This is a genomic window from Parabacteroides sp. AF17-28, from assembly GCF_003479205.1.
Lineage (GTDB): Bacteria > Bacteroidota > Bacteroidia > Bacteroidales > Tannerellaceae > Parabacteroides > Parabacteroides acidifaciens.
In genome coordinates, this window is record NZ_QUGV01000024.1 from 438 (window position 1) to 58,108 (window position 57,671).

Genomic DNA, 57,671 nt, shown 5'->3' on the forward strand with positions numbered 1-57,671 from the left:
GGTAATCAAATTGTACGCTTTCCGAGACGGACTGCGCATCTCATTTTTTCTATTGTCATCCGATCAGACTAAAACCGTGAAAAGAGTCAATCCAAAATCGATCAAGATTTCGGACGAAATAGAAAAACGGCCGAAAAGGGGGTTATTGTATTTTTCTTTATTTGTAGGATGTTCAAAATTTGGCATATTTGAAACAATAAATGATCTGCGTTCCTCTGCGTCGTCTGCGAAATCTGCGTCCGGTAATATAAACATAGCGACGCACCGATAAATCATCATTTACAGGTTCTTTTTCTTAGATATGTATGGCCTCTTCCAATGTATCGGCACTACTTCGACAAAGGATATGGCATCCATTCACTCCTTATAAACCTGGTATAACAATATTTGTGTTGCAAAGGGTAAGGCTTTGAAGCTATTGTTGGAAAGAAATAATTAATTTAAAAAGCCTGCATCTCAAGAAAGATGTCTTATAATGTTTTATTTTTGTTGCTATAAAAAAGAGAGGATAAGTATGCCGGAAGGAAAAATAATCCTGATAGATGATAACGAAGCGGTACTGAAAACATTGAAAATGATTCTGGCACGCGAGTTTAAGACGGTAGTGGGAGTGTCGCAACCGGCGCTTCTGCCTGCCTTGTTGCGCGAAGGCGATGTCGATCTGGTCTTGTTAGATATGAATTTTGGGACCGGGCGGCAGGATGGGGCTGAGGGATTGTTCTGGCTGGAACGGATTGTCGAGCGTCCCAATCCGCCGGCGGTGGTGTTGATAACGGCTTTCGGAGATATCGAGTTGGCTGTTTCCGCCCTTAAACGCGGGGCGGCTGATTTTATCGTGAAGCCTTGGGATAATGATAAACTGATCAGGACCTTGCAGGATGCTTTCAGACGGCGGAAGGAACAGAAGGATGATTCCGTCTCGGCAAAAGAGGTTGTTTCGTTGCTTGTCGGTTCTTTGCTGAAGAAGTATGCACTGGCTTATGGAAAACCGTTGCCAGCCATTACTCCTGAAGGGTTGCTGAAACTGTCGCTCTTGATACAAAAGGGCGATCTTCTGGCTTTGCAGCAAACGATCGAACGGGCTGTCCTGCTGTCTGACTCGTCTTTGTTGGAGGCGGATGATTTCTACATGGAAGAAACAACTTCCACATCCCGTCCGGTTACGTTGGAAGAGATGGAGAAGTTGTTTATCAGCGAGGTGCTGCACGAGAAGAACGGTAATTTGACACTTTGTGCCCAGCAGCTGAATATCAGCCGTCAGACCTTGTATAATAAGATGCGTAAATATGGCTTGTAGCTTTGTCCCCGGGATGAGCAACTTATGAGAAAAGTGAAACTGATAGATATTTTACTATATTGTTAATTTTGAAAAGTATGCAGAAGAAAAAAGTATTATTATTTCTGGCAAAGGCGTTCAAGACTATGGAGTTTTGCCCTTTTATAGATGTTTTGGGTTGGGCCAGAGTTGATTATGGACATAATTTGTTCGTAGACACGTGTGGCTTTACAGAAAAAGTCATAAGCACTTTTAACGTACCTGTCATAGTAGATAGAACCATTAGTGAAATAAATGTCGATGAATATGAGGCTTTAGCAATACCCGGTGGATTTGGAGAATTCGGTTTTTATGAAGAAGCGTATGATGAAAGATTCTTGGAATTAATCAGGGAATTTAGTGCGAAAGGTAAAATTATCGCGACAGTTTGTTCCGGAGCATTCCCTGTTGCAAAAAGCGGAGTTCTTAAGGGGCGGAAAGCAACTACTTACCACCTGAAAGACGGCTTTTTTCAAGAAAAGCTGAAAGAATTTGGGGTGAATGTCGTGAACGAACCGATAGTGGTCGATCGTAATATTATTACGTCTTATTGCCCGGAGACAGCGCCAAATGTCGCATTTGAATTATTAAAAATGCTGACCTCGGAAGAAGATATGACAGTAATAAAAAAGGCGATGGGATTTTAAGAAGGATGGGGCTTTTGACATAGCCCCATTGTCATTCCCTAAACAGCTTATACAAGATACTCTCTATATCATGCATCCATCGGGTAAGGCTCCATCCTGACAAATCCTTGCGCCTTGATTGTTAGGCTTTCACTATCTTACTACAATCATCACATAATCCCGTTCGAATACTTTCGGATTGTCCAGTAGCTCGAGCAGCTTCTTCTGCTTCGGCGAGCCGTTGCGTTTCACCAACTCGCGCATTTCCGTTACTGTGCGGAGCATATAAAGGCAGTCGTCTGTTTGTCCGTCCGGCCAGAAAGCCAGGCCGCTGTCGTCGAGGTCGTTGGTAAATCCTTTGCCTCCTTTTACCATTTTTGTTGGCAGGAGAACGGTCCGTCCTTCGTCTTTCAGGTAGACCGCTTGATGGGTCAGGGTCGGTTTGTAGGTGTATTCCCAGCCGATCCAGTCGGCAATTATCGGACTTCCTTTCTGGTAAAGGCCTATAAACAGCCCTTTCGGATTCTCGTAGAATGTCCTCTGCCACATCCGTCCTTCGGGGATTTCTCCTTTATAGTCGGACAATGCGAGTTTTTTCTCTCCGTAATGGATGGCGTATAGCGGTGCGATGGTTTGCGGGTCACGCAATTGGTAGACGGTGTCGCAATAGGGCATCATGAACGTCATCTTGTCTTGCTGTGTATTCCAGAAGAATGTTTGGAAGAATGGAATGTTATCGGTAACTGTGCGCGGGGTCATTTCCCCCTCTTTCAGCCGGAACTTGCAGAGCGTATCGCCCAACAGGTTGAATGTTGTGATGCCATCCGGTTCTCCTGTCTTCTCTCCGTAGCGGCACAGGGTGTAGCCGGTGGAGGAAAAGCCTAACAGCTTGTCGTATGTCAAGTTCAGCGAATATTCAGCCGACAGGTTTTCAGGGAACACGTAGTTGGTGATTGTCAGCATGGTGTCCAGCGGAGGCAGTTCGCCGATGCAGGGAGTGCTGTCGGCTCCTGTCAGTCGTGTCTCTTGCGTTTTACCGCTGAGGGCAACATACATGCGGGTTGTTTTCTTGTCGTAAAACAGGGTCTGCCCGTTCATCTCGTTGTTCCATTTATAGGCTAATGCCTTGAAGCCGTATCGTTTGCTTGGAATACCCTGCTTCCGGTAGTAGATACGCGGATTGTTGAAGGTGATAAACGCGTTGCTGTCCGGTATTTCGATCGCTTGGGTGACGGGATAGCGGGCATCGCCAACGGTGTAATATTCGATTTCCGAAGCAATCTGGCTTAATTTCAACTGTTCGGGTTTCTGGAAAGCTTGCTCTATATCCACAATCTTCACTGGCTCGGAACGGTCTACGCGGGCTTCCATCTGAGGAGCGGTCGGGATATGCGGTTTTGCCTCGCCGGTCTGCTGCTTGCATCCGGTGACTGCCAGCAGGGCGGACAGTAGGCTTAATGAAAAGAACTGTTTTTTCATATGAATTTGTATTTGCAGCTAATATAGTGAATTATTTCAGGGTGGCAATAAACAGAACCGGATTATCATCTTCTGCGATCGTACTTAGCACTTGGACGAGTTTGTCGCGCGCTGCTTCGTCTTTCACTTTCCCGGTCTTCAGTCCGTCTACGTCGATCTGTTCCAACAGGTCGGAAGGGGTGCATTCGTCAATCCAGTATTTGCCCTGCGATTTGTAGTCGACGGAGAAGTCGCCACCGCCGGAAATGTCGTTTTGCAATTGGAATTTCTTTCTTAACTCACGAAAGACAAAGTTCGGAGAGCCGGGAAACGGTCTTTCTATGATAGTACTTTCTTTTTTAGCGACTGCAATCTTTCCGCTTTGCTTATCGTACCGGAAGGTGTGGACGACATTGGACTTTCCTGCGAGGAGATATAAATACTCTTGGGTGTCGAACAGTTTATATACCCATAGAAATTTAAAGAAAGCCGGGTCTTTGATCCATTGATGTGCCATTTCAAAAGAAGGTTGCTCGCCTGAAAGAATAGTATAGTATGGTTCAAACTCTTGGTTGTTTTCGTTGTATTGATATATGGTGTCTACTCCGGCGTATTTCATGATAAGTTGCTGGTTATAGGTGTCTGTGTCGGTCAGACCTTCCATCCAGTAGTTTTTCCAACCGTAATTAGGGGCACAATTTTGAATAATTTCTTCGTCTTTCCCTGCCAGACTTGGATTATAGAATTTCTTTTGAATATTGAAACAACTGTCTGTTAATGCAAATGACCATATTTCAGGGTTATTTTCGATAAATAAGACAGGAAGTTCTTGCTGCAGGAAGAAATAATGTTTAAAAGAAAAAATCAGGTTGCTTGGTCCATAAAATGTATTTTCCATTCGGTTCCGGAGCGCAACCCTTTTAAAAGAACCGTCGAAATTATATACTTTGATGCAATTCTTGTCAATTAAGGAATAAAGATATACTTCCTCCTCGGCTTCATTGATCATCATTTGCCAGATCGAAAGGATCTCTTCCGGTCCTTCTCCCTTTTTACCGACTTTGTTTAGGAACTTGCCTTGTCGGTCAAACCGGAATATACCTTCGTTTCGATCAAAAACGAAAATATCATGAGTGGTTACTTCTATGTCTTCAACTCCCCTGATAAAAGATTTATCAGAAGTTTCCAACCGGACAATATCCACCTTTTCCGCCGCTTCGCTCAAAGGCAGGGAAGCAACCGTGTTATTTATATTTCCAGCCAGATCGATACAAAGCGGTTGTCCGTTATCCTCTTTTTCTGAATCCGGATTGTTTTTACTGTTGCAGTTGGCGAACAGGAAAAGGAGTAGGAAGGGAAGAAGTGTTTTCATTATTGTCTGCTATGTCTTTTTATTTGATTACAATCATTACGTTCTGTTTCTCATCCACACCGTCGAGGAATGCTTTCAGCTCTTTCTGTTTGGGCGAGCCTGTCAGCTTGATTTTGGCTTTCAGCTCCTTGGCGGGACGGATCATATAAAGGTAGCCATCTGTTTGTCCATCCGGCCAGAACGGCAGACCGCCGTCCAGATCGTTAGCCAGTCCTCCTGCTTTCACAGGAAGGGCGAAGGTTTGTTTGGATGATTTTAAATAGACAACTTGACGCTCTACAGAAGGCATATCCGGCTCGCGGTCTGCATCCAGCCAGCCGCTTTTTGTACTTTTCCCTTCTTTAAAGATTTTGAGAAAAAGACTTTGTTTGTTTTCTTTTAGATCAGTCAGCCAAGCTTTGTTTTTCCTTTCACCCCCGTTAAATATATAACTGGCGGGTGCACGATATTTCCCCATATGGATATAATATTCAGCTTTATAGGTCTGTTCATCGGTTACCCGATAGATCGTATCACAATAGGATGTACGGAAAGTAATTTGGTTTTCATAGAAATAGGCAGTGTGGTACATTGAACCGAAGAATCCAAAATCAGGAACTTTACCAAGTGAATCGATTCCGGCGTAGAAGGTACAAAGCGTGTCCCCTTGTATTGTAAATGTCTGGATTCCTTTTTCGATTCCGATATTAATCGGTGTCACGTAGATTTCCGGAGAAAAACAGTCTATGCCTTTCTGGATATTAACAGGTATGAAATGGCGTGTAGGAAGTGAGTCGGGATAAAGGTAGTAAACTCGCGCCAGTACACTGTCCAGCGGAGGTAATTCCGCGATGTACCGTTCACCGTAACCCGTCTCTTCATTAATTCTTTTTAGATGGGCATACAACCGGGTGGTGGTTTTATCGATACATATTTTTGCACCGTGTTCCCAATTGCCGAACGTCGTCTTCAATCCAACCCGTTTCCGCTTCATTCCTTTGCGGTACAAATATAGTTTGGGCTGGTTCAAGGCTATGAAGCCGTCATTGGTCGCCACTACATCCGTGATCGGATATTTGTCGTCTCCAACCATAAAGTATTCGATAGTAGAAGCTACTTTACTCAGGCTGACAGGAACGGAATCTGCAATTGCTTTTTCTATGTCGATGCGTGCAGGCGGAACAGACCGGTCGTATTGCGCCGTGTATTTCGGCGGGAGTGGCTGATGAGGTGCAGTCTGCGTTGCTGTTTCCCCTTCATCGTAAGCCTTTTGCTGTTTACATCCTGTTGCCAGCAGAATCGCCGGCAACAGGATTAAAAGTAGTTGTTTATTCATGGAAGACTATTTTTTGAGCTTGGCGATCATGACATAGTTGTTGTCGTTCTCGCCGATCGTGCTTTCAAGGTCCGTGAGTTTTTTACGCATGGCTTCGGAGAGGTCCTGTCTCTTCAAAGCGTTCTCTATATCGGTCAGTAGGTTACCCGGTTCGATGCTGCGGACGAAATATCCTTTATTGAAAATGCCATCGGGGCGGCTAATGTCCAGATTACCGAAATAATCGTTATACAGTTTGAAGTAGGCACCTTTACCGCTTTTCTTATCAATGATATAAGAGAAAGTTTCTCCTGGTGTATAGACTTTTGCGATATCTGTTTTTCGTTCGACGGGAGGTCCAGAGAATTCTCCTGTATAATGATTCGGCCATTCAAAGTAGCCGTGCCAGGGAACGGGATCGATTGTCGTATGATTGAAAGTGAAGGCCGGGTTCAGCTGATTCTTCTCCATATCATACTGGTATAGGGAATCCACTCGTGGTGGAAACATGAGATATAAGCAGTAATTGAATGCGTCTGGAAGAGTAGAACTGTACATGAGTTCCTGATTGAAGGTATCGTGCTCTGCTTTCAGATGTCCCGGCGCTATTTCTTGCAGGTGTTTACCTGTCATATCTTGTATCCATACGACTGCCGGTGTATCTTTCCAGGGAAGCGTTGCAACGGTGATGGTCTCTTTGACCGGATCGACATAGAATCTTGCTTTTGGGCAACGGCTACCGAGTGGAATCGGTTCTAAAGCTTTTCCTTGCATGTCGAAAACCAACAGTTTGTCGCTTTGCCAGGGCATTAGGTAAATGCGCTGGTTCAGTTCGTCGATCTGGGCGTCACTGACGGCCTGATATTCACCCGGACCTTGACCGGCTGCCCCTACGGTAGTAAGGAAAGTCCCTTTCCTGTCGAAGAGCTTGAACGCCGTTGGTGGATATCCACTGTGTGCCAGGAGATAATTATCAGAGACTGTTATTGCGGTTTGTCCGACTATAGCTTCGTCCCGGTCATCCAGTTTTACGATTTCCAGTTCTTCAGCGAAGTAACTGAGTGGAATACTTACTGTATCGACCAATAGTTTCTGCTCGCATGACAAGACTTGATTATCTCCGACCTGTACGAACTGGCCGACTACCGGACAGTTTGCCAATGGATCTTCTTCTTTTGCAGACTGTTCTTGGGTTCCTGTTCCGCAAGACATAGCCATTGTTGTAATAAACAAGCCTCCTAATAGTTTCGTTGTTGTGTCCATAATGCTTGGTTTATAGATTATACTATTTTTTGAGCTTGGCGATCATGACATAGTTGTTGTCGTTCTCGCCGATCGTGCTCTGCAAATCGGTCAGCTTCTTGCGTTTGGCATCGGAGAGATTTTTGTTCTTTAATGCGTTTTCTATATCGGTCAGCAAGTTGCCCGGTTCGATGTTGCGGACGTAGTAGCCGTTGGAGAAGGCCATGCTGGGCCATCCTATGTTTTCATTGCCGAAGAAGTCGTTGTAAAGTCTGAAGTATGCGCCTCGGCAAGTCTTTTTGTCAATGAGATAGAAGATCGTTTCCCCATTTTGCCAACCGCCCGGCACTTGTACAGGAGGAGCAGATACGTCTCCCGTATAGTAGTCGGCCCATTCGCCATATCCATGCCAGGGGATCGGGTCGGCTGTAAACTTCATCGTGAATGTGGGTTGCATCCGATTGTTTTTAATATCATACCGGTATAGTGAATCGACTCGTGTCGGCATGATAGACAGAATGTTCACGTCAAAGACATCCTGCATATTGAAACCGGATGATACTTCGTTACTGAAATCCATCGGCACTCCCAGGTGACCTGGTGCTATGTAGTTTTGCTGGTTACCTTTCATATCTTGTGTCCAGGCTACGGCAGGTAATCCTTCGAACGGAAGCACCACGACTGATACTGTTTCGTTTTTCGTGTCTACCCGGAATTTTGATTTCGGGCAACGGAGACAGAGCGGGATCGGGTTTAAGACATTTCCTTTTAGGTCGTACACCAGAAGTTGTGCGCTTTGCCAAGGCATTACATATATCCGGTCGTTAGCCTCGTCCAGCTGAATGTCATATACATTCTGATATTCTCCGGGACCTTGTCCGATTGAACCGATATCTGTCAGATAGTTTCCTTTCTTGTTAAATAGCTTTATTGGTTTAGGAGGATATCCTGTATGTGTCAGTAGATAGTTTTCCGAAGCGGTTATGGCGGTTTCTCCGATCAGCGCCTCGTCCCGGTTGTCCAATCTGATAATGTCCATTTCTTCCGTGAAAAAGCTGAGGGGCAGGCGGACAGTATCGGTTAATAACTTCTGATCGCATGACATTACTTTGTCATTACCCACTTGTACATACTGCCCGACCACCGGGCAATTAGCCAAGGGATCTTTTACATCTGCAGAATGATTCTGGCTTCCTGTTCCGCAGGAAACAACTGTAGCTGTGATGAGCAAGCTGCCTAAAAGTTTAGTTGTTGTGTTCATAACTACTTTGATTAGATTGTGTGATACAAATAAAGCAATTTAATTTATTAAAAACAAGTTTATTACTACATATTCGTAAATAAACGTGCAATTCGTATGCGTTATTGCTGTTTTGCAGATGTACGGTAAATAGTCTATCTTTGTTCCATGTACAGTCGCGGGTTATATGCAAAGATTGTGGGGAGTGTAGTATTGATTGTGCTTTTATCCCTGATCGGCTCCTGGTTGTTAATAACTCAGCTGTCATATACTTTATCTTTTGTATGTCTGTTGCTTATCCTGTTGATAACTCTGTTTGTTATCCGGTTGACAAGCCATTTCAACCGGAAACTATCCGTCTTCTTTGAAGCGATGCGGAATGAAGATTCGACACAACATTTCCCGGCTGAATCCAATGATCCTTTCTTAAGAACTTTGTATGCCGATATGAATTGTATTATGCAGCAACTTGGTGAGAAACATATTGAGATTGAAGAGAAAAGCCTTTACTATGAGAGTATTCTCCGGGTGTTGACACACGAGATCCGTAACTCCATTACTCCGATCGCTTCCCTTTCAGCGGATTTGCTGAAACATGCGGATCACACTGATATTGCACAGCAGCGCGAAGGACTTGAAGTTATCAACAGCCAGGCGAAGAACCTGACGGCTTTTCTTGATTCTTATCATCGCCTGACGCACTTGCCGGAACCGGAATGCAAGATGATTTCCGTGCCGGAGCTGTTCTCTAAATTGGAACGGTTGCTTCAGGCGGAGCCGGGAAGCGGACGTATTGTGTATTCCATCGGCAGGGAAAATAAATCCATGGGCAAGGATTTGGAATTACATGGCGATCCGAATCTGATCACGCTTGCTTTAATCAATTTAATCCGGAATGCCTTGCAGGCAGTAGAAGGGCAGGCTGATGGCATTGTGAAGGTTGAGGCTTGTACAGGACCTTCCGGGAATCCTCTTATAACAATAACAGACAACGGTTCGGGCATTCCTGCCGAACGGTTGTCTGTCATCTTTACTCCTTTCTTTTCCACCAAATCCGGAGGGAGCGGTATCGGTTTGCCTATCTCCCAGCGCATTATGCATCTCCATGGCGGCCAACTCTCTGTCTCGTCCATTCCGAATGTACGGACGATGTTCAGAATGGAGTTTTAGAAGATCGTTTGTTTTATCTTATCAATAATTTCAATGAAATAGCTATTTTTTACACGGCCACAAACCTTAACAACATCCCGTTCCGTATATCCACCAATTAATTGACAGATAACATAACTTTGTTTTGATAGAGGCTTACTTAGCATCTCGTCTTTTAAAGGATAAGTATATTGCGGATTATAGTTCTTTGATGAAATCATTGCAAGATAGAAAAAACCTTCTGTTTCTTGTAGTTCATCATTTGATACGACAATCGCCATATGAGGTTTGGTTGTTCCGTTTGGAAACAAATAATTAACCTCAATAATATCCCGTTGATGTATTTTCATTCTGAAATATATTTTTCCATATGTTTTGCCATAGAGCGTTTGGAGTTTTCAAAAAACAATTTTGTTTCCTCTTCCATGTTTAATGATTCTTCTTTTTCTTTGGAAGTATGGATTTTCCACCCCATTTTCTCGGCAAGGTATTTGAATATGGATATCTCTGATTCGGGGATATCAATGTACATACTTAATGTGTCACCAGTTGCTTTCATTTCTAATCATGTCTATATATGCAAAGATATAAATATTTATCAATCAAGCATTGATAATAGGCAAAAGATTAATATCCCAACTCAAAATCCCTGTCTACCGCCGGAACGCCTTCGCTCATCCATTTGGGCATTGGGGCGCCTTGCAGGTAATGGTCGAAGAACTGGAACATGCGTTTCTGGAAGTCCAAACGGTTTGCCAGGCGTGAAGGCCAGTGAGGTTCACCGGTGTAGTTGAGCAACCAGGCGGTTTTCTGCAGGCGTTTGAGGGCGATGAAAAACTCGATTCCCTGATACCAGGGCACATGTCCGTCGGCATCGTTGTGCATGATCAGGATCGGAGTCGTCACTTTGTTCATATTGAAAAGGGGAGAGTTCTCAATGTATTGCAACGGCATTTCCCAGATATTGCCGCCGATGCGGCTCTGTCCGTGTTCGTATTGCATGGAACGGTTCAGGCCGGAACCCCAGCGGATGCCGCCGTAAGCACTTAGCATATTGACAACCGGGGCGCCCGATTCGATTGCAGCAAACAGGTTGGTGCGGGTTGCCAGGTAAGCGACCTGATAACCTCCCCAGCTATGTCCTTGTGCGCCGATTGCCTTTTCGTTTACATATCCTTTCGCGATCAGGGCTGTGATACCCGGCATTACACAGTTGTAACAGCTTTCTCCCGGGTAGCCGTCAGTAAAGCGTACATCCGGATTGAAGATGATAAAGCCGTGGCTCAGGTAGAACGGATAATCGATCGTGGAACGTCCGGGACTCGGCATATGATAGCTGTACAGGGTGTTTGCATTGCGTTCGTAGAAATTCACGATTACCGGATACTTCTTGTTCGGGTCGAAATCGGCAGGTTTATAAATAACGCCTTCCAACGGACGCCCGTCGAGTGAGATCCAAGAGGTCAGCTCGGCTGTTCCCCAGAGGATGGAATCCTGTTGGCTGATACCGTCTGTCAGCTGAATGGATTTCTTGAAGCTAAGATCGGATAAGCGGATATCCGGATATTGTTCGTATGTCTCTTGTGTATAGATGACGGCATCTGCATTTTTAGCTTTCGACAAAGCAGCCAGTTTGAAGTTGCCGGCAAGCAATGCTTTAGGAACTATCGGTTTGTTCAGCCGGGCGGTGTAATATCCGAAGCCTTTGGTACTTTCGTTGAATCCGGTGAGATATTGCGCTTCGTTCAGATTATACGATCTTTTCTCTTTGTCCAGCTGGATCAGCGAATAGGTGATTTGCTCTTTCCGTCCGTTGACAGTCAGGTTTACCGGAGAAGAAGAACCTGCCGGATCGAACTTCCAGATGTTGTAGCGGTCTTTGATCAGGATCGCCTGGTCGTCGTCTGTCCAACCTGCAATTCCGTAAGGAGAAGGATAATCGGGGACGTCGTTATCTTCATCCCAGGCAACGAATGTCTGCGGAGTGGTCAGGCGGTATTCTTTTCCGTCTGCCATGGAACGGGTGTACCAGGAACTATCTTGTTCACAGTACCAATAGGTGTATTTCCCTTTCGGAGAGAAGCGCATGTAGGAAGGAGCCTTTTCTTTTATCTGCCGGCGTTCTCCCGTTTCCAGGTTGACGGTATAAATGTCGTGGAACTGCTTGGCCGTCCACATACTTTGTGTTCCGTACGGCTCTGTCGTGGAGAGGAGAGCCAGTTCCGCATTTCCCTCATCGGCGGTCTGCAGGGTGGGAAGTGCTTCGGTTGCAAGCTGGAAAAGACGTTGGTTGCCGAGGTTGTAGACTGCTGTGTAGGAACGTTTCAGGTCGGAAGCCATGTTGAAGGATTGCTGGGTGTACTGTACTTTTTCGTCCCAGCTCCAGACTTGTACGTCCGGACGGTTCTCTGCTAAAACAGTCGTGTCTTTTTGTCTGGGTTCCGGTGACGTACCAAAGAACAGGCGATTGGCATCTTCAGAGAAATAAACCCTGCCGTTTTCGCTGATTACCCATGAAGCCGGGAATGCCTCATTTCCCCTTTCTGCAATCTGCTTGCCGGGAGCGTTACCGGTAGACAGATACAGGCTGCTGCGCGTGGCGGCCGAGTCTTTGTCCGCACAGTACAGATAAGCCAACTTGCTGCCATCCTCATTGAACGCTATTTTCTTGAATACGCCTTTCCCGCCGGAAATCCGGTTATTGCCTTTCTGGGGAATGAAGGTGTACAGGACGGAGTCAGATACGACGTATAAGATATTTCCTTTCTTCGCGAACCCGAAGTCGCTTACAGCCGGGAACGAATCTTTTTGCATTCCGCTGAGCGAGCGGATGTAAAGCGTGGAGTCTTTTTTACTTCCGCGCTGGTATGCCAGCCAATCGGCTGTCTCCGACAGTTTGTATGATTTGAGCGAATCGATCGTTTCCTCTCCGCCTGCCAGCCGGGAGATGACAAGACTGTTCATCGGCATTTTATCTTTGTCGGTTTTCTTCAGTTTCGCAGCTTCCACTTCTTCCAACGGAGGTGTCTTTGTTACCAGCAGGTATTCGGATGAAGAGCTGAACTCTGCTTTTGCCGCAGGTTTGAATGCCGCTTTCTCTTTGCCTTTGTCGTTGTATAACAAGATTGTGGCATCTCCCCGCCAGGGTTCCATTTTGCAGTAAACCCATTTGCCGTTGTCGGAGATACTTTGTTCGGATATACGTTCCCATCCGACCATCTCGTCGAATGTCATGGCTCTCTTTTCCTGGGCTTGTACCGATAAGCCGGAAGCCAGTAACAAGAGGCTGATTAAATGTATAGAATTGCCCATTTCTTTATTGAATTGTTTCAGTATGCAATATTACTCTTTTTTCCGGAAAGGAAACGGGCACATCTTCAAAAGTATTCTTTAAAAATGCCGAAAGTAGAGAGGAAATCAGTAACTTTGTGTATTGTTATTCTAAAGCAGAAAGATATGAGCAATAAAATCTATCCAATCGGCATCCAAAACTTTGAGAAGATTCGTAAAGGCGGTTATTTCTATGTAGACAAAACCGCCTTGATCTATCAATTGGCTAAAACGGGCAGTTATTACTTCCTGAGCCGTCCGCGCCGTTTCGGCAAAAGTTTGCTCATCTCGACTCTCGAAGCTTACTTCCAGGGAAAAAAGGAACTGTTTGAAGGATTGGCAATGGAACAGCTTGAAAAAGATTGGATCAAACATCCGGTCCTGCATATTGACCTGAATATAGAGAAATATGATCGACCGGAAAGTCTGGATAATATGTTGGAAAAGATATTGTCCGATTGGGAAAGCCTTTACGGTGCAAACCCGTCCGAACGCTCTTTCTCGTTGCGTTTCGCTGGAATCATCGAGCGGGCCTGCAAACAGACAGGCCAGCGTGTCGTGATCCTCGTGGATGAATATGACAAACCGATGTTGCAGGCCATTGGCAATGAAGAGTTACAACAAGCATTCCGCAACACACTGAAACCCTTTTATGGAGCCTTGAAAACCATGGACGGCTGTATCCAGTTCGCTATGTTGACGGGAGTGACCAAGTTTGGAAAGGTAAGCGTATTCAGTGACCTGAATAACCTGGAGGATATCTCGATGTGGAATGATTATGTTGGGATATGCGGTATTAGCGAGTGTGAAATCCATGAAAACCTGGAATCCGAGCTTCATGAATTTGCTGTTGCACAGGAAATAACATATGATAAACTTTGTGCTGAATTAAAGGAATGTTATGACGGATATCACTTCACTCATAATTCTATCGGTATTTATAATCCGTTTAGCCTGCTTAGCGCTTTCAAACGCAAGGAGTTCGGCAGTTACTGGTTTGAAACAGGCACGCCGACCTATTTGGTGAAGTTATTGAAAAGGCACCATTATAGTCTGGAACGGATGGCGCATGAGGAAACCGATACCCAAGTGCTGAACAGTATCGATTCCGAATCAACCAATCCTATTCCTGTGATTTATCAAAGCGGTTATCTTACGATTAAAGGCTATGATAAAGAGTTTGGCGTATATCACTTGGGTTTCCCTAATCGGGAAGTGGAAGAAGGATTTATTCGGTTTCTTGTTCCCTTTTATACAAGCCTGGATAAGGTGGAATCTCCGTTTGAGATCCAGAAATTTGTCCGTGAAGTGCGTGCCGGTGATTACAACTCTTTCTTTCGTCGTCTGCAAAGTTTCTTTGCAGATACTACTTATGAACTCATCCGTGAGCAAGAGTTACATTATGAGAATGTGCTTTTTATCGTTTTTAAACTGGTCGGCTTCTACACGAATGTAGAATACCACACCAGTGAAGGGCGCATAGACCTGGTCTTGCAGACAGACAAGTTTATTTACGTTATGGAGTTTAAACTGGACGGCACGGCTGAAGAGGCTTTGCAACAAATCAATGACAAACATTATGCCCTTCCTTTTGAGGCTGACGAACGTAAACTGTTTAAGATAGGCATCAACTTCAGTGCAAAAACAAGGAATATAGAGAAGTGGGTGGTGGAATAGAAATATAATCCGCTGCATGCTGAATTGTTTCAGGAAAAAACGTACTTCAGTTCTTCACGTTAGCAGGCTGATCCCTGAAAACAATAGAGCAAGCAGCATCTTATACATAGTAACTATCCTATTTCTCCAGCTCTTCCGTGATCATCTCTTTCATCTTCTCGGCTCCCATGAAACCGACTTGGAAATGCTTCGGTGTGCCGTCTTTGGCGATGACCATATAAGAAGGAACACCCTGGACACCGAATTTGTTACAGATGTATGTCCATTGGGCATCTGTCATTCGGTAATGTTCGCCCTTGATGTCCGGGATCATTTGCTCCCAAGTCCCTTTCGGAGAGTTCTCGCCGGCCAGGTAAAGGAATACGACATCTTTGCCAACGAAGTCTTTTTTCACCGGCTCGGATTGTTTCATCGCAGCTTTGCACGGACCGCACCAAGTTGCCCAGAAGTCAACGAATACCACCTTTCCGCGATAAGGTGTCGTGATGGCATTGAACAACTCTTCTGCCGGGATCTCGGCGATATTCACACGGTTGACGGTGTAGCCGGATTTCTTTTTATTCTCCTCGATAAGCTGTTTGACCTTGTTATTCATCTGTGCGAAAGCTTCCCGGAAGACCGGAGATATTTTACCGGCCTCAGCAATCTCTTCGTCGCTTAGCGGCTGGAACTCTTTTATCGGCTTGGCCAGCCGTTGTGCGGCAAGCAGGTCGAAGAGCGTTCCTTTGTCTGTTCCCATGACTTTGACCAGGTCGGCCGTATTGTCCGGGACTTCGCCCTTAACTGTCCTTTCTTCTCCCGTGAAGTTCGCATATTGGATATACGAGATCAGATAAATAGAAGTGCCGTCATACAACATGAACGGATTGTTGCATATGAACTCCGGTATGAAGTTGTAATATTCTATCGTTGGCACCACTTTCTTATAATCCGTCATAACCGAGTCGCGCGGGATCTTGTTGACCGTCCGGTAAGCATATTCCGTCATATTGGTGATACCGAACAACTGTTCCGCCAAGTCTTTATTCAGACTGTTTAGCAGAAGCGTGCGGTAAGCGTCGCTCAATTCCGTGTGGCTGTCCAATGTCGCTTTCTCCTTTTGGTAGCGGTCCATCCAGTATGCCTTGAACTGATCTGCGTTCATGGCGCTGATGTCGACAAACATTTGCATGTATTCGTCCTGCGTTCTGGGACTGACCGATACAAAACTGAGGGACGAATTGCAAGCCTCGTTGTTGAGGGCGGCAAAGGCTCCTGTAAAGTAATATTTCTCACCTAAAGACGGTTTGTCCTGTTGTTTCTTCGACTTCGCCCGGCATAGTTCAGGGAAGTTGACTTCAACCGTTGTCGTCTCTCCCGGTTTCAGATATATCTGCCCGTTCATAAAGTCGCCGACAATATTCAGGTTCGTCGGATGGTACAGCGGAACTTCCAGTTTGAAATTACCGTCCGGTTGCACAGCGATGTTATATTCGTCCGTACCGCCTGTCAGCATATTGAACGCCCACGCACGTCCTTTCAGTTCCATTTCCGGTTTATAGCCTGCGATATGCCCGTTCAGCACGGCTGTCCCGATTTTGAACTCCGGCTTTTCCAGTACGGGAGTTTCCTTCGGGTTCTTTTTCCCCGCTAAAGGTGAACTGGCAGGCGAGCCGTCCAGGTGTATGTTCCAGATTTTGAAGGCGCCTTCATCATTGCCTTCAATAAAATCGACCGTCTTCGTTCCCTTTGGCAGAGGAGGAAAGACCAGTTGGAACGAACTTGTCCCCGATTCCGGCATCCAGTGTTCCGCACTAAGTTCGATGCCGACACCGTTCCTGATCGGATATTGCTTGCCGTCGGCTTGCAGGTAGGTTTCTTTGGCAACCCGTATCCAGTATTTCGGATGGAAGTAAGCGTCGATATAAAAGACTGTAGCCGTGTCGCTCAAGGCTATTTTGTCTATTTCCAGCGTTGTCGAGCTCCATGCGTCAAAAGCGGGCTGTTCAACTACGCGTTCCTGTGCCTGCAATCCTGTACAGCAGAGGAGTAATAAAAGTAGAGATAGAATCTGTTTCATAAGTAATTCGATTTACGATTGATGCCGGTAATATACGAGTTTAAAAGCTTAAATAACCGTCTCTGTCACCACCTGTCCGTCGAACAGGTTGATGATGCGGGAAGCAAAGCCGGCGTCGTGCTGGCTGTGCGTAACCATGACGATCGTTGTTCCTTCCTTATTCAGCTCGTTGAGGAGGTTCATTACTTCCTGTCCGTTTTTACTGTCCAGGTTACCGGTCGGTTCATCGGCGAGGATCAACTTCGGATTCGCAACTACGGCGCGGGCGATTGCGACACGCTGTTGCTGACCGCCGGAAAGTTGCTGCGGGAAGTGTTTTTCGCGGTGGGCGATTGCCATCCGTTCCATCGCTTCCTGTACTTTCTTCTTCCGTTCGCCGGCCGAAACACCCATATAGAGCAAAGGCAGCTCGATGTTCTCGTAAACATTCAACTCGTCTATCAGGTTAAAACTCTGGAAGACGAAGCCGATGATTCCTTTACGCAGCTTTGTACGTTGAGCTTCCGTGTATCGGGAAACCTCGATCCCGTTCAGGAAATATTCCCCGGACGTCGGGTTGTCCAGCAATCCTAAGATGTTCAGCAGCGTAGATTTACCGCAACCGGAAGGCCCCATTATGGCCACAAACTCCCCTTCTTTTACTTCTATGTTAACCTGGTTCAGCGCTAACGTCTCCACCTCTTCCGTGCGGAAGATCTTTTCTAATGCAACAGTTTTAATCATGGTGTGCTAAATTTGTTTACAAGATCTATGGCAAAAGTCGTGCCATATCTATAAATGTCTTGTATATAGAAAGTTGTCGATTGATGAGACATCCTGTATTGTGCGTATCCGAACTGCCGCCGTGCGGATAAGCACACTTTAGCTTACATCTCGGTATGGCTTAACCTTTTCTTGCCTGCCCATTAGCCCGTTCTAAGCGTTCTATTAGTCGTCCGCTTGCCGCCGAACGATCGTCCGCCGCCCAGTGAACGATCGTCCGCCACCAAGCGAACGATCGTTCGGCGCCCGGCGGACAACTAATGAATGCAATGAAACGGACTAATGGGCAGGGATGTTTGACTTAGTTCTTCCTTATGTTTCGGATAAAAGGTCTATTTACACCGGAAATGTAACGATAGTTGTAATTTTTCCGTATGTTTGCGAAATCAAAAGAAATAGATATATGGAAACGACAAATAACGCATCCCGATATTGGTATGTCTTCTATAACGACCAACTCTTATTGCAAAAGAAAGCCGAAGGCTATACAATCCCTTTTACCGATAAAGCGCCTGTCGCAGTCGATCGTTCACTTCCCATAGAAATGCAGGACGGGACAGAGGCGATGGTTGCTTTTACCGATGCGCCGTTGGAGGAAACGGACGCTTTCCTGCCGATGGGACTCCGGGCTTCTTACGACTATATCGACCGATCTTTATATGACCAGGCGGGAAAGGCTTACGAGATTGTCTATTGGGATAAGCATAGCCGTTTCTGCCCGGTGTGCGGTACGCCGACTGTGCAGGAAGGGCCGATCATGAAGAAGTGCCCCGCATGCGGGAATGAGATGTTTCCGGCGGTGTCGCCCGCAATCCTTGTTTTGATAAGGAAAGGGGAAGAGATTCTGCTGGTGCATGCACGGAACTTCCGGGGGACGTTTCACGGGCTTGTCGCCGGTTTCCTGGAAACAGGCGAGACGTTGGAACAATGTGTGGAGCGCGAAGTGCGCGAAGAAACGGGGCTGTCGATCCGGAATATCACTTATTTCGGCAATCAACCTTGGCCGTATCCGAGTAATCTGATGATTGGTTTTATTGCCGATTATGCAGGTGGGGAGATTCGGCTTCAGGACGAGGAACTGAGCTCCGGTTCTTTCTTCTCGAAAGACAATCTGCCGGAGATACCGCGCAAGCTGAGTTTGGCGCGTAAGATGATTGACTGGTGGTTGGGAAATTAATAATTAATAATTAATCGTTATGAACTGGGGTGTAACTTGTAAATCGATCGTTATGAGAACTAAGGCTTTATGTTATCTTTTGTGTCTGTTGGGTATGGCTTTCGGGGCGGGGAACGCGTCTGCGCAGGTCACGCGTGCCGATTACCAGCGTGCCGACACGATTCTGAAATGCTCCGAACTTGTCTATTCTCCTGCCGTTCATCCTGAATGGATAGACAGTTCACACTATTTCTGGTATAAGAATCACGAGAAGGAGGGAGACTTCTTCTACCTTGTCAATGCCGAGAACGGGAAGAAGCAGCGTGCAGCCGATAAGAAAGGACTGGCGGCATTCTTCTCTAAAAAGCAAAAACAACTGGCGGAATCTCTCTTGAAAGAAGAAGAGCGGAAGCCGGACCGTTGGCGTCGCCGTGATGAGGCACCGGAGCCTGTTGTCTCGCCGGATAAGAAGTGGGAGGCTTATGTGAAGGATAATAACCTTTATCTCTCGCCCGTTCAGGATGAGAAAGATAAAGGGAAACAGAAGGAGGAGATCGCCTTGACGATGGACGGGACGACGAACCTGCGCTATGATGGCGGGGCTATCATCTGGTCGCCCGACTCGCGTAAGTTAGCAACGGTGAAGGTGCGCGACGTGAAGGAACGCCGCATACCGCTGATCGAATCCAGTCCGTCCAGCCAGAAACAGCCGATCCTGCAATGGCGCGATTACGCCAAGCCGGGAGATGTATTGCCTGTTTACCTGCCTGTTCTCTTTGATGTGGAAGCGCGCAAACAGGTTGCGTTGGATGTCGCTCCCTACGAAAACCAGTTCTATCTGAACCTGACCGGCTGGCGTGAAGACAGCCGTGCGTTTACGTTCGAGTTCAACCAGCGCGGACATCAACGCTATGTCATCGGCGAAGTGAGTGCGGCTGACGGCTCTATCCGCCATTTGGTGGACGAGCAGACGAAGACATTTATCTACTATTACAATAACTATCGCTACGACCTGAATGACGGGAAGGAACTGCTTTGGATATCCGAGCGCGACGGATGGCGTCATCTTTATCTTATCGACGGCACGAACGGACAGGTCAAACGACAGGTGACAAAAGGCGAATGGGTTGTCCGGCAGGTCGATCATGTGGATGAGGCCGGCCGCGTAGTCTACTTCACCGCCTCCGGTTTCAACAAAGGGGAAGATCCGTACAACCTGCATTACTGCCGTATCAATCTGGACGGGACAGGCTTTACGGATATGACGCCTGAAGACGGGAATCACCATGTGACATTCTCTGCCGACCGGAACTATTTTACCGATGTCTATTCACGTCCCGACCTGCCTCCGGTAAGCCTGTTGAAACGGACGGCTGATGCCTCTCCGGTTGCTGAACTTCAGAAATGCGATGTCAGCGGCTTGCAGGCGAAAGGCTGGCAGATACCGGAAGTATTCTCGGCAAAAGGACGTGACGGCAAGACGGACATTTGGGGAAATATCTATCGCCCGATGAACTTCGATGCTTCCCGTTCGTATCCGGTTGTGGAGATGATTTATGCAGGTCCGCACGACTCGCATGTCGACAAGGACTTTAAACCGGCTCATCATCTGATATCCAAGCTGGTGGAACTCGGTTTCATCGTTGTCTCCATTGACGGGATGGGTACGTCTAACCGTTCGAAGGCTTTCCACGATGTATGTTGGAAGAATCTGAAGGATGCAGGTTTCCCGGACCGTATTGCCTGGATGAAGGCGGCAGGGGCGAAGTATAAGTATATGGATTTGGAACGTGTCGGCATCTACGGCTGGTCGGCCGGCGGACAAAATGCGATGGCGGCTTTGCTGTTCCATAACGACTTCTATAAAGTGGCGGTTGCCCTTTGCGGTTGCCATGATAACCGGATGGATAAGATTTGGTGGAACGAGCAGTGGATGGGTTATCCGATCGATGCTTCATACAGTGCCTCTTCGAATGTGGACAATGCTTACCTGTTGAAAGGCAAGCTGCTCCTGATCAATGGCGAGCTGGACGACAACGTGGACCCGGCTTCCACTCTTCAGGTGGTCAGCGCCCTGATGAAAGCCGGCAAGAACTTCGAACAGCTCTATCTGCCGGGCAAGACGCACAGCTTGGGCGGCCCGTTCGAGATGCATAAGATGCACGATTTCTTTGTCAAGAACCTCTTGAACCAGGAACCGCCGGCGTGGGAATAAGTTAGCGGTTCTCGATCGTGTCGAGCCAGATTTCCAGACAAACCTGCGGATAGAGTTCCATTGTCTCCTGTACGGTTGTCGAGGCCTTCATCCGGTTGGCAATCTCGTCGGCCGTATCGGGATAGGCAGTTTCGATCAGGTCGTTCAGAATAAAAGAGAAGAAATGCGGCTTCCGTTTCAGGTAGCGGTCCATTAATAGATAACAGGTGGCGGGAGAGGATGTCAGTATCTGGTTTTTCAGGTCTGCGTACTCTTCCGTTTCCATGTATTGGTAGGGCGTGTTCTCTGTGCCCATTTCATCGCATTTGTTGAAGAAGGCGGTGAACTTCTCATTGAAGAGGCTTTTTTCCGTGCGTGATGCCATCTTTACTCCGGCGTTGATACGGTCACGGAGGTCAGGTGTAACCTTGAACACATCCGGTTCCGAATAGTCCTCGCTGCTGCAAGCACCCAGCAAAGCGATTATGATGAATGCCAACAAGGTGGCTAATAGTTGTATCTTTGTCATACTGATTCTCCGATTAATGTTTCTTACATACTTATAAGACGTTAAATAACACGGAATTGTTGCAAAGGAGTACGACTTTTTTTGTGGAAAGTGATTATTCGGGGTGCTTAGTCGACCGGAACCGGAGTTATCACGCGTGTTGTATCTTTCATCTGTAACGAGTCTTTGTGCAGAAGAAGCGTGTCTTGTCCGGCTATCTGCGGATTGTCTTCTGCAAATTTCTTCTTTTTCTTGATGATATCGGGCGTTGGCAGGTTGTTGTAGTTCTTCCATGTCCCGTCGCGTTTCGCGTTACGTCTATGTATATATGATTTCCGGCTGGTTAGTTCCGCTATGTCTAAAGTCGCGAATCCCGTATTGTAGGAATGGTTCGCAGGATCATTCTTCCAGGCTTTCAGCATATTCTCATAAACCGGTATTATTTGCCCCGGTTTCGGTCCGTATAGCCAAAAGACGGAAGGCGGTAAATCTTTCAATGCTATTTTGCGCCGGGTAGAGTCTGTCTGTATATATTCGGAAAAATCTTTGATGATCGGCAACGGGGTTACGGGAGACAGCTTCATGTTCGACGCCGGCTCGTCCAAGTTGATAAACGAACCAGATTGGATCGCTTTCATCGTCTCAGGATTCAGTTCCAGCTTTTCCTTGCCGGATAAAACGTTCTGAAGCCAGACTGAATCCTTTTTTGTCCATTGTTGTGCCGAGAGATAATCAGCTCCCTTCAGACAAATCAACATCACTATAAGTAGCTGTTTGCGCATGAAACCTATAAATTTGCAACGAAAGTAAATTAAGTTAGTGTTACTTTATTCTATAATTAGTGTAATTAGTCTTATCAATTTAAAATGTTAATTGTTTTTGGGATGTGTTGACTAAATTAGTCTTTGGTTCTCTTTTTTACTGTTCTTTTTACCTTCAGGATCGCAAGGTTCAGCTCGACGGTCGATTCGCTTTCGGTGAAGTCGCCGTCCGTTTCCTCTACCGCTTTGGGGCTTTTCAGAATGGTGGCGAGCATGTAGAGGCCTTTTTCGGTAAAGGCTTTTGCATTAACGCGTACTTTGGAGGATATATTTGCGGTCGAAATTTTCGACCGCAAGGGGTACATCTCTTTGTTTGTCAACTCGATAATGTATCCTGAAAGAAACTCACTCGATAATCATTTGGGATAAATAAACTCATTATTTGCCAGAACTGAAGCAATAAATTATCATTTACAGGTTCACTTTTTCTTATATTTAGACTTTCTGCAAATTGAAAACTTACAATAACCCCCTTTCAAATATCTACAAGTAATCCTATTAAAGGGACTCATATCTCAAGTCCACAGAGGAAGAGGCTTTGCCTCTAAACTCTAAAATCGTTCGTTGAAACGAAACGGCAAAAGAGAGCCTACGGCAGAGGGGCTTATTGTATAAAACGCATTTTACAGCCTCGAAAGATGACCGAAAGCAAACAAATGTTAATCCGCTTTTCAGCCGTCAAAAAGGGGCTTTTTCCTCTGATCCGGCACCTTATCGCCATGAAAAGGGACTTTATTGCCCTGATCTGGAACTTTGTTGCTCTGAAGTCGGACTTCATATAGCACAAAGTCAACCTTCAAAGCGATGAAGCGTTACTTCAAAGCAGTTTTCTGCGCACCTCACGGCAACAAGCCTCCAAAATTTCCTTGGGATATTTGGAGCGCCGTCCGCCTTCGTTCGCAAATAATCGATTCTCCGGGAGTTAAGGTTTATCACTTTGACAGTGTTTCCGGTTTTCGATAATCAAATTGTACGCTTTTCGGAATGGGCCCGGCACCTCATTTCAGCTGTTGTCAGCCGAGCCGGTTAAAACCGTGAAAAGAGTCAATCCAAAATCGATCAAGATTTCGGATGAAATAGAAAAATGGCTGAAATAGGGGTTATTGTAAATTCATCAGGTTTGCATTTATCCGTTATTGATTCATTATTTCCAGGTTTAAACTGATCCGTATAGCCGGCCTCATCCTTGTGTTTATCCCCGATGATACGTTTTTCTACTTCCTGTTTAGCAATAATCTTTACTCAGTTTTGATTGTTTCTGCCGGATTCAATCGTGAAATCAGCCAGATGCGATAGGCGACGGTTACGCATACGATTGTTGTTGTCAGAAAGATAATCTCTAACCATATAAGAGGATTATTCAGCCATCCCGGAGAAATGACTGCCTCGGAGTCGGTTAATGCATGTAGGAATAAATAGACAATCGCTAAAGAAGGAATAGCCGCAATAATCAACAGGCGGATGTACAACTTCCCGAATAAGAGTGCTATTACGCGGGGACCTGCCCCATTGATTTTCCGGATGGCAACTTCCTTTTGGCGGCTGTGCGTATCGAGCGTAATGGCGGAATAGATGCCCAGGATCGTTATGATTAAACTGATGATAGAGAGCAAAGTGAACATATCGCTCATCAGTTCCGAGCCTCCGTTATACCGGAAACGTTCTTCCTGCTTGGTCGTCAATTCGAAAGGAATGGATTCCGGCAGGCGGTTGTGAACAATACGGAGTATCTCTTTCCGGACGTTTTGTTCCTGGCCGGGTACACATTTGACGTAGACGGTGCTGTAGTTCGGCTTGTCAGGTACAGACAGGAATGTGAAGCGGTGATATTGGTTGGCCTTTACGATCTGTTCTTTAGTGTAGAGCGGTTCGAATGGCATTTGTTCGTATATGCCTGTGATCTGGTAAGTCTTGTCTCCCAGTTGTACGGATGAAGGATTATTCTCTCCGTCTTTTTCCAGTTCCCAGATCAGTGAGCGTGAAACGGCTATTTCATTGGGCGCTTGTGGCATTCTTCCTTCTATCTTCAGATTCATAAAGTCCGGGTAATTACTGCTGACGACGTGCTGTATGCCGTGTACGGCCTCTTCCTTTTTCGTTATGTAATCCGGGTAGCCTCCTATATTCTCCGATAAAATATCTTTTACACCCGCAAGTGCATGGATGTGGGAAACTATTTCTTCTTCATGGCCTTGCAATTGCGGTTCCCAAAGTTCTATTTTCCAGATACGGGTGCATTCTTCTTCGGTCAGCGTGTTATTTCTTTTCTCGTCTACAAGGTTATGGATACTCCCAAGCCCGATTGCACCGGCAACAAAGAGGAAACAAATGAATAGTTGCACGCCCAGCATAAAGTTGCGTACGCCATGCTTCTGTTGTCTGGTCCCTTTTATCCCTTCTGTCAGCGAAAGCCGCCTGATACGGAAAATAGCCCAGGTAGCAATCAGCAGGCAGATGATAAGTAGAATGCATAAGTATTCCATCTCCTGCCAAATCAGGGTAGGTGTGTGGATAAATACATCCTCGTCGATCAGTTCTTGGCTTGCCAGATATTGATAATAAACGGGAATGACCCATTCGATCAAAGCAAGGCTTACTAAAGCCGATAGAATAAAGAGAATAGCGATTTCACTAAAAAGCAGACAGAACAGTCCTGTCGAATCGGACCCCAAGCATTTCCGTAGGCTGAGTTCACGTGTCCGGTTATAGAACGATTGGATACAGAACTTGAGGAAATTGATCATGGCTGCAACCAGTATCAAAGCTCCGATCACCGGAATAAGAAGTGTTGCGCTGAGATTGTCCGGTTTGTGCATTTCCTCTTTTAAGGTTCGTACTGCAAGGTAATTGTCGTTTTCGTTTCCGAAAGCCGGTATTTGTTTTTGCAACCGTTGGTTTATCTCTGCACTTGAAACGTCTTTGTCCAGCAAGACAACCGGGTTCTCATATCTCCTTTCCGGGTTTATTGCGGAGGTTTCCAGGAAGTAGAGGTCTTTCTTTTCCTGTACTCCATCCGGTAAATCCCGGATGACTGCGCTGATCGTGGAGTATCGGATTGCGGATGTATCGTTGTCTGCCTGGCTGAAATAGAGTGTTTTACCAAGAGGCGTTTCATCGCCGAACATTTTCTTTGCAGATGATTCGCTTATCCATACCTCTCCCGGTTTTAATATCGGTGTCTGTCCTTCCGGAGTTCTCATGCTGAAGATCGCAGGAAAGTCTGCAGTGATGTTCAGAAAACTACACTGGAACGGAACCTCTTTTTGTCCGGCTTTACAAAGGGTAATATTAGCCTTTGTAAAGCCGTATGAGTAGGCAATCTTTTCTATTCCGGTTACAGGATTACTGATCAATGCTTGTAGCTCCTTGCCCGGTATGTAAGGTTGTTCATAACTGTTCTTTGTCGACTTGATATAAATGTTGGCTATCCTGTCACTATTTTCCCAGGCTGTGAACTGATTGTTGTATCTCCTGATGTAATAGGAGGTCATACTGAAACAGAGCAACCCGATAGCGATTCCAATGATGGAAAGCAAGTATTGGACTTTGTTTTTGAGTATTTGCCGTATGGCTATTTTTAAGTAGTGCTTTAACATGATGTTATGTTATTTGTTTTTATTCAGTTTTAATTACTTCTGCCGGATTGGTTGCGGCGGCCCTTTTAACTTGTTGGAAGATGGAGAGAAGGACGATTCCGCTGGTGATAACAAAGACCAGGAGGAACAGCCATGCCGGCAGAGTCGTGTGGTTGGCATATGTTTCCAGCCATCGTTTAGCCAACAGGTAACCGACCGGGAGGGCAAAAGCATTTCCCAGCGTAACCAGCAGGAAATATTCCCGGAAGAACAGTTGCAGGATGTGATAGAAGGTTGCCCCGTTTACCTTGCGGATTGCAATCTCTTTCCTCCGCTGTTCGGTGGAAAGGCTGACCAACGAATAAATGCCGAAGGTTGAGATCAGGATGCAGACCAGTGAGAGAATGCTGAAAATGGTAAAGATCACTTTCTCCGGTCGGTTGAACGTATCTACCAAGTCGGACAGTTCCATAAACATTTTATTGCGGTTGATATTGTCATTCTGAATGTGCGAGGTCACTTCGCGGAGATGTTCCAAGACCTCTTTCTTATGTCCCGGCGCATAACGGACATAGAACAGATAAGCCGGTTCAAACCCTTTTACCATTGGATTGTCGAAAGTCGTGAAGAACAGAGGTAATACCGGATACTGCATGGGTGCATACATATAATCGTGTATGACGCCGCAGACTTTGAGCGGACTTGCCTGCTTGTTTTCCGGATTGTAGACCGAACGTTCAAACAGGTCGGCATATCCTAACGTCTGCAAACAAGTTTCATTCACCAGAAAACCATAAGCATTTGCATCGGTAAGCCAACTCCCGGATTGCAGTTGTAAACCGAAGAAAGAAAAGAAGTCTTTGTCGGCAACGAGTACCGGATCACTGCGGTTCGGGTCCGGTTCGGCCGGGTCAAAACAGAAGTGGGTATAAAAAGAGCCGTACCAGTCTCCCTGCTCCGTAAAGACCGGAGCGTTTCCACAGGTAAATGTAACTCCTTTCACGTACGGATGATTCGCCATTTCCGGCTTTAGGACGCTCAGGTCTGTCTGGTAGGCAGTGCTGAATCCCAAATCTACCTGGATGACTTGGCTGTAGTCGATTCCCTTATCTTTCGACAGGATGAAATGTAACTGCCGGAATAATCCTAAAGAGGTGATGAAAAAGAGTGAACCGATAAATATCTGTACGACAATCAAGCTCCGTTTAAAGAGTACGGGCTTTTGTATCTTGTGTTCCAATAGACTCCGTATCGGATAATAGCAAACAAGAAGGAATGCCAATATGCTGGTGCCTGCTATTGATATCATATTACCGAAAAGCGAGACGCGCGAAAGATGGCGGCTGACATCTTCGTAGATGCCGTACCGGTTCCAGGTCGTATAACTTTCGTAGTAAGGGTAAATACTCTCGATCAGGCAGAAAGCAATTAGGAAAGCGATCAGCAACGGCAGTACCAACTCCGTGCATCCCTTTAGCATCATGCTTTTTGTTGAGGCTCCGACACAAAGGTATGTGTGGTTCTTCTGCTGTTTCCGTTGCTGCTGTCCGATGAAGAGGACCAGCAGGTTGATAAGGGCGCTCAGGAAAGCCATTGCGCCAGCCAATGCCAGGATGTGAATGTTCCGGATGCGATCCGTCAGTTCGGGATGGCAACGGAGATGGACTTCCGGAGCGGTCAACAGATGTATTTTCCATTTCTTGTCGGCGCGGCTTTTGTAACGCGCCAGTTTGGTGTGTACCTGTGTGATGCTTGCATTTTTTTGGAGGCGTACGTAGGTCGTCATCCGTTTTACGTGATTGGGTCTTGGCGATCTGATCAACAGGAAGTCGAACAGCAGGTCGGTATTATCCGGATAGTTCCGGATGACGCCTGCGACAACGGGACGGAGGTCTTCGTCCAGCGCCACTTCTTTCCCCACGCAATCTGTTGTCCCGAATAGCTGGTGGGCAGTCCGTTCCGTCAGTATGACGTTACTGCCATCAGGTGCTTTACCTTTGTAAGTCCCTGCTATGAAGTCCGCCCAAAAAAGATCGAAGAAAGAATGGTCGCTTTCCATGCCGTGCAAAGAGATTGTCTCATCCTTTTGTTTGAGTGTGAAGCTGAGATGATTGAAGGAACAGGATGCTTCGATTTCGGGAAGCAACTGAAACAACTCCTTCCGGTCGTCGACGTGCAGTTGGTCCAGATCCGAGTTTGTTCCATTGGCCCGTTTGACAAGTCCTTCCGTCGTCAGGCAGTAGAGCCGGTCGGCTTCCGGGTGGAAATTATCGAAATGTGTTTCCCACCACAGCCAATAACCTCCTAATATGAAAGCAGTGAATCCGATTGCCAGCCCAATGATGCTGACAACGGATTGTGTCCGGTATTTCAGGAGTTCCTGGAAGGAAACTTTGATATAGTGTGATAACATGATACATCTGTTTGTTGGCAGCCGAGCCGGTTATTATTTAAATTTTAGAGGACGATGATATAACATCCCCCGGGAATAAAGATACAAAAGATGTGCCATTCTTATATGGTCTTGTTATATAGTAGTTTATGTTTCTGTTCGCTCCGCCTCGCATGTGTGATTCCGCACAAAAGGCGTTCTTATTCGCACGATGCGAACAAACTATCTCAAAGCTCCTTATGCACTAATCCAAAGACAGGCAAGAAGTAATTCGCGGATAGGCATGAAGTTATGATAGGGTGTAGAGGGTATCATGAATACCATGTACACCGTATTGGCAATACCCTGTACATCCTATTTGAGATACGGTGTAGACCCAATTATTACTCCCTGCCTATCCGCGGATTACTTTCTGCCTGTCTTTGGAGTAGTTGTTCCTTGTGTATGAGATAGTTTATAGCAGGTTGGATGTCGGGTGATGCAAATGTGGCCGCAAATTTAGCGGCGGTTAATTTAGCGGCGGCTAAATTTGCTATTATGCTGAATTACTTTTATTTTTGTTTGAATTTAAGCAGTAGTTGCTTCTATTCATGGCTAAATTTAATTTAATAGAGAGCAGGAGGCATAAACGTATGAAGTTTTATAATCGGGAAGATGAACTCAAATCATTAAAGGAAGTCCGGCAGTTGGCTTTCACAGACTATTCGCGGTTTACGGTGATGACGGGCCGCAGGCGTATCGGCAAAACCAGCCTGATCCTGAAAGCGTGCGAAGATACGCCGACCGTTTACTTGTTTGTAAGCCGGAGCAATGAGGCGATGTTGTGTAGTAAGTTCGCTAAGACTGTGAACCGGTCGCTGGGTGTTTTTGTCCCCGAATCCGTCAATTCTTTTGCGGATATCTTTGAGATGTTGATGAACTTCGGACGGACAATGGCGTTTAACCTGGTGATTGACGAGTTCCAGGAGTTCTTTTATATCAATCCGTCCGTCTATAGCGAGATGCAGGACCTTTGGGATAGATATCGTAAGGAGACGCATGTCAACCTGATTGTAAGTGGTTCGGTTTATACATTGATGCATCGTATTTTTCAGGATGCCAAAGAGCCGTTGTATGGTCGTACCGATCAGATGATCAAGTTGCAACCGTTTAGTCTTTCTGTCCTGAAAGAGATTCTTTTGGATTATAATCCGGATTATACCAATGACGATCTGTTGGCGTTGTATACTTTTACCGGCGGGATTCCCAAATATATAGAAATGCTTGTTGACAGGAAATGCTACACGATGGAAGAGATGGTCGATTGCATGATCCAGGAAAATTCGACGTTCCTGGAAGAAGGAAATATCCTCCTTATCCAAGAGTTTGGCAAGAAATATGGCAACTATTATTCGATATTGGCGTCTATTGCTTCTGGTAAAAATACCATTCCCGAAATCACAGAGGCTTTTGGTGATGTCAGTATCGGCGGACTATTGAAACGCCTCGAGGTGGATTATGAAGTAATAGTCAAGAAGCGGCCGATCCTTTCCAAAGAAGCGACACAGACTGTCCGCTATGAGATCGCAGATAACTTTCTCCGTTTCTGGTTCAGATATGTTGTCAAATATCAGGATTTCGTCCAATCCGGCTATCTGAAGGGCTTGGCAGATGTGATAAAGGAGGATTATCCGACTTACTCCGGCTTTGTACTGGAGAAGTATTTCAGGGAACAGTTGAAGGAGCGTCAGCAATTCCGTAATATCGGTTCCTGGTGGGAGAACGCAAAAGGGAATAAGAATCCGAATGAAATAGACATAGTCGCTATTTATGCGAAAGAAAAAAAGGTTTTTATTGCAGAAGTGAAACGGCAACGTAAGAGCTTCAAACCGGAGCTGTTTGAGCAGAAAGTGGAGGCTATCCGTACAAAGTTGTTTTTCAAATATGAGATAGAAACCGCCTGTTTGACACTGGAAGATATGTAGTTTGAACCAGGAAATGCCGGGTTGTGCCGGGTTAATGCCGGGTCAGTGCCGGGTTGGCGAATCTGTCGGCATCGATACTTTGCTGATAAACAACAGTGTATGCGGATTAGTGCCGGGATGCCGGTAGATTCGTGTTTTTTCCTTATGTAAAAATGTTTTTATTCCGTCTTGATCACCTCCGCCGGGTTCTGGTTGGCCGCCCTGTGGATGCGCCAGCCGGTGCAGAGCGTCAGGAGCAGAACGAGGACAAGCCATATTGCCGGATAGAGCCACCAACTGATCGTTGTCTGCAAGACGTAGTTTTCGATCCACGACTTCATGATCAGATAACCGGCGGGGAAGGCGATGATCGAAGCGATACACAACAGGCGCAGGTTCGTGGCGAAGAACAGGCGCATGATGTCTGAAGCTGTTGCCCCGTTTACCTTGCGGACGGCAATCTCTTTTCTGCGTTGTTCGCAATCAAGCGTCACTTGCGAGAAGACGCCGAACAGTGAGATCAGGATGCAGACGAGCGTTACGAAGTCGAGCATCTTGAGTAGTGCTTGCTCTGATTTCAAGAACTTTTCGTATTCCTCTTCCATAAAAGATATGTTTGTGTCGATCGCATTGGGTTGCATCTTCTTTACCAATTGCTCGATCTGCTGTTTGCATAGTTTGCTGCTACCGGGCTGATGGCGGAAGATGACGGTGGTCGAATAGTCGTCTTCGGGGTTTTTCCCCATCGGGCTGAAGTCGAGCATGACCGGTTTGACCGGAATGGTCGGCGGAGCGATGTAGAAGTCTTTGATGACGCCGTCGACCGTATGGCCAGGATAGTCTTTGAGACTGAGCGTTTTGCCGATCGGATCGCCGATGCCCAGTGCTTTTACTGCCGCCTCATTGATCAATATGTGGTCTTTCGTGTTCCCTTCCGGCAGCTTGCCTTTCAGGAGTTGCAGACCGTAAAACTTGAAATAGCGGTTGCTGCACGGGATCGACTGGATCGTGATGCCTTCCGTAGAAGCCGGCTTGCCTTCCCACTCCGTAAAGTAGCGGTAAAAACGGGAATGGCAGGGGAATAGCGCATCGTGTTTGTCCGGATAGACCTCTGCGATGGAGGGGAGCTTGGCGATCTCTTCTTTCAGTCCGTCCGTCACGGGATATATGCGTACGCAGCCCCGGTCTGCCCGCGCCAGTCCGAGGTCGGTTGTGTGCAGGTGATAAATCTGCTTGATAAATACAGATGAGCAAAAGATGAATCCGATACTGATGATCAGTTGCAGCGTCAGGCTGACTTTCGGGAAGATGTTTTTCCCTTTTCCGTCTGTAGAACCTCTAAGCGCTTTTTGCAACGAGCGTTTCCGGAAATAGTAGATGGGAAACAGGGAGAACAGAAAAGCCAATAGGCTGATGAGCCCGAAATAAATGAATGTTTCCAGATAGAGGCCGGATGCGTCTGTCTTTACATTTGACAGCTCCTGAAACGTTGGTAATATGAGCTCGATCAGGACTAATCCTGTCAGGAGTGCAATGAAAAGTGTCAACAGGTATTCAGAGGCAAAAAGCGCGAATAAGTTCCCGTTGGACGATCCGCACACTTTCCTGAGGCCGATCTCTTTGCTCCGTATCCGTATGCGGTTGGCAAACAATGTCAGGTAGTTGAACAGCGCACACAAAATCACCAGTCCGCCGGCAAGGGCGAAAAGGAGGATATGATCGAACTTAACGGTCGGTTCTTCTATCGGTCGGTCATAACGCATGGCTGTGACAGGCGTCAGGACAAGATGAGTCAGTTTATTTTTCCCCTTTTCTATTTCGTGCTGGTAGAGCTTCTGGCTGAATGCTTTCATATCTGTGCCGGGACGAACCTTTATATATGTTTGGCAGTTAGCAACGCCCCATTCATTTATAATAGCGGGCGGTTCTAATATTTCAAACGGGAAGTTGGAGTGCCGGTTCTGGCCGGCAACAATGGCGCATATCTCAACTTCGTCGGACCATATTTTCAGTTTCTCTCCCAACGGGTCCGCATTCCCGAAGACTTTTCGGGCGAGCTTGTCTGTAATTGCAATCTTATTACTTTTCGGGATCATGAAATCCCGGTTGCCGGAAATAATCTTGATTTCGAACATACGTTCGACTGTAGAGTCTGTCGACATTTCAAACGCTTCCTGCTTTTTCCCTTTATAAGTAAACTCGGAATTCCATGCACCGGTATTGCATGATTCCTCCACCTCCGGAAAAGTTTCCTTCAAATAGCTGGAAAGCGGATAAGGCGTAACACTGGAAACACCCTGGTCGTCGGTTTCCGATTCTGCCCGGACATAATACATCCGGTCTACTCCTTCCCGGAACGTGTCGTACGTAAGTTCATACCGTATCCAAAGCGAAGACAAGGCAAAGCAGGTAAACCCGATTGCCAGCCCGAGGATGCTGATGACAGACTGAAGCCTGTACTTCCGGAGGTTGCGGAACGCTATTTTGATGTAGTGGTATAACATTATGCTTGTTGTTTATTAATTATTCTGTCTTGATCACCTCCGCCGGGTTCTGGTTGGCCGCTTTCCGGATGCGGAAGATGACGGTACAGGTTGTCAGTAGCAGGATCGTGAAGAAGATGCTGCCCCAGTAGAAGAATCCTTGTTCGAAGAATACAATGTACATCTGTTTCCAGAAATGTAGGATCAGGATGACTAAAGCAAGTGCCGGGAGTGCAGAGAACAGCAATAGCTTGATATAGAAGAGGGCGAACAGGCGGATGATGGCCATCGAGCTGGCTCCGTTTACTTTCCGTACTGCCACCTCCTTTTGCCGGTGCTCGGTGTCGAGGGTGATGGCGGAATATACGCCTAACAGGGTGATGATGAGGCAGACGATCGTGAAGAACAGGATGATGCCTTTCAACTTGCTTTCGAGTGCTTGCTTTTCGTTTATATCCTCTTTAAAAGTCCGGACATAAGGTTGGACGCTGGATGGCAACACCTCTCGCAATACGGTATAGATATGTTCCCTGATCTGTTTCTCCTGTCCGGGATATGTCTTGATATAGCAATGCCCGATTTCTTTATCCAAGTCGGCGGGCAGGAAAACAGTCCCTATATTCCCGTTGTAAATATCTGGGAAGAAGGAAGACGCGACGCCGCACAGGGAATAGGCATCCGCATAATTATATAATGACGTGCCGGATTGTATGTCCGGATGTTTCTGCATGAATGTCTCGTCTACCAGTATCTCTCCCTTATTACTGAAAGTCCGTCCGGACTGTAGAGGAATCTGCATGAATGTGAAGAAGTTGGGTGAGATGCGGAGCAACTGCACTTCCATGCCGCTATCTTTATTGTCTATGTCTTTATAAAAACCTGTATGGCTTGGTTCTTCGGTGTAAGGCTCATCGACCAGTAGTACATCTTTTACGCCGGCTTGCTGCCTGATACGGTTTACAATGTCCAGTTTCTCTTCTGTTTTCATAAACGAATAATCGAGGGAGAAGCTGAAGATGGATTCTTTCTCCTGCATACTGAGCGTGTTGAAGATGGCTTTTGTCGTTGTTTGTGTTTGCAGATAGAGGGCAAATGTCAAAGACACAAATAGCCAGCAGATAAAAAACTGTATACCTAACATGGTGTTTCGCAGATAATGTTTTCCTGCCCGCAGTTCTCCGCCACGGATACCCTTCTGAATTGATATCCGCCGGATGCGCAGAACTGTCAGCAGGCAAACAGCCATGCAAGCCAACAGAATCAGAAGGATATATTCTCCGGTTTGTAACAATAACAGGCTCGAATCGAATGTCAAATGGATTTTGAACAGGTCGATTTGTAATCCGGAACCGATTTGCTCCAGCAGGCATCCTGTCAGGACCGCTGTTAAGGCGATTAACAGGAAGGATTGGGTAAAAAGTTGGACGAACAATTGGAAACTGCTACTGCCGTTTACTTTCCGGATACTATATTCGTGGGTACGGCTCATAAACTGCCCGATCATGAAATAAAAGAAGTTCAGTAATCCGGTCAGCAGGATTAACAGACCGATAGTCCCGGTAAGCCAGGAGATACCATTGGTTACCATCCGGATCGTTTTGTCGTGTCCGATTTGCAGGCTTTTGACGTTTGTATTGTATTTAAAAAGGGGATAGCTCTGTTTCCTGTCGATAAAGTGCCGATCCAGTTCAGCAGGGCGTTTTCCTTGCCGCAACAGAGCATACGTACAGCATCCTGTCATATTCTCGTCCCCCTTAAAAGTAAACAATCCTTCACTGTCGTTAAGTGTCAGCAGGTCGATGTTTTCCATCAGATGCATACTGGTGTTGGTGGGCAGGTCTTTGATGACGGCCCGTATAGTGTAATAGATGCCGCCTGTTTCAGGAGTGGATTCGGGAGACGTGAATAGGCGTTTGCTTAGTTCCAGCTGTTTGCCGATTGCTTCGGATGCGTTTTTAAACACCTTTCGGGCTGTCGTTTCCGTTATGACAGCCGAATTGGCGGAATTGGCTGCTTGCTGCCAGCTTCCGAAAAGAATATCAGGCGTAAAAATGTGGTAATAGGATGTGTCGACCTCCATTGTCTGGAATGTATAGGGAAGACTTTTCTCTTCTTGCAGCCATACGTTGAACGGGCGTTCACTTGCGTACACCGTGCGGCAAAGATCTTCTATTTCCGGATATTGCATGGATTTCAGAACTTCGGCAAAAGAGGCTGGTGTACCGGAAAAAGGTTTGTTGTCGAGATATAACTGAATGTCGGCAATCCGTTTGTGATGCCGGAAACAAGAGTCGATACTCAGCATAAAGCGACTGCAGTACAAACAGAGGCTGAAACAAAGCAGTCCGACGGACAATCCCGCAACAGAGATCGCGTTTTGTAATTTATATCGGAGTATGGTACAGTATGCAATTTTAATATAATGTAGTATCATGTTGTTTGTTTCTTTTATTCCGATTTAATCGTTTCCGCCGGATTGGTCCGTGCCGCCCGGATTGTCTGATACAATACCGTACATATAATAATGATAGTTGTAAACAGGATGATTGCTATATACATCCAGGGCTGCACACTGCTCCGGTAAGCATACTGCTGTAACCAGTTTTGCATGAACAGCCAGGCGAGCGGCAGGGCGAGCAGATTGGCTATCAGCACAATGGCCAGATATTCCCGGAAGAACATCTCGACAATTGTCCGGGCCGAAGCTCCCATTACTTTCCGGACTGCAATCTCTTTCCGCCGCTGTTCCATATTACTGGACGAAATAGAGTAAAGCCCGAAAATGGAGATCAGTGTACAGAATACGGCTAACAGCGTGAACAGTTGCAGACTGGCATTCTCGGAGGTGCTGATCTGATCGAGTATCTGGTTTATGGACTGCACTTCGCAAGTGGATGGGTCGCCTTGTTTGGCGTGTTTCTTAAAGACATTCCGAATCGCTTTGATCGCCGCTTTTTCTTTTCCGGGTTCGGTACGGGCATAATAAGCATAACTGGTCCATTTGCTACCATCAATCACGATGACTTGTGGCAGGATCGGGTTTCGCAGGCTGGCTGACTGAAAGTCTTTGATAACACCGACGATTTCCATTTCTGCACGCCCTCTTGTCCCGTCGCTATAGGTGGAGTAGTCCCATACGCTGATCTTTTTCCCGATCGGATCGCCCACATTCATGATACGGGCGGCTTCTTCATTGATAACTGCTTTCGTGCAGGGGAATCTTGGGTTGTTTCCCGACGTCATGTCAGCTTCATCGACAAACCGGCCTTTTACTATCGGTATGTCGAATACTTCGGGGAAGTTACTGCCGACTTGGAGCACCTGGAAGTTCGGAGCGAAATCCAATGATTTGCCGTCCCATTCAACCTCGTTCTGAGTCTGCGGTTCATGCGTGATAGAGAATATCCCGGCCTGCGTGAATCCTTTTAAAATGGCGAGCGTCGATATCTCCCGACTTATGCCTTCCCGGTCGTTGAATGTCATTGCAAGTTGAATCAAACCATCCTTTTTGAACCCCAAGTCTTTATGCTTCATAAAGGAGATTTGCCGGGACATGATAAACGTGCTCATCAGGAAGAAAATACAGATGCCCAACTGGAGTGTCATGCTTGTTTTACGGAAAGTACTTTTCCGGGTAGGTGCGATACCCCCTGAAACCAGTAGGGAAGGAGTACGGACGAAGCGCAGGAAGAGCGGCAGGCAGATTCCCGTCAGCAAGAGCCAGCTAATACCGGTGATGATACATAAATGGCTGAACAGTACATCTTGCTGCAATGTCGTCTCGAAGATACGGGAGAACCCTCCGGCTGTTATTTCCAACAGGCAGCAGGCAAGCAGAAAACTGATCCAGACGAGTAGTGTCAGTTCCAATAACAATTGGAAGATCATATTCTTTTTGTCTGCCCCGATTGCGTTTCTCAGTTTCATTTCTTTGTTTCGTAAATAGATACGGTTGAGAAGCAGGTTTGTGAAGTTAAAGAATACGCAGAGCAGTAAGAGTAGCCCGGTAATCGTGAAAGTCCGGATATAGGAGAGGTTGAAAGTCAATTCGCTTCCGAACGTATGGCGGACCTCCGTCAGGCGTGCCAGCTTCAGCCGTAAAGAGCGGTTGTAATCGTGTTCGCTTATATAAGCGTTGATCTTTTTCTCGAATGCCTGGATGTTGGTCGTGGGTTCCAGCATCAGATATATTATTGTGCTTTGTTGCTTCCATTGCATCTCTTCTGTGATACGGTTTTCCCGTTCGTGGTCGAATTTGTCGAGCTCGTACACATCGGTTTGCATCATTGAGTTTTTAGGGGCATCTTCGAGGACGGATACGATCGTAATATGTTCACGGTATCCGTTCCGTAGTGTTTTACCTAAAGCCTCTTCCGGTGTTTTGAAATACTTCACGGCAAAAGAGCGGGTCACAGCTATTTCATCCAGTGTTTTCAGGATATCGTCTTTCTTGCCGCAAATCACCGGGCGCGGAAAGAAATGAAAATACTGTTCATCTATAAACTCTTCGTCCGGGTCTTCGAGCCTTGTCTTTCCGTAGTGGAAAGTCGAGCCGAATTTGGAATAGATCTGTGTCGTCTCTTTCACTTCCGGAAAATCCTTTTTCAGTTTCCGTGCCAGTATAAGTGGCAACTGTTCTACCTTCTTCCCGGTTTGTTTATCTATCCCGTACACTCTGTAAATATTGGAAGCCTGTGGATAGAATCCGTCATAAGAGGTCTCATACCGATACCAGTTCCAGCCATAAGTAAAACAGATCAGCCCGATAGCTAACCCGACGATACTGATGATTGACTGAACCTTATATTTTAACAGATTACGAAATGCAATTTTAATGTAGTGTTGTAATAGCATGGTCTAATAATTTATTCGTTCTTAATCGCTATCGCCGGATTCATCCGTGCGGCTCTCCGGGTTTGCCAGATCAATGTAAGCAGGGAGATACTGCCCGTGATGACTATGGCCACGGCAAACAACCACCAGGATATACTGGCTTTGTGTGCAAAGTTTTCCAGGTATTTGTGGATGGCAAGCCAGGAGACAGGGGTTGCTATGAGAAATGCGATAGCAAGCAGCTTATAGTATTTTCGTAGCAGCATTTGCATGATGATAGCCGTTGTTGCCCCGTTGACTTTGCGGATGGCTATTTCCCGGTAGCGTTGCTGTACATCGAACAGCGATAGTCCGAACAGCCCCAATGAAGAGATCAGGATTGCGATCAATGCAAATGCCGTATAGATACTGGTTACTTTCTTGTCTTCTTTATAAATGGCTTTTATCTCATCCTCTGCAAAAGAATAGATAAATTCGCCTCCGACAGTTTCTTCATGCAGTTTTTGCAGGAAAAGGATTGCTTCCTGCCGCTTGCCCGGAACGATATGTGCCGTCAAACGGCTATAAGGATATCCTATGTCGTAAGCGAAAACGAGCGGAAGTGTGGCCTGAGACAGATGTCCGATTTGAAAATCTTTAACTACACCGACAATGTTATAAGCGGGATTCTTATCCATATCCGGCATATCGGAGCTCCACCATAACCTGTGTTCAGGTTGTAATTTAGCTGTCGCAATATCGGTAATGCCGAATGCCCTTTTAGCTGTCTCATTGATGATCAAGTCGTATGTGCCAAAATGGTCGGTCGAGTCGTTCCAACCGCGTCCTTCTACCATTTGAAAATCGTATATCTTCATGTATTTTTCGTCTATGTTATTATAGACAACCATCAGTTTCTTTCCCTGGGATTCGAATTGGATATCTGGTTCTCTATATTCGTAAGGGCTCTCTCCGTAAGCCCAGTCTGTGAACAGGGTTGACTCGTTCATTTTAGTCGTGATGACATGGTAGAGTTGTTTTTGTTTCTCATTCTTTGCAGTTGCTTGTTCGTAGGTGTCATCCAGGGCATAATTACTACGGAGGAATTGAGTTTTGATGATATCTTTCGTTTGGTATCCATTGTCGTAGTTCAGCATGAAATGCAATTGTTTGATGAAAAACAACGATACGATAATGAGTGAGATCGATATGCCGTATTGGATAACCAAGAAAAGGCTTCTTGAAACGATCGAGTTACCTTTTCTGCTAACAGATTGTAATGATCGGATAGGAGTGCTGTACCCATATTTGAAGAAAGGGTGAGAAGAAGTTACTATCGGAAGAAGCACGATTAAAATAAGCATCAATGAAAGATTCAGCCGCCAATCGTTTGATTGGGAGATTCCCCATTGAGTGCTCAAATATTTTTGTGTCAACTCGATAAATACCCATCCGACAAAAAGAGCGCAAGTTATGATAAATATATTTTCTATGTAAATTTGTCCGAACAGGTGGAGACGTTTAGCTCCGAATACCTTTTTCATACCGAATTCACGTGACCGTTTTTGTATGAGTACCGTGTAAATATTCGTAAAGTTGACAAATCCTATAATCAGGATTAAAAGAGTGACGATCGATAATATTTGGACATTTGTCTTATTTCCTTTATTGAATAAATTGAGATCCTGTATGGTATGGTCAAAGTATATTTTCTTCATAGGGAAGAACTGGTACTGTTGGTAGCGGTCTCCAGCTTTCATATACATATAATAATCCAGTCGTTTGTTTACCTGTTTCAGGTCACTTCCCGGATAAAGCAGAGCGATACTTTGAGGCATTCTTGACCACTTTTTCTGCATAGATTCAGATATGAGTATGTCGAAATGCAGCGTGCTTTTTCCTGCAGGAGTCCCGATGATCCCTTCGATTGTAACAGGATTCCCGAATGTGAAAGATATCGTTTTGCCGATCGGGTTCTCATTCCCGAATAGTTTTTGTGCCATTTCCCGGGTGATTACGGCACTTTCCGGTTTAAGCATCAACGTTTTTCTGTTTCCGGCGAGAACAGGAAAATCCAGTATTTGCAGAAAGCTGGTGTCTACAGCGAATAGGTCTGCTGTGAACTTCCTGTTTTCAGAGTAGATATCATATTGCTGCATGGGGATGAATGTCGTGCTTTGTTCAATCGCAATATCTTCTAACGGCTCCTTGTAATCGGGTTCGTTATTCATATTGGAGCTACCGGAAAAACGTATCATCGGGGAATTCTGATATTGGAGCGTCGTAAAATACAGGCGGTCCAAATGTTTGTGGAAATGATCGACAGTCGTTTCCTGATAAATATATCGGGATAAAGTAATGACACACGCCAGACTCAGCGCCAACCCCATAATGTTGATGGCACTGTAAAGTCTGAAACGTGTCAGCGATCGTAATGCTAATAGTATAATTTTCATTTGTAGAGATTCGTTTATTTTAAAATCAATTCTTCCGCGTCGCCAAAGGTACTATATCCCGTGACAATCACCTTGTCGCCCGGTTGCAGACCGCCGGTTATTTCGTATTGCTGCGGGTTTTGTCGGCCGATGCTGATCGGGGTCTTGCGGGCTTTTGTGCCGGATTCGTTCAGCTTGTAGATCCATTGTCCGCCGGTGGTCTGGAAGAAATCGCCACGCGGGATGACGAGGGCTTCTTCCGGTTGTCCCAGCTCGATCTGGACACGGAAGCTTTTGCCGATGCGGACATTTTCGGGGCTTGTCTCGGTAAAGACCAGGTCGACATCGAAGTTACGGTCTTTCACCTCCGGGACGACTTTGGTGATCCGCAGCGGGAACTTCTTGCTCTGCCAGGTGATGGTGGCGGGAAGCCCGGTTGTGATTCGGTCGATATAATATTCACTGAGGGAGGTGTGTATCTTGAACTGGTCGAGCACTTTGACCTCTGCGATCGCTTCAGTGCTTTGCACCTGCTGGCCGGGCGTCACTTTGACGAAGCTGAGCTGGCCGGAGAGGGGAGCGCGGACAATCAGGTCTTCCATGCGCTCCCGGGCGCGGTCGAACTTCTTCCGTTCCCGTTCGAGGTCGTTCTTCATCAATTCCCGGCGTAGGATGGTGGCGGCGCTGTCGTGGCGGAGGCCTTCCAGTTGCAGGGCGGTACTGCGGGTCTTATAGTCGAACTCGTCGCGGGCTACTTCTAACTGCGCCTTGCTTTTGACGCCCATGTGGAATTCCTCTTCGTCGAGGGCATAGCTTTTCTTGAGGCGGTTTAGTTCGTAGGTTGTCTCTAAGGTCTTTTGTTGCAGGTCGATGCTCTTCTGTTCCATTTCGATCTCTTTCTCCTGGTAGGAGATCAACTGCTTTTCCCATTCATCCTGCTGATCCTCGATGGTGCGGATCAGATCGGGATTGCTGAGAGTCAGTATCGTGTCTCCCTTGCTCATCATTGTTCCTTCTTCGGCAATGATACGGTCTACGCTGCCAGCCTCGCGGGCATTGATCTGGATGGTAAGGATGGGCTGAACGACGCCTTCCACATCCACATATTCCAGGAATTTGTCGCTGGTGGCTTCACCGATAATCAGGTTCTCGGCTTCGGTACGGAGTTTTCTGCCTCCCGATGCGGCGATCCCTACATAAACAAGAAGGGCAACAAAGGCGACTCCTCCGGCAATATGCCAGCGGTAGCGGTAATAAACGGGTTTCTTAGCAATAGGTTTATCCATTGTATGTTGTTTTTATTTTAGCAATAGTTCATAATCCTCAACAATCGGAATCTGCTTCTCGAAATCGTAGCCCGTCAGGCTGCGGAGGCCATAATAAAGACTCCAGTAATTATACAAGGCCGAGATATACGCCCGGCGTGAGTTATCCTTTTCTGAGATGGCGGCATTCAGGTCGAGGATGCTTGATTTACCGAGCAGATAAAGCCGGCGGGCCACGTCGTTGCGGCGTTGTGCCGTCTGGTCGGTTTTCTCTGCAATCATGACTTTGTTGGCTTGCAGGTTGAATTGCTTGACCATCTTGGCGACATTTAGTTCGAAATCCATCCGTTCCTGTTCTAATTGGGTATAGACTTTGTCACGGTTGCTTTTGGCCACCTTGACCCGTCCTTTTCCTACGCCCCAGTCCAGGATCGGAATACGGATGCCGAGCGTCACTAACTGTTGGTCCATCGGGTTGCGGTAGGACTCTTTCAGTTTCTCGTTGCTCTGTGTCAAACCGAACTGGGCGTATAGTTCGGCTTTGAATCCCCGGTTGGCTTTTGCTTCGGCAACGGAGCTTTCGCTTTCCAGGCGGCGGCGTTCGAAAGCGCTGATATCCGGATTGTTCTGGAAAGCTAATTGCATGGCCTCTTCGACGTTGACCGTGAAGCGGGGAATGCTGTCGTCCGGGATTACCGCCAGCGTGATGTTTTCCGAAATACCTAAGTAGCTGCGTAGCGACTGGATGTAATCGTCCACGTCTATCTGCGCGTTCAGGCGGTTGGTCTGCTCGGTCAGCTTGTTGAGTTCGAGTTGGAGCATTTCGTTTTCAGTAATTGTCCCGATGTTGTAACGTCCTTGCGCGTAGCGGTAGAGCGTGTCGGCATATGCAAAATTATATTCCGCGATCTCTAACGAGGTCTGTGCGCTTGCTAAGTTGAAAAAGCGGTTGGTTGTGTAGGCGGCTACCAGTTCGAGTGTTTCGATGTAAGCTTTTTTCGCTTCTTCGAATTTAATCGGCTCGATCCGGCGTTCCCATTTGAGGTCGTTGTAACCAAACAGGTTTTGTTCATATCCGATGACCACCGGAGTACTTTTATATGATGAGACGTTGTCGGTGAACATATCTAACCGTTGGAGTCCGGTCTTCAGTAACACCGTACCGCCTGTCAGGGCGATATTCTGCTGGATTTCCAGCCCGGCGTCGACCGACAACTGGTTCCGGTGTACGAATTTATCACTACCGTCTTCAAGCGTCACCGACTGGATGGAGCGGTTCAGGCTCGGATCGGAAGTCAGCGTCAGGCTTGGCAGTTGTTTGGCCCGGAAAGAGCGCCAGTTCCAGTAAGAGGCCCTGAAAGCATGCCGGGCGGCAATAGCCTCCGGTGAATGTTGGCGCGCCATTTCGATCGCTTCGCCCAGTGTCAGGGTAAGTGTTTTCTGCCCCCATAGTTGCAGCGGGAACAATACACATATAAGTATGGATAAAATCTGTTTCATGCCTGATGAAAGACAAATAATGTGCCATACTTGTAAGTGGTTGTCTTTTATGTGAATGAGGAAAATAGTTTGCCTGTTCGTTGTGCATAAGTGCACAAAAAACGTGCATAAGCGCACATACATCCCGTTCTTATAATCACTATCTTTGTCGATATTGAAGTGATTGGTAAAATATGAAGAACGGAAAGATTTTAATCATCGATGATAACGAAGATGTCCTCTTCGCCTTAAATCTGTTGTTGGAGCCATATGTCGAACAGGTGAAGGTGACGACACAGCCCGAGCGGATCGAACATTTTATGTCGACTTTCCAGCCGGATGTCATCCTGTTGGATATGAATTTTCGGCGGGATGCAATCAGTGGGCAGGAAGGCTTTTTCTGGCTGGAAAAGATAAAGGCGGCTGATCCGGATGCGGTGGTCCTTTTTATTACGGCTTATGCCGATACGGAAAAAGCCGTACGTGCCATAAAAGCCGGTGCTACGGATTTCATCCCGAAACCCTGGGAAAAAGAAAAACTGTTGGCAACTCTTTCGGCTGCATTGAAACTGCGCGAAAGCCGTACGGAGGTCAACACGCTGAAACAGCGCGTCGAGGTGTTGGAAAGTTCCGAAGAGACCGGTTTTGAGATTATAGGAGAGAGCGATGTCATGCAGGAACTGTTTGCTACTGTTTCCAAGCTGAAAGATACGGATGCCAATATCCTGATCCTGGGAGAGAACGGAACCGGGAAGGATCTGATTGCCCGTGCCCTTTACCATCATTCTCCCCGAAGCAGCCAGGTTTTTGTCAGCATCGATTTGGGAAGCATCCCGGAACAGCTGTTCGAGAGCGAGCTGTTCGGGTATGAGAAAGGTGCTTTTACGGATGCCCGGCGCGATAAGCCCGGACGTATGGAAGTGGCTTCCGGAGGCACTTTGTTCCTGGACGAGATCGGTAATCTGAGTCTGCCGATGCAGGCGAAACTGTTGACGGCTATCGAGAAAAGGCAGATCCTGCGGTTGGGAGCGACCCGTTCCGTGCCGATCGATGTCCGCTTGATTTCCGCGACGAACATGAATATCCGGGAGATGGTGCAGGAAGGGACGTTCCGCCAGGATTTGCTATACCGCATCAATACGATCGAGCTGCATATCCCGCCGCTTCGGGAACGGGGCAATGATATCCTGTTGTTGGCCGACCATTTTCTGAACCGCTATGCCCGTAAGTATAAGAAGAAACTGACGGGGCTTACCCGGGATGCAAAAACGAAACTCCAAAGTTATGCCTGGCCCGGTAATGTCCGCGAGTTGCAACATGCCATCGAGCGCGCTGTTATCCTGTCGGACGGCTCCATGCTGAAGCCTGAAAACTTTATGCTTCATCCGGCTCCCGTCCATAAAAAAGGGGAACTGTCCGACGAACTGAATCTGGGCGTGCTTGAGAAAGAAGCGATCGAACGCGCCCTGCGCCGTGCCGACGGGAATATCACCCGTGCAGCCGAACTGTTGGGGATTACCCGTTTTGCCCTGTACCGGAAACTGGATAAACTGGGCCTATGAAACGATATGTTCTTTTCTTGAAAATAGGATTGTTGATATTGTTGTCTCTTTCGATTGCATTCCTGCTATTGAAAGGATTGTATTTTACGGCGGTCATGTGCTTTCTGATTTTGTTGGGTATTGCTTTTTCCCTCTATCTGGATCAACGGAAAATGTTGCAGCGGATGGAGCACCTGATCGCCAATATCCGGTATGGAGATATGAACCTTTCTTTTCCGGTCCCGTCGGCGGGCGGTGCGGAGGCCAGCCTGACACGTGCCATGAATGAAGCGTTGTCCGCTTTTCGTACCCGTTTATATAATGTGGTGGTGTCGGAGGCGGAAACGGAGGCTTGGCAGAAATTGATCCGGGTTCTCACACACGAGATCATGAACTCGATCGCCCCGATTATCTCTTTGTCGGAGACGGTGACGGAGCGGGCTGCATCCAACGGACTGAATGAACGGGATTACGGAATCATGCTTCAGGCCATGCAGACGATACACCGCCGGAGTAAAGGCTTGTTGGATTTCGTCGAGAACTACCGGAAACTGACACGTATTCCGGCCCCTACACAGCAATTGTTTCCGGTTTCCTCCCTGTTCGACGATTTACGGGGTTTGTATCCTGCCGGAGATGTTTCGTTCTCATTTTCTGTCCGTCCGACTGATTTGCGGGTTTATGCCGACCGCTCGATGATCGAGCAGGTGCTTATTAATTTATTGAAGAATGCAGCCGAGGCCTGTAAAGATTGTTCCTTTCCGGAAGTACGGGTGAATGCTTTCAGGCGTGAAGGGGTTCCGGTTATCACCGTTTCCGACAATGGCTGCGGTATCGTGCCGGAAGCGATGGATAAGGTCTTTGTCCCGTTCTTTACGACTAAGCAGGGAGGTTCGGGCATCGGTCTGAGCGTTTGCCGCCAGATCATGAACCGCCACGGGGGAAGTATTACCGTTGTTTCGGAAGAGGAGAAAGGGACGACTTTTACCCTGCAATTTCCCCAAACCCGCGTCCTGTAGGAACGGTTTACGGATAGCCTTTACGAGAGATATTGGTTGATGAGGTTTTTCAGCTCTGCCGGTTTGATCGGTTTTGCTGCATATCCGTTGAAGCCGCTTTGCTTTACCCGTTGTTCGTCTTCGGCGAAAGCGAAAGCGGTAACTGCAATGATCGGGACATGCGGGTCTTCTTTTCTTATCTCGGCAGTCGCTTCATACCCGTCCATATTCGGCATTTTAAGATCCATCAGGATCATATCCGGCTGGTGTTCACGATATAACCGGACCGCTTCACATCCGTCATGGGCATGCAGTAAATTGTAGTCTTTCAGGACTGCCTGAATCAGAATATAGTTACTTTCGTTGTCTTCGGCAATCAATAACGTCGCTTTTGTAGGAGTTTCGCTTGCAGGTTCCTCTGTCTTTTCCTCCACTTCTTTTTTAGGCTGTTTTTTTACGTTGAGAATGATTGAATCGGGCAGCGTGAACCAGAAGGTCGAACCTTTCCCAAATTCGGATTCCACACCGATCTCGCCGCCTAATTTCTTTATAATCATCTGGCAGATTGCAAGCCCCAAGCCTGTTCCCTGTGCAAAACTGTTCAGTTTGACGAAACGGTTGAAAACCATATCTATTTTTTCAGACTCGATGCCGCATCCGGTATCGGTAACATAGAATCGCAGTTTGTTGTCCTGGCGGCGGTAACCGAACCGGATACTGCCCTCTTCGGTAAACTTAATGGCGTTGTTGATGAAGTTTGTAACAACCTGTGCTAAGCGGTTCTTGTCCGTCATGATTACACAGTGAGGCATTTTCTCGACAAAGGAAACCTGCACACCCTCGGATGCTTTCAGGCGGGAGGATTGTTCGATGTCGGATAATAACGCGTTAATATCCACCTCCGAATCAATAAATTCCAATGTCCCGGCCTCAATCTTGGCCACATCCAGAATGTCATTGATCAATTGGAGGAGCAGCTCGTTGTTACTGCTGATGATATTGATATATTCGTCCCGCTCTTCTTCGTTCTCTGCGATTGTCAACAGATTGGAGAAACCGACGATGGCATTCAGCGGCGTACGGATTTCGTGGCTCATGTTGGCGAGGAATGCTGATTTCAGGCGGTCGGATTCTTCCGCTTTGTCTTTTGCTTTCCGGAGCTCGATTTCATCTTCTTTCTGTTTCTCGATCAGGATCAGCAATCTGTTTTTCAGTTTGCTGGTGCGCAAATAGTAGTAGAGCACCATGATCAGGAACAACAACAAGACGACGGAAATGATTAACAGGATTTCAAATTTATATTGCACGAACAATCCTACTTCCGTATTGATCAATACGGAATGGGGTGGCAGACTTTTTGTCGCGATCCCCCGTTCCTTTAATTTTTTAGCATCAAACGTATATACGTTGGGAATCGTTTCCGGATTGAACTTGGCCGATCGATTCGCTAAAACATGTACGGCCTGACGGGCCAGGTCCTTTCCGATCGAACGGTATTTAGGTATATAGCCACCGATCGCCCAATGGCTTAATCCGATGGATGTCAACGAAAATGCCGGAACTTTCGGATTGGCGAGCATCATGGTATAAGTGGCGTTTCCGACATAATACCCGTCATTTACATCCACACGCCAGGTACCCAGAAGAATGGCGCTTTCCGAAGGTAGGCGTTTGATTTCTTCGATGATATTATAAATGTCGTTTTTCCGTCCGTCCAGCGGGATGAAGTCTATACCGTCTATCCGGCTGATTTCTTTTTTGACTAAGGCTTGAAGGGAAATACCTCCGTAACTGTTGTCGGTAACCAAGGCGATATGTTTCGTGCTCGGATACAACTTGCGGACCAGCTCTACGTTTGCTTTAATATCATAATTGTAGACGAATCCGCCCAAGTTCTGCTCTTTGCTTTTAAGCTCATCTATATCTACACTTTCGGGGTCCCATTCGGACAGGTTGATGCTGCTGTCAGGCAATAGTACCGCGTTCCGGCTGACCATGCCGCATAAGATCGGGATATTCCGTATGCTGCTGTCGTCTAACGAAAGATAGGAGGCCCACCCTTCCTGTCCGAGGATTACGATCAGCTTAGGCTTGTTTTCCCCCTGATATTTCTTCAGCAGGTTCTCCATCCTTGCTTTCCAGAGGGGAGCTTCGGGGAGGCTCTTGCAGTTCATGTTTTCGATTACAACAGGCGAGGTCCCGCCAAGCTGTTTGTATTCTTCCATGAACTCGGAAATATTTTGTGTCGTATTGCGGGTATCCGGATTGTAGGAGCTGATAATTAAAATAGGATTACTATCATCAGCATGAACTTGGCATGTGAAGAGTAAACTAATGACCATGAAAAAGAATCGCCACGTTTGTTTTATGTAGTAATCCGATGATTTATTCATGAAATAAAGATTGTTCTGAAACTCCTAAATTAATCTTTTGGGAATTCGTATGCAAAAATAAAAATTATTTGATATAACTAAGCATAAATCAGAACATTTTAAAGTTCTATCATAAGGCCGATACTGGGCAGGAGCGTCCCGGTGCGGCGTTCAACCGGTTTTAGTTCATAACGTTGTTGTTCCCGAGGGGCATCCGGATTTAATATTTTGCCAGTTTTAATATATACATCCTGTTCTTTGTATTTTGAATTTAGCACGTTCTGCAAGTCGATATAAGCCCCTATCATAAACTTTTTCAGATAGAATGTTTTGTCTATCCGGATATCCAGTTGGGTAAAAGGCTTCAGACGTTCACTGTTGAACCGGCTGTAGTCATAATAAAGGTTGCCACTGGCATCCCAGGCATCGACAAAACTGCTCTTCTCGACATCATAAGGTGTATAGGGCGCGCCTCCCACTATCCGTAGTTTCGTTCCTATATCCCAATTCCTGGGTAAGGCATAGGTCCCGCTGAAAGTAAAAAGATGGCGGTTGTCCCAGGCGGATGGAATGTATTGGCCACTACCCCGTCCGTCCTTAAATTCGCTTCGGACATAAGTATAGGAGGCAATAAATGTCAATCCCTTATAATTATACCAGCGTCCCATCAGTTCCATCCCGTAAGCTCTTCCGGTTGCAGTAGAATTGACGGCTTCATTTCCCAGTACGCCGTAATCGGTCCCTTTTGAGGCAAGCGGAATGCTGTCGGTCAGTGACATCGGGTAGTGATCATATTTCTTGTAGAATCCTTCCGCCGTAAATTTCAGATAGGAGGAAGGACGGTATTCCAATCCGATCCCGGCCTGATCGCTCCGGATATAGCTCAACCGGTTATCTTTGTTTATATAATTACCCTGGTTGTCTTTGAATCCAAGGACCGTATAAGGGGGCAATTCGTAATATCTTCCTGCGTTTGCATTCAGATAAATGTCTCCGAACAGGCGGTAAGAGAGCGAGAGGCGCGGGGAGAGCTGGTCCAGCAGGTTGTTCATTTCCGAAGAATATCCGTTGGCATCCGCCCGTACCCCCAAAGATGCCGTAAAGCGTTCGTTATTGCTTTCGTATATAGCTGTAGCATACAGTCCCCATTTCCAGATGCCCAGGTCTGTCTGATAATGGAGTTCCCGGGGGATGGTGGTATATAGTTTCTGAAAAGTTGTGTTTGTATATTCCGAATAATCGATGTTTCCTCCTGCTTGCAACTGGATATAGGGCAAACGGAAGATATTTTCGCTGCGGAACTTATTCTCTATTTCATCCGAGCGGTAATCCAACATTAAGTTTTCAGGTGTGCTTTCATCATTATCCTGATATTTGATGTTTTTATTGTTCATCTGGCTACGGCTTACGATCAGGGAGTGTATATTACGCCCTGAAAAATGTTTGTAAACGGCACCCAATGTGTAAGTCTTTTGTTTTACGACCGGCAGGTAGGCCAGTATGTATTGGTTTTTCTCGCTAAGATCGTCCTTCCCGGTGTTCAGCTTCATGTCGTCAATGGCTCCCAATCCGATAAAGGTCAGTTCGTTTTTCTTATTAAAAGCATGTTTGATTTTGAACTGGGCATCCGTAAAGGTCGGAAGAAAGGGTAATCCGATCATGTCGAACAGGAATTGCAGGTACGAACGGCGTATGGAAACCTGGTAAGTCGTCTTGTTGCCTATCGGGCCGTTTGCCGATAGACCGACATCGGAGGCGCCGACCACTCCCCGCAAAGAGAATTTTTCTTTGTTTCCGTCCTGCAGCTTGAAGTCGAGCACGGAACTGAGCGCATTCCCCCTGGCAGCAGGAAATGCCGCAGAATAGAAATTGACTTCACGTATGAAGTCCGGATTGATGATTCCGACCGGTCCGCCGGATGCCCCCTGTGTAGAGAAGTGATTGATATTGGGGATTTCTACTCCATCCAGAAAGAAACGGTTTTCCGACGGTCCGCCGCCCCTTACCATCAGGTCGTTCCGGAAAGCTGCCGTAGAGGCCACTCCCGGAAAGGATTGTACGACACGCGAGATATCCCGGTTTCCTCCGGCACTTTTCTCTATCTCTTTAAAACCGATAACGCGCAGTCCCAACGGGCTTTCTGCCGTTTTCCGGAACGGGGAGGCGACGATGCTTACTTCCTGCAGGCTCTCACTGGCCGTTTCGAGTTCGATCGGGAAGAAGATATCTTTATTGGCCACGCGGAATTCTGCCGTTACCGTTGGCTTATATCCGATAAATGAAGCCTGTAGCCGGTAACTGCCCGGGGCAATTCCTGTTATTTCAAAATTTCCGGTGGAATCTGTTGCCGTTCCGTGTGTCGTATTCCAGATAACGACAGTAGCATAAGGTATTGGCTCGCCACTTGCCGTCTCTTTCACGATCCCTTTTATGGAATAATTCTTTTGAGCCTGTATGATCTGAATACAGGTCAGGAATAGTAAGAGAAGAAAGAGTCTTAAATTCATAAGTTGTAGCCAGTCTTACGGGAATTTGTAATAATAGGTTACAAAAGTAATCAATTCTATATTTTTATATCTTTGCAAGATCAAAATAATGACGAAATAAGACGAAAATCAAATGAAGCGGGAATTGCAGCAGACGGCCGATGGCAGCCATACATTATTTATTCCGGAAATGGATGAACACTATCATTCGGTAAACGGGGCGGTGCAGGAATCGCGCCATGTGTTTATTGAGGCCGGGTTGCACCATCATACGGGAAAGGAGCTTGTCGTTTTTGAGATCGGTTTCGGTACTGGTTTGAATGCTTTCCTTACCTTGCTGGATGCGGAAAAGAACGAGCGTGTCGTCAATTATTATTCCATCGAGTTATACCCCCTTGAACCCGGGCTTGTACAGGCATTGAACTATGGGGAGGTGGTCTGTCCCGAAAAGAAAGAACTGTTCCGTGTTTTGCATGCCGCTGCCTGGAACCGGGAGGTTGCCATCACCGAACGTTTCATTTTACATAAGATACAGGGGGACAGCAATACTTGCGATCTGCCCGAAGGGATCGGCCTTGTCTATTTCGATGCTTTTGCCCCGGACAAGCAGCCGGAAATGTGGAACCAGGAAATATTCGACAAATTGTATGGACATATGGCGGAAGGAGGAATTTTGACCACCTACTGTGCCAAAGGTGCCGTACGCCGTATGATGCAGAAAGCCGGATATTCTGTCGAAAGAATACCCGGCCCTCCCGGAAAACGCGAAATGCTCCGCGCTATGAAATTATAAAAGTGCGTCGATTTTAGAGACGAATGTAGGTTTTGGAGCAGCTCCGACCTGCTTGTCCACTACCTGTCCGTCTTTGAAGAAAAGAACGGTCGGGATGTTGCGGATACCAAACTGTGCAACCACATCGTTGTTGTTGTCCACATCCATTTTGCCGATTGTCACACGGCCTTCATATTCGGTTGCCAACTCGTCGATGATCGGAGCGACCATGCGGCAAGGACCACACCATTCTGCCCAAAAGTCAAGGACCATAGGCTTACCAGAGTTTACCAACTCTTCAAAATTTGCATCTGTAACTTGTAGTGCCATAATTTTTATATGTATTTAATTTGTTTCTGTTTAGAGTCGCCAAAAGTACAAATTCTTTCTGCATCCAACAAATACTAACCATTAATTTTAAAGTCTATATTTTCATTCGTTTGCAGGAACTCGACCAGATTGCGCGTGACGTTGAGACGTATGTTCTGCGAGAAGAAGTTCTGCGTGATGTTGTGCTCCCCGTCGACTACTTTAAAATATAACAGGCTTTGTCCCGGATTGTTCTTTATCAAGGTCGAAAGCTCGTTTATGGTCGGCTCGTCGAGGTCGTGGATCGGAACCGTGATACTGATCTTTTCGATCATCCGGTCTTTTTCCTCCTGCAACAGTTGGATGGAACCGATCGACAGGCTCAATCGGCCGGAATTGTAGCGGTCTTCCACACGGGCTTTGATCAACAGGTACATCCCCCGTTTCCCGAATTTCCCGTATTCGATGAAATCTTTCCCGAACAGGGCTATCTCGCCACTGCCCGTAAAGTCCTCTATCTTGATGATACCGTACGGATTCCCTTTCTTTGTCATGCCTTCCCGGAAATCGGTCACGATGCCACCGAACAACAACTCTTTCCCGACCAGGCTCTCCTTGTCGTTGATTTCCGCCATGCCGGTGTTGCATACATATGTTAATATAATACGGAATTCATCCAGCGGGTGGGCGGAAAGATAGATGCCGACCAGCTCTTTTTCCTTGTTCAGACGTTCCAGGTCGCTCCAGCGTTCACATTTCGGGATTTCCGGTTTGGCGATCTCCACCTGTACGTCTCCACCGAACAGCGAGTTGGTGGCTGTGCTTTTGTCCGTCTGGTACTTATTGCCGTAGCGTACGAGCGTCTCCAGGAATATTTCACCTTTTCCGGTTTCGGCAAAGAACTGCTCGCGCTGGATGCCGAAATTGTCGAAAGCTCCGGCCAATGCCAGCGATTCGATGTTCTTTTTGTTGCAGGCCGTCAGGTTGACGCGTTCCACGAAATCGAAGATGTTCTTGAACGGCCCGTCCTTCTTCCGCACATCGATGATGTTCTGGACAGCTGCTTCGCCGACACCTTTCACGGCTCCTAACCCGAAACGGATGTTCTTGTCCTTGTCTACGCTGAACTTGAGGATTGACTCGTTCACATCCGGTCCGAGCACCTGGATACCCATCGCCTTACATTCGTCCATAAACTTCGTGATATCCACGATGTTGGACAAACTTCGGCTCAGGACGGCCGCCATATATTCGGACGGATAGTTGGCTTTCAGGTATGCCGTTTGGTAGGCCACCCACGAATAACAGGTCGCATGGCTCTTATTGAACGCATAGGAAGCGAACTTTTCCCAGTCGGACCAGATCTTCTGCAACGTGCTTTCCTCGTAACCATTTGCCTTTCCGCCTGCCATAAATTTGGATTTCAGGTGGTTCATCTTTTCGATCAGCTTTTTACCCATTGCCTTACGGAGGGCGTCACTCTCACCACGTGTGAAGTTTGCCAGCAAACGGGACAGAAGCATGACCTGTTCCTGGTAGACGGTAATGCCATAGGTGTCTTTCAGGTAACGTTCCATGACCGGAATATCGTACTTGATTTCCTCTTTCCCTTGTTTACGGGCAATGAAAGAGGGGATATAGTCCATAGGTCCCGGACGGTAGAGGGCGTTCATCGCGATCAGGTCTTCAAACTTGGATGGCTGCAGCTCCTTCAGGTATTTCTGCATACCGGCGGATTCAAACTGGAATGTGCCGGTGGTCTTTCCGTCGCAATACAGCTTATAGGTCACCGGATCTTCCAGACTGATATGGTCGATGTCCAGTTCCTTCCCTGTCGTCAGGCGGATGTTTTCGATTGCTTCCTTGATGATGGACAATGTTTTCAGTCCGAGGAAGTCCATCTTGATCAATCCGGTCTCTTCGATCACGGAGCCTTCATACTGGGTCACCAGCATTTCTTCACCCGTATCCTTGTCTTTGGCCGTACTGACGGGTACGACGTCCGATATGTCGTAACGCCCGATGATAACGCCGCAGGCATGTACGCCGGTGTTGCGGACGTTGCCCTCTAACATCTGTGCGTATTTCAGCGTATCGCGTGCCAAAGGATCATTCCCTGTAGCCGCTTCTTTCAGTTCCGGTACATAGTTGATGGCGTCTCCCAACTTGAATTTTTTCATATCGGGAATCTTGTCCGGGACAAGCTTTGCCAAACGGTTCGATTCGGAAAGCGGCAGCTTTTGCACGCGCGCCACGTCCTTGATGGCCGACTTGGTCGCCATCGTGCCGTAGGTGATGATATGCGCCACGCGTTCCGCGCCGTATTTATCAGTTACCCACCGGAGCACTTCGCCCCGTCCGTCGTCATCGAAGTCGGTATCGATATCGGGGAGGGAGATACGGTCCGGGTTCAGGAAACGTTCGAACAGCAAATCGTATTTAATCGGGTCGATTTTCGTGATCCCTAAGCAATAAGCCACAGCCGAACCGGCAGCCGATCCACGGCCGGGACCGACCGAGACGCCTAACTCCTCGCGGGCGGCGCGGATAAAGTCCTGCACGATCAGGAAGTAGCCCGGGAAACCCATCGTCTTCATGATATGCAATTCGAAGTTCAGGCGTTCCTTCACTTCATCGGTCAGCTCGTCCCCGTAGCAGAGTTTAGCCCCGTCGTAGGTGATCTTTTTCAGGTAGTCGGCTTCTAACTTGATGCGGTACAGCTTTTCATAACCGCCTAACTTCTTTATCTTGTCGTGCGCCGCCTCTTCGCTCAGCACCACATTTCCGTTTTCGTCGCGTGTAAATTCCTCGAACAGGTCTTGTTCGCTGAACTTCTCGCGGTAGCTTTCCTCCGTCCCGAAATCTTCGGGAATGGCGAAGGTCGGCATGATAGGACCGTGGTCGATGGAATAGAATTCGACTTTATCGGCTATTTCGAGCGTGTTGCTCAGTGCTTCGGGCACATCCGAAAAGATCGCATTCATCTCCGCCGTCGTTTTCATCCATTCCTGCTTGGTGTAACGCATGCGGTTCGGATCATCCAGGTCTTTGCCCGTACTGAGGCAGATCAGCCGGTCGTGCGCTTCGGCATCTTCTGCATTGACGAAATGGACGTCGTTGGTTGCGATTACCTTTATGTTGTGTTTTTTCGCCAGCTCGAGTATAACCTTGTTGACTGTCACCTGGTGGGGGTAGGTGTCCTGGGCTGCTGACGGGTCATGTGTCTCATGGCGTTGTATCTCCAGGTAATAATCTTCCCCGAACAGGTTCTTGAACCAGAGGACCGATTCTTCCGCTTTGTCCATCCGGCCGTTCAGGATATGCTGCGGCACTTCCCCACCGATACAGGCGGAACAGACGATCAGGTCTTCGTGATATTTTTCCAGCAGTTCCTTGTCGATACGCGGCCGTCCGTAGAAACCTTCCGTCCAGGAGAGGGAGACCATCTTGATCAGGTTCTTGTACCCGTTCAGGTTCTTTGCCAGGACAATCAGGTGCCAGCCGCTCCGGTCGTTCTGCGATGCCAGTTTGCTATGCCGTCCGTTCCGGGCGCAATAGCACTCGCAACCGAAGATCGGCTTGAATATCTTTTTTCTCTCTTCTTCGATCTTTGTCGGTATTTCTTCCAGGAGGGTTTGCTCTTCTGCGCTAAGTTCCGTTTTGCCTTTCAGCTCCTTCAGCTCTTTCTCATATCCCTTGATCGCATCTAAAGGTTTGCTGTTTTTCTTGGAAACCTTGTTGAAAAACTCTTTTATCCCGAACATCACGCCGTGATCGGTGACGGCAATCGATCGCATCCCGTCTTTTTGCGCCTTGTCTATCAAAGCGTCAATAGACGCCTGTCCGTCCAGAAGTGAATACTGGGTATGTACGTGGAGGTGTATAAATGGTTCCATATCAATTTTTGATCCTGTTTATTTGGCCTATAAAGATACGGCTTATTTTGTTATTTTCTTCTATCGCCTGTTATAATCCGATTGAAAAACTCTATCTTTCATTGATAATCCAATGCCCTGTTCTGTTTGTCCCTTCTCTGGATAATATCCCTTGTTTTTTTAAGTCGGCTATGATACGTTTACACTGTCGTTCGCTCAATTTTAGAGCTTCAGCAAGCTCTTTTGTTGTGATTTCCGGATTTTTATGAATCAGGTCAAGTAGAATAGTGTCATTGGTGACGTCATTGGTGACATTATTGGTGACGTCACCGTTGACATGAGCATTTAGGGACAATGTTTTCTTTACAAACTGGACTTGAAAAGATAACCCCACTTCTTTCCATCTTAGTTCGATTTCCGGATATGATTTCATCTCTTCTGCAACCAGTTTTAATCCATTACCCCATTGATCAATAATGCCTAATCGTTTGAATACAGGAGCTATTACCCTGTTTCTGGCATCAGACTGACGTTCTTCCATCGCTGCATAGTCTATGGATGGAGGTAGCAGACCGGGGCTTGTGATTTCTACCATATCATCGTAGATTGCTACTTTTATATCCTTTCCTGTCAGTGAATACGTGCGGTGTACCACTGCATTACGGATAATTTCTCTGATCGCCTTTACCGGATATTCCCAACGGGAAACTGTATAAATACCTTCTACAGCAGCTCCTTTATTAATGTGCCGGAGTACGAAATTATAGGCTTCCTCTGCCTGTTGTCCAATATGAACTGTAATACTTTTTTGATCGATGAACTCTTCTGTGCCGGTCCCTTTGAAGCGGGCACATTCCACCTTTGCGTTTGGAAACATCGAATAGCGTAATGGATCATTAGCGAAAAGAACTAATGCATTTGTCGGATATACTTTCCCTTGTTCTGTTTTGATCAGTTCAAGTTTGTGCAGTATTTGGGTATCCAAAATTTCTTCTGTCTTTTCTTTATAGAGTTGCTTGAACTCTTCAATATTCAGTTCCTCGACAGTTTTGTCCATAACAACTTCACTGTCGAATGATATATTCATGCGTTTTCTTTCCAACTCGGTAATAATATTCTCATCTGCTAAGCGATTGTTAGAACCGACACGAATATAAGTGCCTTTCAATTTCCCCTCATTTTTCAGGTAATATGGCGGCATGCTTCCTTTATATACTTGAATCCTGATTAAGTGTTTGTTTTCAACAGACAGAATAGATATTTCCGGTAAGATTGTAGGCTGGCACCTGTCATAAATCAGGTTGCTGATTTGTTCTTCAATATGAGGCAAGTCATCTTCCGGCAATCCGATTATTTGCCTTGGCGCATCTTCTACGCCGAGATAAATTTCTCCTCCGGCATCATTCGCAAAGGCTACAATTGTTTTTGCAATATCGGAATTGGTAGGTAGTCCTCCCTTAAATTCAAGGCGACGACCTTCGGGTTGCTGTATGAGTTCGTGAAGTAGCATGCTTTGATCCTGTTTATTTGGCCTATAAAGATACGGCTTATTTTGTTATTTTCTTCTATCGCCTGTTATAATCCGATTGAAAAACTCTATCTTTGCTCATAGGAATTAGAAGGTTTGCAATATGAGAAAAATTATATTTATTGTCTTTTTAAGTGTATGGATGATTATGCCGGCAGTGAGTCAGGTCGCTTTCGGTGTACGTGTAGGTGGCGCTTACTCTTCTCTGGTGCAAAAAGTGGAAGGAACGTATAAGGCAGGCGCCCGTTTCGGTTTTAGCGTGGCAGGGCTTGCCGACATACCTTTATATAAGGGATTGTCTTTGCGTCCCGAAGTGGCTTTTGCCAACCAGGGCGGTTCTTTTATATCCAACTTCCAGGTGGAAGGGGCGAAGAATTCCCTTAATAAATGTAACTACTATTCGATACAGGTTCCGGTGAATCTGGCCTATACCTTTAATATAAATGATGTTCAACTGGGTGTCTATGTCGGTCCCGCCCTCGATTTCTCCCTGTTCGGCAAGATGAAAACCCAAAACCAGAATGTGGATATCCATTTCGGCCAGGACAAGGAGACAGACCTCAAAACATTCGATTTAGGTGTAAACGTTGGCTTACGTGTCGACTACAGCCGTTATTTCTTCTCCGTCGGTGCCCTTTGCGGCACGCTGGACCGCCGCGCTGTTGAGCGTGAAGGGGAATCTTCCCTTTATCAGAACAACGTGACGTTGTCACTGGGGTATATGTTCCGGAGCCGGTAACTTCACAAAGGCAGGGAAGAATTATGAATATCGGTCCGTTATTCCTATATTTGTAAGCACGATAAAAACAGTGACATATGGACCGGAAAAAGTTACCGATAGGCATCAGTGATTATAAAGAGCTGATAGAAGAGGATTATTATTATGTGGATAAGACCGATTTTATCCGCCAGATCATAGAAGAAGGAAGCAAAATTACGCTTCTTCCGCGTCCGCGCCGTTTTGGCAAGACGCTGAACCTTTCCACACTTCGCTATTTCTTCGAGAAGACGGAAGGCAACGTCTATCGTCCGCTGTTCGAGGGTAAAAGCATCGAACAATGGAAAGACTTCGACCGGTATCAAGGGAAATACCCGGTGATCTTGGTCACGCTGAAGGACTGCAAGGGCGATACATTTGAAGCGACTCTGTCTCAGATCAAAATACAGATGCAACAGGAGTTTGATCGTCACCGATATTTGCTG

At 46.7% G+C, this 57,671-nt stretch carries 37 protein-coding genes and 1 pseudogene (1 of these 38 only partly in view); 12 read left to right on the forward strand and 26 right to left on the reverse strand.

From position 1 onward, the window contains the following. Positions 1–514 precede the first annotated feature (514 nt). Positions 515–1,297, forward strand: a complete 783-nt coding sequence (locus tag DWW90_RS15620) for a response regulator (protein WP_115500069.1) — start codon at positions 515–517, stop codon at positions 1,295–1,297. A 77-nt stretch (positions 1,298–1,374) separates the two neighbouring features. Continuing rightward, the gene (locus DWW90_RS15625; RefSeq protein ID WP_122345630.1) at positions 1,375–1,962 is read left to right on the forward strand and encodes a DJ-1/PfpI family protein; all 588 of its coding nucleotides are present in this window, start codon (positions 1,375–1,377) and stop codon (positions 1,960–1,962) included. A gap of 132 nt (positions 1,963–2,094) precedes the next feature. On the opposite strand, the gene DWW90_RS15630 is transcribed toward DWW90_RS15625, so the two are convergent. From DWW90_RS15630 to DWW90_RS15650, 5 genes are read right to left on the reverse strand one after another with little or no spacing between them, the layout of a single operon-like run. Next, positions 2,095–3,420 (reverse strand): DUF4933 domain-containing protein, encoded by a 1,326-nt coding sequence (locus DWW90_RS15630; RefSeq protein ID WP_122345631.1) that lies wholly within the window; start codon positions 3,418–3,420, stop codon positions 2,095–2,097. 31 nt (positions 3,421–3,451) lie between these two features. After that, positions 3,452–4,771 carry a 6-bladed beta-propeller gene (locus tag DWW90_RS15635; protein WP_122345632.1) on the reverse strand — a complete coding sequence of 440 codons (1,320 nt, stop codon included), beginning with the start codon at positions 4,769–4,771 and terminating at the stop codon, positions 3,452–3,454. A 19-nt stretch (positions 4,772–4,790) separates the two neighbouring features. After that, positions 4,791–6,086 carry a DUF4933 domain-containing protein gene (locus DWW90_RS15640; protein ID WP_122345633.1) on the reverse strand — a complete coding sequence of 432 codons (1,296 nt, stop codon included), beginning with the start codon at positions 6,084–6,086 and terminating at the stop codon, positions 4,791–4,793. A gap of 6 nt (positions 6,087–6,092) precedes the next feature. Beyond that, complete coding sequence (locus DWW90_RS15645; RefSeq protein WP_122345634.1) at positions 6,093–7,328, reverse strand: 6-bladed beta-propeller; 1,236 nt, start codon at positions 7,326–7,328, stop codon at positions 6,093–6,095. Positions 7,329–7,350: 22 nt separating this feature from the next. After that, positions 7,351–8,568, reverse strand: coding sequence for a 6-bladed beta-propeller (locus tag DWW90_RS15650; protein ID WP_122345635.1), 1,218 nt, complete (start codon positions 8,566–8,568; stop codon positions 7,351–7,353). A 147-nt stretch (positions 8,569–8,715) separates the two neighbouring features. On the opposite strand from DWW90_RS15650, the gene DWW90_RS15655 reads away from it, so the two are divergent. Continuing rightward, complete coding sequence (locus tag DWW90_RS15655; RefSeq protein WP_122345636.1) at positions 8,716–9,717, forward strand: PAS domain-containing sensor histidine kinase; 1,002 nt, start codon at positions 8,716–8,718, stop codon at positions 9,715–9,717. Here the strand turns inward: DWW90_RS15655 and DWW90_RS15660 are convergent. The 3 genes from DWW90_RS15660 to DWW90_RS15670 form a co-directional block, all read right to left on the reverse strand. Next, a complete protein-coding gene (locus DWW90_RS15660) occupies positions 9,714–10,046 on the reverse strand; it encodes a type II toxin-antitoxin system PemK/MazF family toxin (protein ID WP_122345637.1) in 333 nt (110 codons plus the stop codon). The genes DWW90_RS15655 and DWW90_RS15660 overlap by 4 nt on opposite strands. After that, a complete protein-coding gene (locus DWW90_RS15665; protein WP_122345638.1) occupies positions 10,043–10,255 on the reverse strand; it encodes a hypothetical protein in 213 nt (70 codons plus the stop codon). Before DWW90_RS15665 ends, DWW90_RS15660 begins: the two co-directional genes overlap by 4 nt. 68 nt (positions 10,256–10,323) lie before the next feature. Continuing rightward, positions 10,324–13,008, reverse strand: a complete 2,685-nt coding sequence (locus DWW90_RS15670) for a prolyl oligopeptidase family serine peptidase (RefSeq protein ID WP_122345639.1) — start codon at positions 13,006–13,008, stop codon at positions 10,324–10,326. A 144-nt stretch (positions 13,009–13,152) separates the two neighbouring features. Between DWW90_RS15670 and DWW90_RS15675 the strand changes: the two genes are divergently transcribed. Further along, positions 13,153–14,703, forward strand: coding sequence for an ATP-binding protein (locus tag DWW90_RS15675; RefSeq protein ID WP_122332736.1), 1,551 nt, complete (start codon positions 13,153–13,155; stop codon positions 14,701–14,703). 118 nt (positions 14,704–14,821) lie between these two features. On the opposite strand, the gene DWW90_RS15680 is transcribed toward DWW90_RS15675, so the two are convergent. Further along, positions 14,822–16,762: a TlpA disulfide reductase family protein gene (locus tag DWW90_RS15680; protein WP_122345640.1), complete on the reverse strand. Its 1,941-nt coding sequence runs from the start codon at positions 16,760–16,762 to the stop codon at positions 14,822–14,824. 48 nt (positions 16,763–16,810) lie between these two features. Beyond that, positions 16,811–17,485 carry an ABC transporter ATP-binding protein gene (locus DWW90_RS15685; RefSeq protein ID WP_115500299.1) on the reverse strand — a complete coding sequence of 225 codons (675 nt, stop codon included), beginning with the start codon at positions 17,483–17,485 and terminating at the stop codon, positions 16,811–16,813. A 442-nt stretch (positions 17,486–17,927) separates the two neighbouring features. On the opposite strand from DWW90_RS15685, the gene nudC reads away from it, so the two are divergent. Continuing rightward, positions 17,928–18,701 carry an NAD(+) diphosphatase gene (gene nudC, locus DWW90_RS15690; protein ID WP_122332734.1) on the forward strand — a complete coding sequence of 258 codons (774 nt, stop codon included), beginning with the start codon at positions 17,928–17,930 and terminating at the stop codon, positions 18,699–18,701. Positions 18,702–18,795: 94 nt separating this feature from the next. Then, entirely contained in the window at positions 18,796–20,895 is a 2,100-nt protein-coding gene (locus tag DWW90_RS15695; RefSeq protein ID WP_122345641.1) for a S9 family peptidase, read from the forward strand. 1 nt (position 20,896) lies between these two features. Here the strand turns inward: DWW90_RS15695 and DWW90_RS15700 are convergent, their stop codons facing one another. The 5 genes and pseudogenes from DWW90_RS15700 to DWW90_RS15720 form a co-directional block, all read right to left on the reverse strand. Further along, a complete protein-coding gene (locus DWW90_RS15700; protein WP_122345642.1) occupies positions 20,897–21,403 on the reverse strand; it encodes a hypothetical protein in 507 nt (168 codons plus the stop codon). 107 nt (positions 21,404–21,510) lie between these two features. Next, positions 21,511–22,164, reverse strand: a complete 654-nt coding sequence (locus DWW90_RS15705; RefSeq protein ID WP_122345643.1) for a DUF4858 domain-containing protein — start codon at positions 22,162–22,164, stop codon at positions 21,511–21,513. A gap of 116 nt (positions 22,165–22,280) precedes the next feature. After that, positions 22,281–22,538: pseudogene (locus DWW90_RS15710) on the reverse strand (ORF6N domain-containing protein); the annotation flags it as partial. Between the two features lie 903 nt (positions 22,539–23,441). Further along, the gene (locus DWW90_RS15715; RefSeq protein ID WP_122345645.1) at positions 23,442–25,799 is read right to left on the reverse strand and encodes an ABC transporter permease; all 2,358 of its coding nucleotides are present in this window, start codon (positions 25,797–25,799) and stop codon (positions 23,442–23,444) included. 19 nt (positions 25,800–25,818) lie between these two features. Continuing rightward, positions 25,819–28,191 carry an FtsX-like permease family protein gene (locus DWW90_RS15720; protein ID WP_122345646.1) on the reverse strand — a complete coding sequence of 791 codons (2,373 nt, stop codon included), beginning with the start codon at positions 28,189–28,191 and terminating at the stop codon, positions 25,819–25,821. A gap of 611 nt (positions 28,192–28,802) precedes the next feature. Here DWW90_RS15720 and DWW90_RS15725 point away from each other — a divergent pair. After that, entirely contained in the window at positions 28,803–30,134 is a 1,332-nt protein-coding gene (locus DWW90_RS15725; protein ID WP_122345672.1) for an ATP-binding protein, read from the forward strand. Positions 30,135–30,292: 158 nt separating this feature from the next. On the opposite strand, the gene DWW90_RS15730 is transcribed toward DWW90_RS15725, so the two are convergent. From DWW90_RS15730 to DWW90_RS15755, 6 genes are read right to left on the reverse strand one after another with little or no spacing between them, the layout of a single operon-like run. Then, complete coding sequence (locus tag DWW90_RS15730; RefSeq protein WP_122345647.1) at positions 30,293–32,617, reverse strand: ABC transporter permease; 2,325 nt, start codon at positions 32,615–32,617, stop codon at positions 30,293–30,295. 19 nt (positions 32,618–32,636) lie between these two features. After that, positions 32,637–35,030 carry an ABC transporter permease gene (locus tag DWW90_RS15735; protein WP_122345648.1) on the reverse strand — a complete coding sequence of 798 codons (2,394 nt, stop codon included), beginning with the start codon at positions 35,028–35,030 and terminating at the stop codon, positions 32,637–32,639. A 14-nt stretch (positions 35,031–35,044) separates the two neighbouring features. Beyond that, on the reverse strand, positions 35,045–37,450 hold the full coding sequence (locus DWW90_RS15740; RefSeq protein ID WP_122345649.1) for an ABC transporter permease: 2,406 nt from the start codon (positions 37,448–37,450) through the stop codon (positions 35,045–35,047). A gap of 11 nt (positions 37,451–37,461) precedes the next feature. Further along, positions 37,462–39,864 (reverse strand): ABC transporter permease, encoded by a 2,403-nt coding sequence (locus DWW90_RS15745; RefSeq protein WP_122345650.1) that lies wholly within the window; start codon positions 39,862–39,864, stop codon positions 37,462–37,464. A 14-nt stretch (positions 39,865–39,878) separates the two neighbouring features. Then, entirely contained in the window at positions 39,879–41,129 is a 1,251-nt protein-coding gene (locus DWW90_RS15750) for an efflux RND transporter periplasmic adaptor subunit (protein ID WP_122345651.1), read from the reverse strand. 12 nt (positions 41,130–41,141) lie between these two features. Further along, positions 41,142–42,608 (reverse strand): TolC family protein, encoded by a 1,467-nt coding sequence (locus tag DWW90_RS15755; RefSeq protein ID WP_122332723.1) that lies wholly within the window; start codon positions 42,606–42,608, stop codon positions 41,142–41,144. A gap of 173 nt (positions 42,609–42,781) precedes the next feature. Here DWW90_RS15755 and DWW90_RS15760 point away from each other — a divergent pair, with 173 nt between their 5' ends. Together DWW90_RS15760 and DWW90_RS15765 are read left to right on the forward strand one after the other, a co-directional pair. After that, complete coding sequence (locus tag DWW90_RS15760) at positions 42,782–44,149, forward strand: sigma-54 dependent transcriptional regulator (RefSeq protein ID WP_122345652.1); 1,368 nt, start codon at positions 42,782–42,784, stop codon at positions 44,147–44,149. Next, positions 44,146–45,147 (forward strand): PAS domain-containing sensor histidine kinase, encoded by a 1,002-nt coding sequence (locus DWW90_RS15765; protein ID WP_122345653.1) that lies wholly within the window; start codon positions 44,146–44,148, stop codon positions 45,145–45,147. Before DWW90_RS15760 ends, DWW90_RS15765 begins: the two co-directional genes overlap by 4 nt. 20 nt (positions 45,148–45,167) lie before the next feature. On the opposite strand, the gene DWW90_RS15770 is transcribed toward DWW90_RS15765, so the two are convergent. Next, a complete protein-coding gene (locus DWW90_RS15770; protein ID WP_122345654.1) occupies positions 45,168–47,519 on the reverse strand; it encodes an ATP-binding protein in 2,352 nt (783 codons plus the stop codon). 98 nt (positions 47,520–47,617) lie between these two features. Beyond that, positions 47,618–50,005, reverse strand: a complete 2,388-nt coding sequence (locus DWW90_RS15775) for a TonB-dependent receptor (RefSeq protein ID WP_122345655.1) — start codon at positions 50,003–50,005, stop codon at positions 47,618–47,620. A 112-nt stretch (positions 50,006–50,117) separates the two neighbouring features. Here DWW90_RS15775 and mnmD point away from each other — a divergent pair, with 112 nt between their 5' ends. After that, positions 50,118–50,777 carry a tRNA (5-methylaminomethyl-2-thiouridine)(34)-methyltransferase MnmD gene (gene mnmD / locus DWW90_RS15780; protein ID WP_122345656.1) on the forward strand — a complete coding sequence of 220 codons (660 nt, stop codon included), beginning with the start codon at positions 50,118–50,120 and terminating at the stop codon, positions 50,775–50,777. Here mnmD and trxA read toward each other — a convergent pair. From trxA to DWW90_RS15795, 3 genes are all read right to left on the reverse strand, one after another. After that, the gene (gene trxA, locus DWW90_RS15785) at positions 50,772–51,086 is read right to left on the reverse strand and encodes a thioredoxin (RefSeq protein ID WP_115500281.1); all 315 of its coding nucleotides are present in this window, start codon (positions 51,084–51,086) and stop codon (positions 50,772–50,774) included. The two genes, mnmD and trxA, sit on opposite strands and share 6 nt — an antisense overlap. 74 nt (positions 51,087–51,160) lie before the next feature. Further along, positions 51,161–54,961 (reverse strand): DNA polymerase III subunit alpha, encoded by a 3,801-nt coding sequence (gene dnaE / locus DWW90_RS15790; protein ID WP_122345657.1) that lies wholly within the window; start codon positions 54,959–54,961, stop codon positions 51,161–51,163. 91 nt (positions 54,962–55,052) lie between these two features. Continuing rightward, entirely contained in the window at positions 55,053–56,450 is a 1,398-nt protein-coding gene (locus DWW90_RS15795; protein ID WP_122345658.1) for an RNA-binding domain-containing protein, read from the reverse strand. A gap of 121 nt (positions 56,451–56,571) precedes the next feature. Here DWW90_RS15795 and DWW90_RS15800 point away from each other — a divergent pair, with 121 nt between their 5' ends. Both DWW90_RS15800 and DWW90_RS15805 read left to right on the forward strand, forming a co-directional pair. After that, positions 56,572–57,207 (forward strand): porin family protein, encoded by a 636-nt coding sequence (locus tag DWW90_RS15800; protein WP_122345659.1) that lies wholly within the window; start codon positions 56,572–56,574, stop codon positions 57,205–57,207. Between the two features lie 77 nt (positions 57,208–57,284). After that, a protein-coding gene (locus DWW90_RS15805; protein ID WP_122345660.1) for an AAA family ATPase crosses the window boundary here: on the forward strand, positions 57,285–57,671 show its 5' end (the start). The gene runs 1,305 nt beyond the window's last position; 387 of the gene's 1,692 nt are visible here — the first part of the coding sequence; the start codon lies at positions 57,285–57,287; the stop codon falls past the right edge of the window.

Coding starts and splice junctions, on each gene's coding strand:
- DWW90_RS15620 (WP_115500069.1), top strand. CDS start 515: ATGCCGGAAGGAAAAATAATCCTGATAGATGATAACGAAGCGGTACTG.
- DWW90_RS15625 (WP_122345630.1), top strand. CDS start 1,375: ATGCAGAAGAAAAAAGTATTATTATTTCTGGCAAAGGCGTTCAAGACT.
- DWW90_RS15630 (WP_122345631.1), bottom strand. CDS start 3,420: ATGAAAAAACAGTTCTTTTCATTAAGCCTACTGTCCGCCCTGCTGGCA.
- DWW90_RS15635 (WP_122345632.1), bottom strand. CDS start 4,771: ATGAAAACACTTCTTCCCTTCCTACTCCTTTTCCTGTTCGCCAACTGC.
- DWW90_RS15640 (WP_122345633.1), bottom strand. CDS start 6,086: ATGAATAAACAACTACTTTTAATCCTGTTGCCGGCGATTCTGCTGGCA.
- DWW90_RS15645 (WP_122345634.1), bottom strand. CDS start 7,328: ATGGACACAACAACGAAACTATTAGGAGGCTTGTTTATTACAACAATG.
- DWW90_RS15650 (WP_122345635.1), bottom strand. CDS start 8,568: ATGAACACAACAACTAAACTTTTAGGCAGCTTGCTCATCACAGCTACA.
- DWW90_RS15655 (WP_122345636.1), top strand. CDS start 8,716: ATGTACAGTCGCGGGTTATATGCAAAGATTGTGGGGAGTGTAGTATTG.
- DWW90_RS15660 (WP_122345637.1), bottom strand. CDS start 10,046: ATGAAAATACATCAACGGGATATTATTGAGGTTAATTATTTGTTTCCA.
- DWW90_RS15665 (WP_122345638.1), bottom strand. CDS start 10,255: ATGAAAGCAACTGGTGACACATTAAGTATGTACATTGATATCCCCGAA.
- DWW90_RS15670 (WP_122345639.1), bottom strand. CDS start 13,008: ATGGGCAATTCTATACATTTAATCAGCCTCTTGTTACTGGCTTCCGGC.
- DWW90_RS15675 (WP_122332736.1), top strand. CDS start 13,153: ATGAGCAATAAAATCTATCCAATCGGCATCCAAAACTTTGAGAAGATT.
- DWW90_RS15680 (WP_122345640.1), bottom strand. CDS start 16,762: ATGAAACAGATTCTATCTCTACTTTTATTACTCCTCTGCTGTACAGGA.
- DWW90_RS15685 (WP_115500299.1), bottom strand. CDS start 17,485: ATGATTAAAACTGTTGCATTAGAAAAGATCTTCCGCACGGAAGAGGTG.
- nudC (WP_122332734.1), top strand. CDS start 17,928: ATGGAAACGACAAATAACGCATCCCGATATTGGTATGTCTTCTATAAC.
- DWW90_RS15695 (WP_122345641.1), top strand. CDS start 18,796: ATGGCTTTCGGGGCGGGGAACGCGTCTGCGCAGGTCACGCGTGCCGAT.
- DWW90_RS15700 (WP_122345642.1), bottom strand. CDS start 21,403: ATGACAAAGATACAACTATTAGCCACCTTGTTGGCATTCATCATAATC.
- DWW90_RS15705 (WP_122345643.1), bottom strand. CDS start 22,164: ATGCGCAAACAGCTACTTATAGTGATGTTGATTTGTCTGAAGGGAGCT.
- DWW90_RS15715 (WP_122345645.1), bottom strand. CDS start 25,799: ATGTTAAAGCACTACTTAAAAATAGCCATACGGCAAATACTCAAAAAC.
- DWW90_RS15720 (WP_122345646.1), bottom strand. CDS start 28,191: ATGTTATCACACTATATCAAAGTTTCCTTCCAGGAACTCCTGAAATAC.
- DWW90_RS15725 (WP_122345672.1), top strand. CDS start 28,803: ATGAAGTTTTATAATCGGGAAGATGAACTCAAATCATTAAAGGAAGTC.
- DWW90_RS15730 (WP_122345647.1), bottom strand. CDS start 32,617: ATGTTATACCACTACATCAAAATAGCGTTCCGCAACCTCCGGAAGTAC.
- DWW90_RS15735 (WP_122345648.1), bottom strand. CDS start 35,030: ATGATACTACATTATATTAAAATTGCATACTGTACCATACTCCGATAT.
- DWW90_RS15740 (WP_122345649.1), bottom strand. CDS start 37,450: ATGCTATTACAACACTACATTAAAATTGCATTTCGTAATCTGTTAAAA.
- DWW90_RS15745 (WP_122345650.1), bottom strand. CDS start 39,864: ATGAAAATTATACTATTAGCATTACGATCGCTGACACGTTTCAGACTT.
- DWW90_RS15750 (WP_122345651.1), bottom strand. CDS start 41,129: ATGGATAAACCTATTGCTAAGAAACCCGTTTATTACCGCTACCGCTGG.
- DWW90_RS15755 (WP_122332723.1), bottom strand. CDS start 42,608: ATGAAACAGATTTTATCCATACTTATATGTGTATTGTTCCCGCTGCAA.
- DWW90_RS15760 (WP_122345652.1), top strand. CDS start 42,782: ATGAAGAACGGAAAGATTTTAATCATCGATGATAACGAAGATGTCCTC.
- DWW90_RS15765 (WP_122345653.1), top strand. CDS start 44,146: ATGAAACGATATGTTCTTTTCTTGAAAATAGGATTGTTGATATTGTTG.
- DWW90_RS15770 (WP_122345654.1), bottom strand. CDS start 47,519: ATGAATAAATCATCGGATTACTACATAAAACAAACGTGGCGATTCTTT.
- DWW90_RS15775 (WP_122345655.1), bottom strand. CDS start 50,005: ATGAATTTAAGACTCTTTCTTCTCTTACTATTCCTGACCTGTATTCAG.
- mnmD (WP_122345656.1), top strand. CDS start 50,118: ATGAAGCGGGAATTGCAGCAGACGGCCGATGGCAGCCATACATTATTT.
- trxA (WP_115500281.1), bottom strand. CDS start 51,086: ATGGCACTACAAGTTACAGATGCAAATTTTGAAGAGTTGGTAAACTCT.
- dnaE (WP_122345657.1), bottom strand. CDS start 54,961: ATGGAACCATTTATACACCTCCACGTACATACCCAGTATTCACTTCTG.
- DWW90_RS15795 (WP_122345658.1), bottom strand. CDS start 56,450: ATGCTACTTCACGAACTCATACAGCAACCCGAAGGTCGTCGCCTTGAA.
- DWW90_RS15800 (WP_122345659.1), top strand. CDS start 56,572: ATGAGAAAAATTATATTTATTGTCTTTTTAAGTGTATGGATGATTATG.